Genomic DNA, 42,409 nt, shown 5'->3' with positions numbered 1-42,409 from the left:
GAAATGATGCGGCAACGCCCGTATGCTTTATGTCTGTTATTTTACCACTGTATTTTCATATTTTTCGGCAATAACTGGTTAACCGATCACGAATGCATACGATTATTATCTAAATGGACTAGTAACATGAGCTTATATATTTTTTCCACTAAATAACTGCGTTATTTTTTCATTATTAATCTTACACTATCCACTTGACTCCCCCGCCTCTCCTAATCAACACTATCCACTTTCCCCACTTTGAGATCGTTTTCACCCACCCCCACTTCAAACCCGCCCCACACGTTCCCCTCTGTGCCCCTTAAAACTGTCCCCTCGACTGTTTTCCCCCTGAACTGCCACTGCACCGCACGTTGCCCCATCACGTATGCCCTTATACGGCAAATGGCCATATTTAGGTGATAAAACTGTGCTCCAATAGCTGTTTTACCCGACGATCACGCTGCAACTGCACTTACCCTGCCGGGTCACGCCATACTGTGCCCACGCCAGCAACGCCATCTAAAAGAACTTGACCCACCGCCCACACGTTCGCCCACACGCCGCAAAAAAAAGTTCCCTAGACCGTTTATACCTGAATCTTACTTCAGGCCAACAGCAGGGAACGTGTGCCCTCACGTGGCAAATGGTGATATTTATGCAATAACCAACAAAGATTCCAACTGCAATTTTAGGGAGTTACGTGGTTACTGTGGTTATTTTGTTCTTACGCGGCAACCACTGCCCTGACGTGTCCCATCACGCCCGGCCACGACATACGCTGGCGATCGTATAGCCGTAATAATCGACGCAATCCTGCGTTATAACGGGGTGGAGTACGATAAACGTGTCCCAACGCATAGGGGGACTATTGGGCTTGCTGTTCAACATTTCAAAAACTGGCTATAATTCTACTCGGGAAGATCTGTTTTCAGGTAGAGCAACTGACTTGTAATCAGTAGGTTGCGGGTTCGAGTCCCATCGTCGGCTCCATGATGATAACGTAGGTCTGCAGTGATGCAGGCCTTTTTTTGTTGCGTAAAAGCGGTGTTTAACTGTGACCAACCAACCTGTGTTCCCGCCGGTCGCTGAATTCAGCATCGGCAAAAGCACACTGCAACACCTTTTCCGTCAATTCATAATCAGCATCCTCTTATTGTTGAACGATAACATTCATGCTCACCGGCTCCCATTCTCCCGTCATGCTAATGTCTCCAGCAATGCGCGCACATCCTGATAATCCACCTGCCGCAGCATGATGGCCTCCAGTTCCTTTTTGGCCTTCTTCTTTTCCCCCACCTGGATTAACGTTTTCGCCAGCTCATACCAGATCTCCGTTAGCACCTCTTCATCGCGCTCCTTCTTCCGCCGAAGCGCCATCCTGAACACTTCGATCGCTGGACCCAGATGCCCCAGTTCCCGGAACGCGATGCCCTGGTACAGTAGCGCTACCGTTCCCGCATTGTCATTATTCTCAATCCGCTGCAGTTCCTTGATGCATTTTTCATACTCTTTGCCTTGAAAATAAAGTTCCCCCAAGGAAAGTCGCACGACCCGTTCACTGTGAAATGCCGATTTTTCCAGCAGATCAATCGCTGCTTCCGGTTGCCCATGTTCCTGATACACTTCCGCCGCCAAGAGTTCCAGTCCCAGTCGGTCATTCATAATTCGCACTTTAATCTTTTCCGTGATCGCCAGTTCCGTACCCAGGATGACGTTATACTTGCTGAAACACTTCCCGTATTCTGCCCAGTGGTGCAACGCCATTTTGATCGCCCGTAGTTGCACTCCTTCATACCCGACTCGTCCCGTGACATGCCCAGCAGTTATGGCGGGAATTGCGATGGTCATGACGTAATTTTTACTCCATCAAATAAAGAACCCGTATTAAATGCTCTTTTATGACCCCGGATATTTCTTATCACATCATCCGGTTTTCCACGCAATACAGCGAAATTTTCGCCATCCACATTGACATATTCACTCGGAGATAAGCCCCAACTTAATCCTATTTCCTGACCTTTCTTAGTTACAGCTATTAATCCTATTTCTTTAATATTAGCTCCTAGGCCTTGATATAATTCCAGAAGACAAGGCACTTTGGAAATGAGGCATTTTGAATATAATTTACGAAGTGGATCATTTGTATCTACCAATATGCTTATCGCATAAAGATAAATATCACCATAAAAAGGCAAAACATGATCCACGATTAAATCCTCATCTATTTCCTGTCTTAATACTTTATCGTAAATTTCTTTAGGCAGCGGGATAAATCCTATATAGCCCTTGACAACTCCATCGTTTTTTACAATAATATGCGTTTTATCGTTAATAGAAAATAATCTGTCAACAAATTTCGGGTCAACTTGCCACGTACTTGAATAAACCTTTGAATCCAATTCAAGCAGAACTTCTCCCTCTTCCTTTGAAGGGTGTTTGAAAGTTAGCACTTTTATCTCCCTTACGTTAAGAAATTTTGTAGAAACAATAACCCACTTCGCCATTATTAACGTCGTTTTTTATGTATATCAAAAAATCAAAAAAAAAGCAGCCCGCCTTTATCTTACACTGATAAAACGGGCTGCTGCTTTTTATATTCATCACTCTTACCGACTACATACGATTGATGCATCCGAATATTCTTGTCCCCGTCGGACTTTCTTGTCAATCCCTAAAACAACCGCCGTACGATCGTCACTTGTCCCTGCGTTTCATCCCAGATCACTTCGCGCCCTAACGCTTCCACAACCCAGCGAATCGGCAAACAAGTGCGCATCTCTTTGCTCAGTTCCGGCGCTGCATCCATCACAACCAGCGACGTTGCCGTTTTGCCGTCCGCCTGACGCTTGATCACTTCCATCTCCCGACTGCCCAAGACCAGTCGCAGCGTCACATCCCCTTGCCGCAAGGTGATCGACTGATCGCGCGGCTCCCAGCGCACATCCTGCGCCGCCACACCGCACAGTTCCGCCACTGCCCGCAGCGGCAGATAAGCCCGGCCATCTTTAATATACGGTGCCGTTTCCACCGTCAACTTTTGCCCGCGAACCGTATACGTGTTATCACCCATCCGGAACTGGGCTACCTTTTCCCGGTCCGGTGCCACCGGCAACGTCAGTTGGTTCGCTGTGACACGGCTCGTGCCGCCAACTTGCATCGTCACATGGGTTGCACCTTCCAGGAACTGCGCACTGCGTACCCGCAGATTAGCAATATAAAAATCAGTCGCTCGTCCCGATACTTGCCGCACGGGCACACGCAGCGTTCCCGTACCGTCGCCCTCCAATGCACCCAGTTCCAGATTGCCTTCCGTACGCTCCAGCCGAGCTGCACGGGCATCCCAAGTATAACCTGCCGGCAATTGCAGGGTAATGCTGTCACTACCGGTGCGAATTTGACCTGCTTTCAACTCCCGGAAGCGTAGTGTCACCGGCTCATTCACGCCCGACCACGTTGCGGCCACCGCATAATCAGCCAGCACACCGCTCGTCAGCGTTGACTCACCGGGTTGGAAAATCGAGCTCGGTGCCGATTCGATCATCAACCGTACATCCCGTACGCCGCCTTCCGCTTGCACATCGATCAGATCGAGAACAATCCGCCCCTCACCGCTGCCGCCGCTGCCGGTAACGGTCAGTGAAAAAGTTCGGTTACCACCGGCCATATCGCCGCTAGCGGCTACAAACATATTCGTCGATCCGCCGACCGTTGCAGGGATTTGGTAGGCAATGCGCCGCGCCGACACATCGGCATTCAGCCGCAGATGCAGTTGATCCGTCTCACCGAGAGCCAGCGCATTGGCCGGAACCTCTACAATAACGCGACGGTCAAAAAGCTCGTTCGCCCCAACCGGTGCTGCACTGACCACTTGATAGGTCGCCGCCTGACCGACTTCCGGCATCGCCACTACCGTCACCAGCGCCAGCAGCGCCGCGCTCACAACACCATGCCAGTATCGCTTCATGATCACTCTACCTCGCTTCACGTACCCCATCCGATCAAGGGGCGACAATCGTTGCCGTTACCCTTGGCTGGACTTCATTGCGCCGTTCTTCGGCCAGTTCCTGCGCTTTGACGACCAACTGTTCGGCCTGTTGTAACTTTTGTGCTGCCTCACGCAGTAGATCGGCCATCGCCCAATCCTGCCGCCCCTCTTGTAGGTAAACGGCCACATCGTCCGTATCATGATACAAACGATGACAACGGCCACGCAGTTGCTTCAATACCAGTTGTAATTCCGTGAAGAACGTTTCCGGTGTACACATCGTCGTTCCTCCTGTTCTCTTTTTTACCGGCCCGGAACCTTTACACCGCGACCGAAAAGCTTTTGCGATCAACCTATCAAAAAATAAACTCCCTTGCCGCGATCAGCAGCGCTACCGGTCTGCCTCGCCCCTTAACAAATGCGCGGCAGTGATTCGCCCATCAACCGGTTCAAGATCCGGTGCCCGCCTAAGGGCGTCTTGAGATAGACCTGTCCGCTGCCACCGCTAACGTGGCCGATACAAGCCGCCTCCCGACCCAGCGGGTGCGCCTGCAACGCAGCCAGCGCCGCATCCCGCGCTTCCGGCGCGACGATCACCAGCACCTTGCCTTCATTAGCCAGGTACAGCGGATCTAAGCCCAATATGGCCGCCCCGTCAGCAACAGCATCGCGCACCGGCAATGCTTGCTCATCAATGACGATATCTTTCGCTGTCACTTCGGCGATTTCCTTCAACGTCGTCGCTACACCACCACGGGTCGGATCACGCATCCATTTAACCTGACCGAGGCAGTTCTCCTGAAGCGCTGCGATCAGCGATGACAACGGCGCACAGTCACTTTGCACCGGCGTATCAAAAGCGATCCCCGCTCGCTGCGCCATGATCGTCAGCCCGTGATCGCCCAGCGTACCGCTGATCAGGACAGCGTCCCCTTCCCCGATCCGCGAACCGTCCAGCGAAGCCCCTTCGCCGTCCAGATCAGGAAGCACCACCCCGATGCCGGCCGTGTTGATATACAAACCGTCACCGCGTCCGCGCTCAACGACCTTCGTATCACCGGCCACAATGGCTACACCAGCATCCCGAGCCGTCTCCGCCATGGAAGCGACGACGCGCTCCAAGTCAACCAACAGCAGTCCTTCTTCCAAGATAAAACCGGCCGTCAAATACATCGGCTTGGCCCCGCTGACAGCCAGATCATTGACCGTTCCGGCCACAGCCAGCGTGCCGATATCACCGCCTGGGAAAAAAAGCGGCTGCACCACAAAGGAATCCGTCGTAACCGCCAAGCGCCCTGCCGGCGGCGGCAACAAAGCCGCGTCCGTCAGCGCTTGTAAAGCGGGAAAGTTAAAATAGCGTAAAAACAGTTCCTGTACCAATTGGTGCGTCAACTGTCCGCCATCGCCATGGGCCAGGAGCACTTGTTCCTGCTTCATCTCTCGGTACCCCTCCTTTGACTACCGGCTTCAACACCTTGGCCACCTACGTAGCCATCACTTCGCCACAGCAAACCGCGCATAAGCCGCGCAGGTCCCTTCTTGCGACACCATACAAGGCCCTACCGGCGTCGCCGGACTGCATCCTTGGCCAAAAAGCCTGCAATCCAAGGGCGTACAAACACCGCGCAGCACATCGCCGCAGCGGCAACCGGCGATTGGCTTCGGTGGCTCCAAATCGCGCCAGCAATCGGCAAACTGTACCACTGCATCCCATTGGCGATAGCGCTCGGCCAGCGCCAGGCCGCTTCCCGGCAACAGCCCCAGCCCGCGCCAGTGCGCATCAACAGGAACAAAGCTTTCCGCCAGCGCCTGCTGCGCCGCCCCATTGCCACGCTCACGGACCACCCGCTCATAGGCATTCAAAATCTGCGGCTCTTCATCCCAATGTAGCGCCATCAAGCCCAGCGCCGCCAGCAATTCCACCGGTTCAAACCCAGCCACCACACCAGGCAATTGATGTTCCTCCGCCACAAAATCCCAGGCTTGCCGGCCCACAATCAAGCTGACATGGCCCGGCAAGATCACACCGTCGATCCCGATTTCCCGATCACCCAGGACCGCCCGCAATCCCGGCGGCGTCATCTTATGCAAGGAGTAGACAAAAAAATTCTCAACGCCTTGCCGCGCCGCTGCCTGTACCGTCACCGCCGTCGCCGGTGCCGTCGTTTCAAAGCCGGCCGCCAAAAAAACCACTTGCCGCTCTCGGTGAGCGATGGCCAGTTGCAGCGCGTCCAAGGGCGACGCTACCACCTGCACATCGGCCCCTTGCGCCCGCGCTTCCTGCAAACTGCCTCGACTGCCCGGCACGCGCAAAAGATCGCCAAAGGTGGCTACTGTCACGCCCGGCACCGATGCCAGGGCGATGGCCCGATCAAGGTCGCGCGCATCAGTCACACAAACGGGGCAACCGGGTCCGCTCTTCAGTTCCACCTCCGGCAAGAGCAGCGAGCGAATGCCCGTCCGCGCCAGCGCCACCGTATGAGTTCCGCAAAACTCCATCAGTACGATGGGACGACCGCGCCGCGCCGCCAAAGTATGCCAGCGCGCTTGGATCTCGGCCAGCATTTGCCGTCCTCGCACCGGGTCCCGTAAGGGCTTGATTATTTCGTCGAGCAAAGCAGTTCCTCCCATGTGGCCAAGCTGATTTTGGCCGCTTCCTCATCGATGATTTCCACGGCAAAACCGGCATGGACAATTACATAATCACCGACTTTCGCTTCCGGAACCAAGGTCAGCCCAACGGAACGGCGGTTGCCGAAAGATTCCACTTCCGCCAGCCAGCCTCCCTCTTCAATGCGCACAATCTGCGCCGGTGCAGCTAAACACACACGCTATCCCCCCCCCCATTGCCTATCCTTTTCACGCTCTCTGATGCAGCTAACCACCTCTACCAGCCCGCTACCGCTTCCCTACCGGCTCTGCCGATGTTCTGCCGGCTCCCTGCCGCTGCCAAAGAGCAACGACCGCTTGCCCCAGCGCCAAGCCGCCGTCATTGGCCGGCAAAAGCCGAGGTAACAGCACCTGCCAGCCCTGCGCCAAAAGCTGCCGGCGCACCATCACCGTCAAATAAGGATTTTGCCAGACGCCGCCACTTAACACGGCAGTCTGAATCCCCGCCGCCCGTCCGGCCTGCATCACCTGCGTAACGACCATATGGGCGATTGTATTATGAAAACGCTGCGCCATTACCTCTGGCACTTCGCCTCGGTCCCGCTCCTGAAGCATGGCTGACCACAATGGCGCCACTTGCCACTGTCGCTGGGCAAAAGCGACCGGATAAGTGCCCATCGCCGCTGCCCTTGCCCAATCATGACCCTCCAGGCCACCGTTCAACCCCAGCCGCATCGCTACACTTTCGCCCAACTCGACGGCCGCTTGCCCGTCATAGGTATTTTCCAAACAAAGCCCCAGCAGGGCCGCCACAGCGTCAAACAACCGACCGGCACTCGATACAAGCGGTGCATTGAGCCCGGCTTGGATCATCGCTTGCGCTCCCGCCAGGTGCCGCGCAAACTGCGGAAAAAGTTCTTTTGCCACAGCCCAGCCTTGCTCACCCAGCGCCGCACCCAAATGCGCCGCCAGCACCAGCCAGGGCCGCCCTACCGCACTGTCACCACCCGGCAGCGGCACCGGTTCCAGCCAGGCCAATCGCTCAAAACCGCGTACACTGCCGCGCAGCAGTTCAAAGCCCCGGATCACCCCGTCTTCACCGTAGCCGGTGCCGTCAAGAATCGCCCCGATCACTTCACCGGTATAGCCATGCTCAGCCAATACCGCCGCCAAATGGGCATGATGATGCTGCACTTCCACCACGGGCAAATGCAAATCACGCCCTAGCGCCGATACCTGATAGCCGGGATGGCGATCGACAGCCACCGTCACCGGCGTCAGCGCCAGCAATTCCTGCAGCCGCTGATAGGTCGACAAAAAATGTGCCCGGCCCTCCCGCGTCTCGACCGTACCGATATGGGGACTGAGCACCGCTTCCCCACGCCCCAGCAAGGCAAAAGTGTTTTTCCACTCACCACCGACGGCGATGATGGCCGGTTCCTTGACCGCATCCACACCGGGCGGCACCGGCACCGGAATCGCCGCCGGCACATAACCGCGCGCCCGCCGGTAAAAAGTCAACTGCCCGTCGATAACCCGCACCACCGAATCATCAATCGGGTTAACGATCGCCCGGTTATGCTGCAAAAAAAGATCGGCAATATCACCCAGTTCGGCCAGCGCCGCTTCATTGCCGTAACAAAGCGGCAGTCCGGCCCGGTTGCCCGACGTCATTACCAGCAGATCCAGATCAGGAGCCTGCTCCGCTGCTGTTGCAAATAGCACTTCATGGAGCGGCGAATAAGGCAGCATCACGCCCAGCGTCTTTGTCCCCGGCGCCAAGTTCGCCGGTAGATTCGCATCCGGAAGGCGCTCCAAGATCACGATCGGTGCCACCGGACTCAGTAAAAGCACTTCTTCGGCCACACTGAGCTTGCAAACTTTACGTACCGCTTCCAGATCGCGGGCCATCACCGCCAGAGCCTTGGCCGGTCGGTGCTTACGCTGCCGCAAACGGGCAATCGCTTCGCTGCTTCGCCCATCGCAGGCCAGGTGAAACCCACCGACGCCCTTGATCGCCGCAATCGCCCCGGCTTGTAAGCGCCTGATTAACAACGGTGCCCAGCTTTCGCTCCTGGCGCTGTCCTGTTGAGCATCGCCGGCCATAACCGGGGCATCGATTAAGGCGGGGCCGTTCGAGACGTCACCGCCGGCAGGGGCGTCATCGCCCATGGATATGCAATCATCGCTGGTCAGGGCGTCACTTTGCAGCAATGTACCGTCACCGCCCAGCAGCATACCGTCCGCACCGGTCAACCAGACCTGCGGACCACAAACCGGACAAGCCAACGGCTGCGCGTGAAACCGTCGATCACCGGGATCATCGTACTCCCGGCGGCAATCCGGACAAAGTGCAAAGGAACGCATCGACGTAAAAGGACGATCATAAGGCACCCGTTCCACAATCGAGTAGCGCGGCCCGCAATTGGTACAGTTCGTCAAAGGGTAGCGATAACGACGCGCCTCCGGATCGTTCATCTCCTGGCGGCAAGCCGGGCACATGGCCATATCGGGCGGAATCGACGCAGCCACATCAGCACTGGGCTTGCTGGTACGAATCTGAAAAGAGCTCCACCCCTGCAAAGGTACATGCTCCGCTTGTACTTCGCTGATCCGGCTTAAAGCCGGCGCTTCATCGACAAGGAGCCGCAAAAAAGCCTCAACCGCCGCCACGTCACCTTCCACGACAGCTTCCACGCCGCGGGCCGTATTGGCTACCCAACCGCCGAGCCGGAGTTCTGCTGCCAACCGATAGACAAAGGGTCGAAAACCAACACCTTGCACAACACCTTTGACCATGACCCGCCGCGCTGTTTTCATAGCGCCCTGCGTCCCCTTTTTGCCTGCACTTGCGCCATCAACCAAGCAACCCAGGCTTCCATCCCTTCACCCGTACGGGCCGAAAGATCGAAACGGCACAATCCCGGGTGCACCTGCGCCAGATCCGCCGCCAACTCGTCCAAGCTAAAATCGGTAAAGGGCAGCAAATCAATCTTATTGAGCACCAGCGCCGTCGCTTCCCGAAACATCAGCGGATATTTGACGACCTTATCCACACCTTCCGTCGTCGACAGGACCACCACCGACGCATCGGCACCCAAGTCAAATTCCGCCGGACAAACCAGATTGCCTACATTCTCGATGATCAACAGATCCAACGTATCCAGATCAAAAGCCGGCAAGACGCCTTGAATCATCGCTCCGTCCAGATGGCACGCCCCATGGGTATTGATCTGCACAGCCCGTACCCCTTGCCGCGCGATCCGATCAGCATCGCGTGTGGTCGCAATATCCCCTTCAATGACCGCCACCTGCAATTGATCGCGCAGGGCAGCCAGTGTTTTTTCCAACAATGTTGTCTTGCCGGCGCCCGGCGAACTCATCAAGTTCAGCAGAAACACACCTTTTTCATCCATCAAACGGCGGATTTCTGCCGCCACCTTTTGATTAGAACCTAACAAATGCTGACCCAGTTGGATTTGCACCGGATTCCCCCCTGTTCAACCGTTGCCATCGGCCGTCTCAAAATAATCAATCCGCAGTTCCCGCCCCTGCACAATCGTCACGGCACCGCTGCCGCAACGAGGGCAAAGAAAAATCCACTCCCCCGCAGCGACGGGAAACCGCTCCTGACAGTCGCGGCAGCTTCCCTCTGTCGGCACTTCTTCAATTTCTAATTCGGCCGCCGGTGCATAAGGCGGAGCCGATCGGCAGACTTCAAAAGCAAAGCGCAGCGCATCGGGCATGGCGTGCGTCAGCGCGCCGACAACCAACTTGACTTTCGTCACCGGCCCCACTTGACGCTGCGCACATTCCCGGCGCAGCACCTCTGTCAGACTTTCCATCAATGCCATTTCATGCATGGTCGATCCCTTTGCGCCGAGGCGGTACCCCCCAGGCTTGCAGTTGCTCAATGACGGCCGTCACCAAACGGGGCATTGTTGCTTCCACCGTACCCGTTAAGGACGTTCCCCACTCCAAGCTCGACGGCTCAATCCCGACCATCACCATCGCCTCCGGCAGCGTGCCGCGCAAACGGGCCAACCCTAAGACTTCCTGAAAGCCCATCTGATGCTGTGACATCTTGACGCCCAAGTACGCCGGAATCGCTTCCCCCTCCAGCCGCACCAGCGTGCCCGGCTCCCGTCCCGAGGCAATCGCATCAATGCACAGCAGCCGCTCGGCTTCTTCCACATGCTCCAGAAGCAAAAGTCCTAAGGTGCCGCCATCGATCACCTCAACCGTATCATCAAAATCATAGTCCTGCCAGAGCCTTTGCACAGCATGAACACCGATGCCTTCATCGGAAAACAATAAATTTCCCAGTCCCAAAACGATCGTTTTTTTCATACCCCATTCCCTTCCTACACATACATACCCATCGATACCCCGGAAAAAAGACAGCGGAGCGGCCAGGCAATTACCCGAACCGTCCGCCGCTACTTCTTTGTCCATACTCACCACTGCTACCTGCACCGGTCACCATACTAGTGCCCGCACCGGTCAGTTTCAACCTTTTTTGTCCTGCGCTTCATATTTATAGCCACTGACGATCGAAGACATCGTCCCGTCGCGCACAAAAAGCTCATGGCGAAGGCTCATATACAGATGGATCACCACGAACACCATGAACACCCAGGCCCCCAGCCGGTGCCACATGTGCACATAGAAAGAAGCACCCATGACCTGGATCACCCAGCCAAAAAGATGGCCCGTCATTCCGTCCGGATGTAGTTCACTGTACATGGCAAAGCCCGAAAAAGCCATAAATCCCGATCCCAAGATCACCACGAAAAAATAAGCCAGGTTCGCCAGCGGATTATGCCCCAAATAATGAGGCTCCTGTTTTTTTAAGAACAGGTAGTGCAGCAAGGTATCACGAAAGTCGAGCCAGTACTGCTTCTGCCAAGGCCAGCGGTGCGATCGGGCATACTGATTGCCGGCATAGGCCCAGTAAACCCGATAAATAAAATTGGCCACAAACAGATAGCCCACCAGCATGTGAACTGTGAAAAACTTGCCCATGATAAACGCGGTCGTTGCATCCATGGTGATCACCGACAGGCGTAGTTCGGGCCTGCCGATGTAAATACCGGTCACAAACAAGATCATCACAAACAGCGCATTGAGCCAGTGATACATGCGAACGGGAAACTGCCAGACGTAGACCCGTTTAAACAACTTCATGGCTATTCCTCCTTATCCGAGGACTTTCACCGACGTGATCTCGCGATTCTCACTGTCCGTCAAATGGGCAGCACAAGCCAAGCAAGGGTCAAAAGAATGAATCGTTCGCAACAGTTCCAACGGCTCTTCCGGCTTGGCCAGCGGCGTGCCGATCAGCGACGCTTCATAGGCGCCATGTTGTTGTTTATGATCTTTTGGCGAAGCATTCCAGGTGCTGGGCACCACACACTGATAATTGAAAATGCGGCCGTTTTTGATCTGTACCCAATGCCCCAGGGCACCGCGCGGCGCTTCCGTGAGACCGACACCCTTGGCTTCGGCCGGCCAGGTCTTGGGTTCCCATTTGTCTTGATTAAAGGTGGACTGATCACCGCTTTTGACGTTCGCCACCAGTTCATTGAAGAACTGCCGCAACCACACGGCCGCCAAGCGCGACTCAATGCCGCGGGCTGCCGTCCGGCCCAGCGTTGAGAACAGTGCCTCCGGTCCTACGGCCAGATGCGCCAGCACCTTGTCTACTTCCTCTTTGATCAGGTCGTGCGTCGGTGCATTTTTCTTGGCATAACCGACGAGCATCCGCGCCAGCGGGCCCACTTCCATCGGTTTTTCTTTCCAACGAGGCGATTTCAGCCAAGAGTACTTGCCTTCAAAGTTGCCCGTTGGGTCCAGCGTATCATAGGGCGGTTTCGGGCCGGTATACTTGATCGCCGTTTCCCCGTCCCAGGGATGGAGACCGTTTTTGCTGTTTTCATACCAACTGTGATCGGTAAATTCAGCAATCTGCGCCGGATCGCGCGGGTCCACATCGTAGACTTCATTGAGATTGCGATCGAGGATAACCCCTTGCGGGAAAAGAAAACTGGCAGAATCACGAATATGAGTTGTCGGCAAATCGCCATAACACATGTAGTTGCCTAAGCCCCCACCATAAGCGGCTGTATCTTTGTAAAAGGAAGCGATGGCCAGGAGATCGGGAATGTAGACTTGATTAACAAATTCAGTAGCTTCATCGATCAAGCGCGACACCATATTCAAGCGCTCAATGTTGATGGCATTGTCGCCGTTGATATCGATGGAGCAAGCCATCCCGCCGACCACGTAGTTCGGGTGCGGGTTTTTTCCGCCAAAAATCGTATGGATTTTGACGACATTTTTCTGCCAATCGAGGGCCTCCAGGTAATGGGCCACCGCCATCAAGTTGGCTTCGGCCGGCAGCTTGTACGCCGGGTGACCCCAGTAAGCATTGGCAAAGATGCCGAGTTGTCCGCCGTCGACAAAGGCTTTGAGCTTGTTTTGCACATCCCGGAAGTACCCGGCCGTCGACTTGGGCCACTTGGAGATGCTTTGCGCCAGCGCAGCCGTCGCTACCGGATCGGCCTTCAGCGCATTGGGAATATCGACCCAGTCGGCCGCATGCAGATGATAAAAATGCACCACATGGTCATGGATATAAATCACGCAGTGCATGATGTTACGAATCAGTTCGGCATTACGAGGAATGCGAATATCCAGGGCGTCCTCCACCGCGCGCAGCGACGTCAAGGCATGCACCGTGGTACAAACACCGCAAATCCGTTGAATCAATGCCCAGGCATCACGGGGATCGCGCTCGCGCAGGATCAATTCCAATCCGCGTATCATCGTACCGGCGCTGGCCGCATCGATGATTTTGCCGTCCTCCACTTTTGCCTCTATGCGCAAATGACCTTCGATCCGCGTGATCGGGTCAACGACGATCCGTTCGGCCATGGAATCCTCCTCCATACTATATCTAGTTCCAACACAATGGGTCTGTAGATTTATTTACTGGAGCGGCAAGTTCATTTATCGTTAGGCTCCGATGATTCTCCGACTTTTTTGGTAACTGCTGATATTGTGGCATGAGCTGCTGCACCGGCAACGGCGGCGCCTACGGCCATGACCCCGATCGTATCGACGTTCATGCCGATTTGCATGCCCGGTACGCCCGATAAATGGGTATACATGGATTGACCGCCGTTGTTATCCCAAAATCCTTTTTCCGAACAACCAATGCAGGGATGACCGGAGCGAATCGGATAGGAAACGCCGCCGTTCCATTGCAGATTGGAGCACGCATTATATGTATTTGGTCCTTTACAGCCCATTTTATAGAGGCACCAGCCTTGCCGGGCACCTTCATCGTCAAAATTCTGTACAAACATCCCGGCATCAAAATACGCACGGCGGTTGCACTTGTCATGGATGCGGTGGCCGTAAAAGGCTTTGGGCCGGCCTTCGTTATCAACATCAGGCAAACGATCAAAGGTCAAGATGTGGGTGATCACCCCGGCCATGACTTCCGCAATCGGCGGGCAACCAGGCACATTGATGATCGGTTTATCTTTGATGATGGCTTGCACCGGTACGGACCCTGTCGGGTTCGGTTTGGCGGCTTGGACACAACCGTTCACTGCACAAGAACCCCAGGCAATGATCGCCTTGGCACCTTTCGCTTCTTCTTGGAGCATCTCCAGCGCTGAACGTCCGCCAATGCAACAATAGATACCGTCATCGCCGGTGGGAATTGCGCCTTCTACCGCCAAAATGTAATTCCCCCGGTTTTCTTCCATGCTCTGTTTGGCCGCCGCTTCAGCGTGATGGCCCGCTGCAGCCATCAAGGTCTCATCATAATCCAACGAAATCATGTTCAACACAATATCGCCGGCAATGGGATGGGCCGTACGGATGAACGATTCGGTACAACAGGTGCATTCCTGAAAATGCCGCCAGATCACCGGCAATCGCCGTTTGGTTTCTAAGGCTTCTGCAATCGTTGCTGCGGAACTGCTGCTCAACCCCAGCGATGCGGCCATGACGGTGCAGAACTTGAGAAAGTCCCGCCGGCTTACGCCGCGCCGTTCGAGTACACCATAAAAGGTTTCTTCCCGTGCCACTTCGATTCCCCCTTTTTTCCTTGCCGCTTGGCCTGCTTCTCTGCTTGGTTGCTTCATGCTGCGTAGATAAAGAAGCTGCTTGTACGAGACTGGCCAATGAGCCAAAGAACCTGCGCTATATCGAACTCTACTTGCAGAAAATCGACTTTCTACTCATTTTACCTCCGGGGAATCGCGATGGCAACCACTATGATCTTATTATTACATCGGTTTTCCTCAGCCCCAATCTTTCCCTAGCCAATTAGCCCAACTGTTCCAACCAATCGTCCCAGTGTTCCAAATCCATGCCGATATATCGCTCCCCGAGGGTCTCCTGCGTTTCCCGATCATCCATTAAGCCCAACCCGCCAAAACCAATATGGATGTTCATGGCAGCCAAATCAACGGACCTACTCAGTTCTTCGGCTACTTGCGGCACTGTGGGTGCCAGCGCCCGTTCACCCACACAAACGCCGACAATACGGGGCTGCAGTTCCTGCATCGCCCGTGCCAGTTCCTGCACCGGCAGATTGTTACCCAGGTAAATCGTCCGAAAACCGCGCCGCCGCAAATAGATCGACAAAATCAACAAGCACAATTCATGCTGATCGCCCGGTAAACTGGCCACCAAGGCCAAGGGCCGGTGTTGATTCGTCGGCAGTGCACCCAGCATGGCCGCCAAGCGTGTCCGGAAAAAGTTTGCTGCAAAATGAGCATGGGCTAAGGTCATCGTTGCTTCATCAATTTGCTGCTGTACCTGCGCCATGACCGGAACGATCAGCTCCATCGCCACCCGTTCCACACTGAAAAAACTGAGCGCCTCTTCAATCACCGCGCCGGCGCCTTTTTCATCGTACGCCATAATGGCGCTTTGCATCCGCCCTTGCAGATTACTCATCGTACTCATACCCATGTCCAGAAGCGCTCGCTGCGGCGGTAACACTTCTTGTTGAAGCATTTTCACCGCTTGACTGATCGTCACACCATTTTTCACTTGTTGCGCCAGCCATTGGATCGTCTGTACATCATCTTGGGAGTACACCCGGTATCCCGCCCGGTTCCGTGCCGGTTGAATCACCTGGTAGCGATGCTCCCACACACGCAGTGTACCTGCGGCCACACCGGTCATTTTTTCAACGGCTTTGATATTATAGACGCCTTGATTTTCTGTGCTCATCGTATGTTGACCCTTTCTTCCTCAATCATCCGGCAATCTTCATTATGTCCCTGAACAAGCTTTCACAATCACTGAACAGGGTAAATCTGGTCGTGTTGGTGCAACCTTCGTATTTGCAATAGTTTTCACTTAATATATAATAGGAACAGTGAGATTGGCTTCTTTGCAGAGGAGGTGAACGAGATTTTTGAGGAAGCACAAAAAATAAGTTCCGTCTTTGCCGATAAAACTCGTTTCTTGATTTATCAATTTATTCTCACTCAAAGCGAAGTCACCTATACCGTCAAGACGATCGCTCAGAAATTCCACATTCATCCCAATGTGGCTCGTCTTCATCTCTCGAAGCTGGAAGAGATTGGCCTACTTCGTTCGGATTGGGATCATCAAACGTCACCGGGACGGCCGGGGCGGGTGTATAGTCTTCGTCAAGAAGCGCTTACGCTCAGCTTTCCGCCACGCATGTACCCGTTGCTCAGCGAATTGCTCTTAGAGACACTGCAGCAACTCGGTCCCAATGAACAAGCGGTGCTTTTGCGGATCGGTTTTCTTCACGGCCAACGTCTCGCTCAATCGGCACGCATGACCGTTCCGGCGTTGCCGGCTACACCGTGGGAACTGCCGATCACCGCCTTAGGCTCCTTGCTGACGATCGACGGGATTCCACCGAACCTGATCACGTCGCAAGACAGCAGCGCCACGTTACGCTTGCGCAACTGTCCTTTTCATGAGATGCTTGAACGCTTCGGTGTATCGCTCTGCGCGTTACATCATGCGATTTTAAGCGGCCTCATCACTACGTTGTGGCCTCATATTGAACTGACGTTGGTTCACTGTCTGCCTGACGGTGCCAGTGAATGTACCTTGCGGTTGCAATTGCTCAATACTGATGCGGCATCATAACCGTATGGGAGCACAAGGTTGCCCTTGAATGTACTCATTGTATCCATAGAAAAAGCCGATCCCTTAGGGGACCGGCTTTTCTATAGGTACTGAGGCTCGTTCATGGATACCCGGGTATCATGGTTACCTGGGCAAAAGGGTTTACATACCGGTGACGGCAATTAGTTTCTTGACCGAATCGACCGATTTGGCCAGCAACGCTTTTTCGTCTTGGCTCAACTCGATTTCATAGATTTTTTCCACACCGTTGGCGCCAAGCATGACCGGCACACTGGTGTACAGGCCTTCATAGCCATACTCACCGTTTAAGTACGCCGCAACCGGCAACACTCGTTTTTGGTCTTTCAGGATCGCTTCAACCATTTGCACGACCGAAGCGGCCGGTGCATAGTAGGCCGAACCGGTTTTCAGGTAGCCGACGATTTCCGCACCGCCGTTACGGGCACGGTCGACGAGCGCTTGAATGCGATCTTCCGGCAGCAGTTGACGGATGGGAATCCCGCCGACATAGGTGTAGCTCGGCAGGGGAACCATGTCATCGCCATGGCCACCGAGAACAAAGGAAGTGATGTCTTTAACAGAGCAGCCCAGTTCCATGGAGATAAAGGTTTTGAAGCGCGCGGTGTCAAGAATACCGGACATACCGAAGACACGGTTCGTCGGGAAACCTGATGCTTTTTGCGCCACATAGCACATGGCGTCCAAGGGGTTGGCCACGATCACCATGATACAGTTCGGCGAAGCAGCGGCCGCTTTTTCGGCGCACTCTTTCATGATTTTCGTGTTAATGGCCACCAGATCATCGCGGCTCATGCCAGGTTTGCGGGCAATCCCTGCGGTGATGACAACTACGTCAGAGTTGGCCGTGTCAGCATAGTCGTTCGTGCCGATGATATTGCAGTCAAAGCCGTAGACCGGGGAAGCTTCCCGCAAGTCGAGGCCTTTGCCCTGCGGTACACCTTCGACAACGTCAAGCAGGACGATGTCAGCCAATTCGGAAGCGGCTGCCCAGTGCGCGCACGTCGCCCCTACGTTTCCTGAACCAATGATCGTGATTTTTTTGCGTGCCATGTTGGATGGTTCCCCTTTCGCTTCTTAGATGCTCAAACTGGCAGCGTGCTTGTCCACACGCTGCCAGTGTTATTATACACCGAAGATGACTTTTTCACTACCCTATCGCAGGGTATGATGACCGCCCTTGGCGTATCACCTACATGCGAGCAATGATGGCCGCCGCGAATTCCGACGTTTTGACTTCTTGGGCGCCCTCAATTTGCCGCGCCAGGTCATAGGTAACCACCTTATCTTGGATGGCTTTTTCCAGGCCTTTGATGATCAACTGGGCCGCTTCTTTCCAGCCGAGATGCTCCAGCATCATCACACCGGAGAGGATGACCGAGCCGGGGTTGATCTTATCGAGGTTGGTGTATTTGGGCGCGGTGCCGTGAGTCGCTTCGAACACGGCATATTCATCGGAGACGTTGCCGCCCGGTGCGATGCCGAGGCCGCCCACTTGGGCTGCCAGTGCATCGGAGAGGTAATCGCCGTTGAGATTGGTCGTCGCCAGAACCTCATACTCGTCGGGACGCAGCAGCGCTTGTTGGAACATGCTGTCAGCGATGCGATCTTTGATGACGATTTTGCCTTCGGGCACTTTGCCGTTGTATTCGGACCAGAGCTCATCTTCCGTAACGATTTGATCGCGGAATTCGTCTTTGGCCAATTGATAACCCCAATCGCGGAAAGCGCCTTCGGTGAACTTCATGATGTTGCCTTTGTGCACCAAGGTGACACTCTTGCGGTTGTTGTCGATGGCGTATTGGATGGCTTTGCGCACCAGGCGTTTGCAGCCCGATTCGGTCATCGGCTTTAAGCCGATGGCGGTGCCGTCTTTGAGGATTTTGACCCCAAGTTCGTTACGGAAAAATTCCACCGCTTTGGTGGCCGCTTCGCTGCCTGCTTGCCACTCCAAGCCGGCATAAACGTCTTCGGTGTTTTCCCGAAAGATGACCATATCGACTTTTTGCGGCTCTTTGACCGGGCTAGGCACGCCGTCATAATAGCGCACGGGACGAACGCAAGCATAGAGGTCCATGACTTGACGGAGGGTCACGTTAAGCGAGCGGAAGCCGCCGCCGACGGGCGTCGTCAAGGGGCCTTTGATCCCCACACGAAACTCTTTAAATGCTTCCACCGTTTCATCAGGCAGCCATGTATCATAAAGGTTTTTGGATTTCTCACCGGCATATACTTCCATCCAGGCAATGCTACGTTTGCCTTGATAGGCTTTTTCCACAGCGGCGTCAAATACACGAACCGATGCACGCCAAATATCGGGACCGGTGCCGTCACCTTCGATGAAAGGGATGATCGGACAGTCGGGAACTTGCATGCGTCCCTCTGAAAAGGTAATCTTTTCTCCTTGTTCAGGAACTTGTGCATAACGGTACTGAGCCATGGGTATTTCGTCCTCCTCTGTGTTGGTTGGATCGCCCTCTGCGATCCCTTCCTCGCCAATGTTACGGGAGTTGGTGTTTGTTCATCGATTGCGTAGTCACTTTGCAATGCAATCTCTGCCATTTAGCCCGCTCGTCCATAATAGTAGCCCGATTTATCAGAAAAGTCAAAGATCTCTTTCATAATATACTGTGTACTTTTTCGCACATTTACTCATGTCGCCAAAAAAAAAAGGGAACCACCACTGTGGCTCCCTCCCACCGCCCAAGGCGGCATCGATCATACTAACTGTGCCCTAGCGTTCGCAAGCAAAACCGGCGGCGAAGGCTTTGCGGTTGACTTCCAAGAAACGCACCGGCACGTTGGCTTCCAGCGCTTCTTGCCAGGATTCCGCCGGTACATCGGGCATGACCGAGGCCAGCACACCCATCAAGACCACATTGGTGGCTTTGCTGTTGCCGGCTTCCGTCGCCAAGGACAAGGCCGGTACAACAATCGCCGTAGCGACCTTGGCGCGGATATCGTCGAGGATCGTCTCGGGGTAGGTCGCCGCGCCGGCGACGACGGGCAGCGGGGCGATCTTCTGATCGTTGATGATCACCGTGCCATCAGGCCGCAAGGTGTGAATCCAGCGATAGGCTTCCAACTGTTCAAAAGCGACGAGCACATCGGCTTCCCCCGGTTCAATAATCGGCGAATAGACTTTGGTGCCGATGCGCACTTGGGTCACGACGGAACCGCCCCGTTGGGCCATGCCGTGGATCTCGGACATCTTAACATCCCAGCCCTGGCCTAAGGCCACGTGGGCCAGGATCTTGGACGCGAGGATCGTTCCCTGCCCGCCAACGCCGACAAGGAGAATGTTTTTCGTTTCGCTCATGATTATTCCCCTCCCGGACGGAAACAGTCAAACATACAAACACGGGCACAAACACCGCAGCCGGTGCACAGGGTGGCATCCACAACGGCTTTACGGGTTGCCGGGTCCATCGACAGCGCCGGACAACCGACGCCGATACAAGCGCGGCAGCCTTTGCAGTTTTCTACGATTAAGGGCCGATCGTTTTTGACGCGCAAGGCGCAGGGACGACGAGCGATGATCACTGACGGTTCCCGTACGGCCATTTCTTCTTTGAGCACGGCTTTGACTTGCTTGATATCCAAAGGATCGACTTCGACGACCCGCTTGACGCCCAGGGCTCGGACAAGCGCTTCGTAGTCGACCATCGGCGCCGGATCACCCATCAAGGTCTGACCAGTACCGGGATGATGCTGGTGGCCGGTCATGGCGGTGATCGAGTTATCTAAGATCATCACGGTGGAAGTACCGCCGTTGTAGACGATATCCATCAAGCCGGTGACGCCGGAATGAAGGAACGTCGAATCGCCGATGACGGCGACAATGCGGTTGGCCATCTCGGGATGGGCTTTTTCCATGCCTAAGGCGCCGGAGATCGACGCGCCCATGCAGATGCAGGTATCGATGCCGTCAAGGGGGGCCATGGTGCCCAAGGTGTAACAGCCGATATCGCCGGAGACAACGGCTTTCAACTGTTTGAGCACATAAAATACGCCGCGGTGCGGGCAGCCGGGGCAGAGAACGGGCGGACGCATGGGCGCGGTAAAAGGCGCCGGTACGTTCGTTTCCGGTATGGCGATGGCCACGCCACGGCTGGCTAAGGCCGCTTGCACACCGGCTTGGACGCTCTGCACGGAAAGTTCGCCAAAGGGCGGGAAAAAGGGTTTGCCCAGCACGGGCAGGCCCATAGCGCGCAGTTGATTTTCCAGATAGGGCTCCAACTCTTCCACGACGATGACGTGGTTAAAGCCTTGGGCCCAATCGGTGATCAGCTGCTTAGGGATGGGATGGGTTAAGCCGACGCGCAACACAGGTGCTTGCGGAAAGGCTTCTTTCACATAGCTGTAGGCAATGCCGGACGTAAGGATACCGACGCCGTTTGGTTCGCTGCCGGCTTCGATGCGGTTGACCGGGCAGGTCTCCGAAAAGGCGCCCAGCTTTTGATCACGCTCTTCAATGAACAAACGGCGGGCACGACCGTAAGCAGGGATCATGACATATTTTTTGGCGTCTTTGCTGTAGGGCTTGGCGGTACGCTCGACTGGCTCGTTCAGTGTAACCAGGCTGCGGGAATGAGCGATCCGTGTGGTGATACGCAGGATCACCGGCGTATCGAAGGTTTCTGACATCTCCAGTGCCAGGCCAACCATTTCTTTGGCTTCCTGCGAGTCCGAAGGCTCCAGCACGGGGATTTTGGCAAAGGGACCATAGAAACGGTTGTCTTGCTCATTTTGCGAGGAGTGCATGCCGGGATCATCAGCCGAAACCAGCACCAAACCGCCGCGCACACCGGTATAGGCTACCGTGAGCAGCGGGTCGGCCGCTACGTTAACACCGACGTGTTTCATCGTGACGATCGTCCGTGCGCCGGCGATGGCCGCACCGATGCCCACTTCCAAAGCGACCTTTTCATTAGGCGACCACTGGCAGGGAATCTCTTTGTAGGTGGCGATATTTTCGAGGATCTCCGTGCTGGGCGTTCCGGGATAGGCTGCGGCCACGCCAACGCCGTATTCATAGGCACCGCGGGCAATCGCTTCGTTCCCTGTCATTAATACTTTCACGTTGTTCTTTCCCACCTTTGTTCTGCTTACAGTTGCGGACGTCGATCAAGAACACGCTTGGATTTACCGGCAGTGCGCTCTAACGAACGCGGTTCCACCAGGCGTACTTTGGCACTGACCGAAAGTACGCTCTTTAAGCGGTTCTGGATGGCATTTTGCAGTTGCTCTAACTCCGCATATTTATCATGAAAACGTTCTTCTGTCAGTTCGACCTGAACTTCCAGCGTATCCAGATGGCCTTTACGGTCCACGACAAGCAGGTAATGGGGCGCTACGCCGGCCGTTTCCATCAAGACCGATTCGATTTGTGATGGGAAGACGTTGACGCCGCGGATGATCAGCATATCATCGGTGCGTCCGGTGACTTTACGCATCCGGGCCGTCGTACGTCCGCAAGCGCAGGGACGGAAATCAAGCTGGCTGATATCTTTGGTGCGGTAGCGCAGGATCGGCATGGCTTCACGGTTGATGCTGGTAATGACCAGTTCGCCTTCTTGATCGTCCGGAAGGGGCTCCCCCGTTTCCGGATCGATCACTTCCACCAGGTAGTGATCTTCCTGGATATGCTGACCGCAGGTAAAGGTACATTCGCCGGCCACACCAGGGCCGCCTAGTTCGGTCAATCCGTAGTTATCGTAGGCGCGAATACCCCAGTCGGCTTCGATCTGGCGGCGCATGCCTTCGGACCAGGGTTCGGAGCCAAATAAACCGATGCGCAGCGGCAAAGTCGCCGGGTCGATGCCCATGGCTTTGGCTTCTTCGGCCAGATGCAAGGCATAACTGGGGGTGCAGATCAACACCGTCGTGCCAAAGTCCTGCATCAGCATGATCTGGCGCTGCGTGTTGCCGCCGGAAGCCGGTACGATGGCGCAGCCGAGTTTCTCTAACCCTTGATGCAAACCAAAACCACCGGTAAATAAGCCATAGTTAAAGGCGATCTGTGCCGTATCGCCAGGCTCCACACCGGCCAGTGCCACTACACGGGCGACCAAATTCGACCAGGTGTTCAGATCATTGCGTGTATATCCCCCGACAACCGGTTTGCCCGTTGTCCCGGAGGAGCAATGAAAGCGCACAATCTCCTTGCGATCGACGGCCATCAGTCCAAAGGGATAATTGTCCCGGAGGTCATTCTTGGTGGTCATCGGAAACTTGCGAATATCAGCTAACGTTTGTAAGTCTTCCGGTTTGACGCCAAGCTCGTCCATCCGGCGTCGATAGTACGGAACATGCTCATATACGCGTTGCAGCGTCTTGCGCAGCCGCTCGTACTGCAACGCCCGCAATGCGCCCCGTTCCATACATTCTGCTTCTGGTTGCCAAATCACAGGTGCAACCCCTTTCCTACCTCTCTGCATATAAAAAAAAACAACCGAGAACAACACCGGACTCCGGTTGTCGCTGGCGGTGCCGGCTGTTTCGCTGTATCGTCATTCTACATGGTCGTGTGGGCGGCTTCCTGTTGCCGGTTACTTTGGCATGGTTGGCTCACCGTACTACCATTCTTCTACGGCCCCACATAGCAAAAGCGCACCCAGCCTTCGCTGGGTGCGCCCAGGCCATATCCGAGATTAGCCTGCAATGATTGCATTGTTCGGGCAAACGTCTTGGCAAACGCCGCAGTCAACACAGTCATCAGAGATCGAGAAGATCGGGTTGCCTTCGGAGATCGCGCTGACGCAGCAATGCTCGACGCAAGCGCCGCAAGCAGTGCAGTCATTCGTGATTTTGTAGGTCATTCTTTGGTTCACCCCCTTTTATCAATAAGGGCTATGCCCTCAAGATTGCATCGTTGCCGCACGTGTCAACCTATTCGCCGACAATCGCTCCGGCTGGGCAGCTATCTACACAGGTACCGCAGTCGATGCAAGCATCGTTGATCGAGTACGGATTGCCTTTGACGATGGCATCGACGGGACATGCATCTTTGCAAGCGCCGCAGGATACGCAAGCGTCTGTAACTTTGTGTGCCATGTTTCGTTCTTCCTTTCCTTACTTGATGAGGACAAACTCAACATGTTTAAAATATCATGTAAAGGCGCCGGCATCAATAAGAAATTTTCACTATTTTTTTAGCTTTTACGATCTAGCAAAGACGAGCCCGTGCTGCTTCGATGGCTCGGCGCACCGCTTGGGGTGCCGGGCCGCCCGGTACGTGGCGATCGGCAACACATTTCTCAATCTTGATCGCCTCATAGATGTCCGGTTCAAACGCCGGTGAGCAAGCCTGGTATTCTTCCCAGGTTAACTCGTCCAGCGAAACACCTTTTTGCACACACATGAGCACCATTTTGCCGACAACTTCATGGGCTTCCCGGAAGGAAACACCTTTTTTGGCCAGGTAATCGGCTACGTCCGTGGCGTTGGTGAAGCCGCCGCTGGCACCGGCGCGCATCTTGTCTTTGCGTACGCCCATGGTGCGAATCATCGGTGTAAAGACGGTCAGGCAGCCTTTGACGGTGTCCACCGCGTCAAACAGCGTTTCCTTGTCCTCTTGCATATCTTTGTTGTATGCCAAGGGCAGCGCTTTCATGACAGTGAGCAGGGCCATCAGATCGCCATAGACACGGCCCGTTTTGCCGCGGATTAACTCGGCCAGGTCCGGATTTTTCTTTTGGGGCATCATGGAACTGCCGGTGGCGTAGGCGTCATCGAGATCGATAAACGCAAATTCCTGGCTGCTCCACAAGATGATTTCTTCGCAAAAGCGCGATAAGTGCATCATCGTCAGCGAAGCGGCCGCTGTATATTCGATGGCAAAGTCGCGATCGGCCACGGCATCGAGGCTGTTTTCGGTAATGCTGTCAAAGTTCAATTCGTCGGCAACGGCTTGGCGATCGAGATGGAACGTTGTTCCGGCCAGGGCACCGGAGCCGAGGGGGCAACGGTTGAGGCGACGGGCCACATCGGCAAAGCGGTCCCGATCGCGTTCAAACATCTGCACATAGGCCAGGAGATGATGGGCCAAGGTGATCGGTTGGGCTTTTTGCAGGTGCGTGTACCCCGGCATGATCGTTTCCAGGTTTTCTTCAGCCACGTCGAGGAGCGTCTTGATCAATTCGGCCAGCAGTTGCCGAGTTTCGGTGCACTCATCGCGCAGGTAGAGGCGAATGTCGAGGGCTACCTGGTCATTACGGCTACGGGCCGTGTGCAGCTTTTTCCCGGTTTCCCCGATACGTTCCGTCAGCAGTTTTTCAATGTTCATGTGGATATCTTCGGCGGATACATCAAACTCCACCTTGCCCGCTTCGATGTCGGCTAAGATGTCCTGCAGACCTGCAATGATCATCTGGGCATCGGCAGCGGGGATAATCTCTTGATTGCCGAGCATGCGGGCATGGGCGATAGACCCCCGGATGTCTTGGCGGTAGAGGCGTTGATCAAAGTGAATGGACGAATGAAAATCTTCCACCACTTTGTCCATGCCTTTTTGAAAACGTCCGCCCCATAATTTTTTTGTCAATGTATTCGACCCTTCCTCTGTAAAATAAATTAATGATTATTCTAATAACAATTGTGTTACTTCGGGAACTTTTGCGCTGGCTTCGTTGTCTAAGAAATATCCGGTGAGATGGCGCCGCCAAGGTCTCATCGAGAAATCAGTGAAACGTGGGGTGAAGACCGATGAAATCGCTCTGTCATCGCTGGGGAATGTCTTTGCAAGAGTGGGATCTCCTGACCTTACTGATCGGCGTATCGATTGCAGCAGGTTTAGCGGCTCTGACCCATGGATAAACGCTGAATCTCGTTGCTGCTCCAACAGGCCTCTCTCCATGGCCCACCTTTTTTCGCCTGGCCCACTCCTGCCCTTGATTTTTTTAGCCAGTTCGCTACAATCAAGTAGGAGGTGGGCGTTTTGTTTGCTGTTACAGAAAAAGCCCGTGAAGCGCTGGTCAAGTTACTGGCGGCAACGGAAGAACGTTATGTGCGCATCTTGTCGACGGGGCGGCGTCCGGAAGCCATCTATGATCTGACGCTGGAGAAAGAACCTCGTAAAGGCGACATTGCCTTTGAATCGAGCGGGATCAACTTTGTCGCCGATGATCTGACAAAAGATCTGGTTGATGGCTTACTCATCGATTTTGAAGATGACGGGCTCGAATCGGGTATTGTGGTACGCGATATTCCGGCGATGCTGGCCAGTGGCGGCTGTGGCTGCGGCGATTAGTCGGTGACGCCTGATCCCCTGGTATGATCGTTGTTGTTATCCAAAGAAGGTGATTCCTGAACGAGGGATCACCTTCTTTTATTATGCATAGTTTTCGGCTCTTTTTGTTACACTAAGGGTGAACCCGATGCCGAAGTAAAAAAAGGAGGTCCTACGATGCCTGACGTCAATTGTACCGTCAACAACTGTCATTATTGGGATTCCGGCAACCTTTGCACGGCCAAGCAAATTGTTGTTCAAAACGATCAAAACGGTGGTTTCTCGCCGAATGCCCAGTTGTCACAGTTAACCGCCACCCCCGCTCAGAAGAACGACGAAACTTGCTGTCAAACGTTTAAGAACAAATCCTTTCAATAGCGCAACCGCAGGAAGGCTCGCTGGATCAACCAGCGAGCTTATTCATTTATATCCTTGTTTTCCCGGTTATAGTTGATAATAAACCAGTTGATCGCATCGACAAACTGTTTTGCCGCTTCCGGATCTTTTTGTACCATGTTATGAAAGCGCTTGGACTTGGCCGAACCCACTTCATCTAAGATGGCTTCGCCTTTGGCGGTGAGCGAAATGACCCACTCCCGCTGATCAACGGGACTTTGGGTTCGGGAGATCAAATCCTGCGCCTCCAGATCTTTTAAGGCGGTCGACAGCGCTCCCTGCGTCAGATGGAACTGTTTGCGCATGTCTTTTTGCAACGCAAGGCCACAATAGGAAATGTAGTGGATAATCGCAAACTGGGTATAGGTCAGATCGGTCCGTTGGCTCATCTCGGCCATAATACGCATCCCAATGGAAAAAAAACCTTGTGCTGCTCGCGTTAATTCTCGTTCATTTACTTCAAAAGAACCCATGGCACTCCCTCTTTCTGTTTATCTGTAGAGGCTTTTGTGCTCACCTGTGTTTATTTATCGATTGTACCACATAAATAATTAATAGAACAATCAGCATTTCCCATTGTTTCGGAATCAATCGGCGATCAAGCGTTGGAATGCCGGGGTGCCTTGGACGTGGGCAAAATCTTCTTGTGCTTTTTCCCGAGCCGTCACTTTGCAATAGGGCAAAATCTCAATCGCTTTGCCCAAGTAGCGCAATGCCTCGGCTTCTTTTCCCCAACTGTCATAGATCGAAGCGAGCCCGAAATAGGTCCAGGGATGGTGCGGATCGTGCCGCAACGCTTCTTGGAAGCTCGCTTCCGCTGCAGGATATTGGCGATGGAGCTTCAAGGCCAAGCCTTTGTTATAGTGGCCAAAGGCATCGTCCGGTGCCAGGCTGATCGCCTTATCTAATAGTTGCACGCCCGTAGATAGATCGCCGCGAAAAGCCAGGGCGATGCCTTTGCCGGCGTAGGCCTTGGCACAGGCCGGATCAAGCGCGATGGCCTGATCATAGCGCTCGATGGCTCGGGCAAGGTGATTGGTCCCGCCTTCCACATCAAAGATATGATAGCCTTCTTCAAATCGTTTCTGCGCTTGCGCGCGCTTTGCTTCGTCGGCGACAGGCGTGTCGGTTGTCGTAGCGGCCGTGGTGGCTACCGCAGTGGCAGGTGCTGTGGTGACTGTTGGGGTGGTTACCACCGCGGTGCCGGCTGTGGCGGTGGTCGCAGTAGCGATTCCCGTTGTCGGCTCCGGGGAAGGTGCTGTTGTTGTCGCGGAAGCGCAGGCGCTTAGGGTCCATGCAAGCAACATCAACGCGGTGCTTGCCCCCCAAAAACGCACAAACCCATTGAAATTAACCATGAACCCACCTCCCCCTTCCTGCTTATCCCGTTGTTATTACCGCAATTCCGGCGGTAAGTTCGCTAATACGGCCGATACCGTTGCGGTTTGCCCTTTTCGGAAAAGGGTCACGCTCACCGGATCACCCACTTGCCGCTTGGCCAACTCCTCGGTCAGTGTTGCTATCGACGTGATGGTCTTTTCATTGATGCCGGTGATGATATCACCACGGCGCACGCCGGCTTGGGCCGCCGGGCTGTCTGGTGTCACGCGGCGCACCAGTACGCCTTGCGGTAAGCCATAATATTCGGAAACCAGCGCGCTGACGGTGAAGCCTTCAATGCCGAGCCAGGGGCGCTGTACGCTTCCTTGTTCGATGAGCTGCTGGATGATCGGCCGGGCCGTATCGATGGGAATGGCAAAGCCCATGCCTTCCACACCGGGCAGGGAAACTTTGGCGCTGTTGATGCCGATCAGTTCCCCCCGTACATTGAACAAACCGCCGCCGGAGTTGCCGGGGTTAATCGGCGCATCGATCTGGATCACTTTCAGTCGAACCTCATCGATCTCGAGCAAGCGATCGACGGCACTGACGATGCCATGGGTTACCGTCCGCGCAAATTCGTCACCCAGGGGGTTGCCGATGGCCACGACCAACTCGCCCACTTCCATCGTGCCCGAATTGCCCAGCGTCGCTGCGGTCAAGCCGCTAGCCGGAATCTGAACAACAGCCAGGTCCGATCGTGCGTCACTTCCCAGCAAACGGCCGGCTACGGTCCGTCCGTCAGACAAGCTCACTTGCAACGTTTTGGCACCCTCTACGACGTGGTAATTGGTAACCACATAACCTTGGGCCGCATCAATGATCACGCCGGAGCCGGTCCCTTGTTCCTCATCCTGATCATAAAGGCCGGCACTCATGTTGGAAATCCCGACAATGGCCGGTCCGTTTTTACGGGCAATCGCCGGTACCGGCCAGAAGAAGTTCGGCGATGATTCGGCAAAAGCATGTGAAATTGCGACCCCTTGCGCCGTAAGCCAAGGCGGTGTAAAGCAACCCAGTAAAAGAACCGTCACCAAAGAACAGGCCGTGGTACAGAGTGATCGGGAAATACTCATGGTTGTTCCTCCTCGTTTCATGGCAGGTGATCTCTATTCTTTTTTCAAAAAGCGTATATGTAACGCCGTTGCTGACATGCTAAAAGCGAGGTGATCCTTATGGAAAAAAACGTTCATACCATGCCGGTGCTTCCGTCATCATCGGGTATGGGCAAAGCCCGCCCCCTGCAAGAAGTCGGCGTTAATCACACCGACGATCATCATGCCGGTGATTTACGTGAAGCGATCAGCGTCAACATGCGTCAGACCATGGCTAACGTAGCCGACGATCAAGATGACGACGCACTGGCCGGTCACCACCGGGATGATCGCACCTATTGAAGGGACGATCGTACAAAAGAGGCCAACCGTTAGGCGCATGTTGCGTCGATGGTTGGCCTCTTTTGCCTTATCCCATCTGACGAACTAGCGCAGGCCGGACTTTTCTTCCATCAAGGCGCGCACTTTTAAGGGTAAGCCAAAAAGGTTGATAAAGCCTTCGGCATCTTTTTGGTTATATACTTCGTCGCGTCCAAAGGTCGAGAAGGCTTCGTTATAGAGGGAGTAGGGCGATTGGGCGCCGGCCGGGGTGCAACTGCCTTTAAAGAGCTTCATGCGCACCTTGCCGGTGACAGTTTTCTGGGTAACATCGACAAAAGCGTCCAAGGCTTCCCGCAGCGGATGATACCAAACACCGTCATAGACAAGTTCGGCATAACGCAGCGCGATCTGCTCTTTGTAGTGCATCGTCGCCCGGTCCAGGCAGAGATATTCCAGTTCACGGTGCGCCGCATAGAGGACGGTGCCGCCCGGCGTTTCATAGACACCGCGCGATTTCATGCCCACCAGCCGGTTTTCACAGATATCGGTGATGCCGACACCATGAGCAGCGGCCAGTTGATTGAGCGTTTCCATCAACGCAACGGGGCCAAGCTGTTGGCCGTTGACGGCGACGGGAATCCCCTGGACAAAGTCGATTTCCACATAGGCCGGTGTGTCTGGGGCTTTTTCCGGCGGTGTGCAGATCATGTACAGATCGTTTTTCGGTTCGTTCCAGGGATCTTCCAGATCGACGCCTTCATGGCTGAGATGCCAGAGGTTGCGGTCCATCGAGTAGGCGCGATCTTTTTTAACGGGAATGGGGATATTGCGGGCATTGGCGTAGTCGATGGCATCTTCGCGGGAACGAATGTCCCACTCGCGCCAGGGCGCGATGATCTTCATTTCCGGGGCCAGTGCTTTCACGGTCAGCTCAAAGCGCACTTGGTCGTTGCCTTTGCCGGTCGCACCATGAGCGATGGCTTCAGCGCCTTCGGCGCGGGCGATCTCGACCAGCCGTTTGGCGATCAACGGGCGGGCAAAGGAAGTGCCCAGCAGGTATTTGCCTTCGTACACCGCACCGGCTTTGAGCGTGGGCCAGATAAATTCGGTGACGAATTCTTCTTGTACATTTTCAATATAGATCTTGCTGGCACCGGTTTTGATCGCTTTTTCATTGAGGGGGGCCAGTTCTTCCCCTTGACCGAGGTCAGCGGCCATGGCAATGACTTCATAGCCATAGTTTTCTTTCAGCCAGGGGATGATGATCGACGTGTCCAGACCGCCCGAATAGGCCAGTACGACTTTTTTGCTCATGATTGTTCTCCTCTCTTCTATCAGGGAAACCCTACATCATCAGGGCCATAATCGCTTTTTGGGCATGCAACCGGTTTTCGGCTTCGTCAAAGACAACCGATTGGGGACTTTCCAGCACTTCGTCGGTGATTTCTTCGCCGCGATGGGCCGGCAGGCAGTGTAAGACGATCGCCTGGGGATCGGCCACGTCCATAATCTGGCGATTAATCTGAAAGCCTTGAAAGGCTTGGGCCCGCGCTTCTGCTTCCCCTTCTTGGCCCATTGACGCCCAGACATCGGTGTACAGGACGTGAGCACCGCGCGCAGCTTCTAAGGGATCGCTGCACAAGGTGATCGAACCGCCCTCGGCCAAGGCATCGGCTGTGGCCAAGCGCACGATTTCCGGATCAGGGCGATAGTTTTCCGGTGTACAGATGACCACATGCATACCGGCTTTGGCACCACCAAACATCAACTCATGGGCCATGTTGTTGCCATCGCCGATGTACGTCAGCTTACGGCCGTCCGTACGGCCCTGATGCTCGATGATCGTCAGGAGGTCCGCCAGGACTTGGCAGGGATGGAGCAAGTCCGTCAGCCCGTTGATCACGGGTACATCGGCATACTTAGCCAGTTCCACCACATCTTGATGATCGAAAGTGCGGATCATAATACCGTCGACAAAACGCGAAAGTACACGGGCCGTGTCGCGAATCGGTTCACCTCGGCCGATCTGGATATCATTCGAACTGAGAAAAAGCGCTTGACCGCCTAACTGGTACATACCTACTTCAAAGGAAACACGGGTACGGGTCGATGATTTGGTGAAGATCATCGCCAAGGTTTTTCCTTCGAGGACGTGATGGGAGCGACCGGCTTTCTGCATCGCTTTGAGGTTTTGCGCTACTTCCAGCATGTAAAAAATTTCGGCGCGGCTAAAGTCATGGAGCGATAAAAAATCGCGTCCCCGTAGGCGCTCATCGAGATGTACTGCGTTGATTGCTGTCATCCATGATCCCCCCCTTTTTTATGATCTATAGAACCTGGGATTAGGGTTGACTGGTTGCCGCTGCCACATGCAGGTGCCAGTCATCGGCGTTGCTCTCCTGGAACGTGCCGATGGACTGGTACTGCGGTGTGCGCCCTTCATTGCGCATGCGGATCGCTTCCACCAGCGCCCAAGCCGTATCGAGCGACGTCAAACAAGGCACGCGATACTCCGAAGCGGCACGGCGGATACGGAAACCGGGGCGCCCGGCAATTTTACCACGTGTTGGTGTATTGATCACCAGTTGGATGGCGCCGTCTTTGATCTGATCAAGCACAGTTTGCACGGAATAGGACGCCACATCGACGGCCGTAACGGCTACCCCTTCGGCCTGCAACGCTTTGGCCGTGCCGGTGGTGGCCAAGATACGAAAACCCAGATCGGCATATTCACGGACCAGCGCTACCACTTCATCTTTATCGCGCTCCGCGACAGTGATGAACAGTGTGCCGCCGGTGGGAATTTTCATCCCGGCAGCGACCATCGTTTTGTATAACGCCGACGACAGGTTATAGTCAATGCCCATCACTTCGCCGGTCGACTTCATCTCCGGCCCCAGTGAGATGTCCACATCGGTCAGTTTCTCAAAGGAGAAGACCGGTGCTTTGACGATGGTATAGGCCGGTGTGGGCCAAAGGCCGCCGGCATAACCTTGCGCTGCCAAACTGCGGCCCAGCATGGCTTGTACGGCCACGTTGACCATCGGTACGCCCGTCACTTTGGAAAGGATCGGCACCGTGCGGGAGGCCCGCGGGTTCACTTCAATCACATAAACGTTGCCTTTTTCTACAACGTACTGAATGTTGAGTAAGCCCACCACGCCGAGCGCCTTGGCGATGCGCAGCGTATAGTCGATGATCTTGTCTTGCTCATCGGCCGTCAAGGTACGGGGCGGGTAGACGGCCATGGAGTCGCCCGAGTGAACCCCGGCGCGCTCAATGTGCTCCATGATCCCCGGGATCAACGTGTCCTGACCGTCGCAGATGGCGTCGACTTCCACTTCTTTGCCGCGGATGTACTTATCAACGAGAATCGGATGCTTGGGGCTGATCCGCACAGCTGTGCGCATATAGCTTTCCAAATCGGCCAGGTTTTCTACCACTTCCATGGCTCGTCCACCGATGACATAGCTGGGACGAACCAGCACGGGAAAGCCCAGCTCCACAGCAATCTGCTTGGCTTCGTCGACCGTCGTGGCTGTGCGGCCTTCCGATTGGGGAATTCCCAGCTTGGCCAGCAGCGCTTCAAAACGCTTGCGGTCTTCCGCCTGATCGATGCCGTCGACAGAGGTGCCCAAGATCGGCACACCGTGCTCATGGAGCCCAGCGGCTAAGTTAATGGCTGTCTGACCGCCAAACTGCACGACCACACCTTCGGGCTTTTCCTTGTCGATAATATTCAATACATCTTCCAGTGCCAGCGGTTCAAAAAACAGCTTGTCAGCCGTATCAAAATCGGTCGATACCGTCTCGGGGTTGTTATTGATGATGATCGATTCGATCCCGGCCGCTTGCAATGCCCAAGCGGCATGGACGGAACAGTAGTCAAATTCAATGCCCTGACCGATACGAATCGGCCCGGAGCCAAGGACGATGACTTTGCGGCCGTTGGTCTCACGCACTTCATCTTCTGCTTCATAGGTGGAGTAGTAGTACGGCGTCAGCGCTTCAAACTCGGCGGCGCAGGTATCGACCATCTTATAGACCGGCAAGATTCCCGCCGCTTTGCGGGCATCGCGGATCACTTGCGTCTGCACACAAGCAATCTTGGCGATCTGATAATCGGAAAAGCCAAACACTTTCGCTTCCCTGAGCGTTTCGGGCGAAGCGGGCCAGTTGGCCAGGCGCGCTTCCATATCAACGATGGCTTTGACTTTGACCAAGAACCAAGGATCGATCTTGGAGTCCTGATGAATTTCCCGAACGGTCCAGTCCCGGCGAAAGGCTTCGGCAATGGCAAACAAACGCTCGTCATCGGCGCCGGTGATCTTGTCTTCCAGTTCCATTTCCGTCCAGGTTGCCGCCCCGGGATAGCGGAGGCCAAAAACGCCGATTTCCAGTGAACGGACGGCTTTTTGCAGTGCACCCTCAAAGCAACGGTCGATGGCCATGACTTCGCCGGTCGCTTTCATTTGCGTCGTCAACCGGCGGTCTGCCGTGACAAACTTGTCAAAGGGCCAGCGGGGAATCTTGACTACGCAATAGTCAAGGGTTGGCTCAAAGCAGGCCGTGGTTTTACCGGTGACGGGGTTTTTGATTTCATCGAGCGTCAGGCCAATGGCAATCTTGGCGGCCATCTTGGCGATGGGATAGCCCGTCGCTTTCGATGCCAGCGCGGACGAGCGGCTGACTCGCGGGTTCACTTCGATGACGATGTACTCGTTCGATGTGGGGTGCAGCGCGTACTGTACATTGCAACCGCCTTCCACTTTTAAGGCGCGGATGATCTTAAGCGATGCGCTGCGCAGCATTTGGTATTCTTTATCGGTCAAAGTCTGCGAGGGGGCCACAACGATGGAATCACCGGTATGTACACCGACGGGGTCGAAGTTTTCCATGTTACAGATGGTGATGCAGTTGTCGGCGGCATCACGCATCACTTCGTATTCGATCTCTTTCCAGCCGGCGACGCTTTGCTCCAGCAGAACCTGACCGATCATCGATTTTTTGAGGCCCATGTCGCAAATCGTACGCAGTTCCGTTTCGTTGTGGGCGATGCCGCCGCCGGTGCCGCCCAGTGTATAGGCGGGACGGACGATCAAGGGATAGCCGGTTTGCTGGGCGAAAGACAGTGCCTGATCGAGCGTGGACACGATCTCCGACAGGGGGATCGGCTCACCGATGTCCACCATAGTCTTTTTGAACAGTTCTCGGTCTTCAGCGCGCTTGATCGTATCCAAGGAGGTGCCGAGCAAGCGCACATGGTATTTTTCCAGCACGCCGGCCTGCGCCAGAGCGACGGCCAGATTGAGGCCCGTTTGACCGCCCAGCGTGGGCAAGATCCCATCGGGACGCTCTTGATCAATGATGCGTGTCAATGTCGGCACATCGAGCGGTTCGATATACACATGATCGGCAATGTTGGCATCGGTCATGATCGTCGCCGGGTTGGAGTTGACCAGAACCACTTCCAGGCCTTCTTCTTTTAAGGCCTTACAAGCTTGGGTGCCAGCATAGTCAAATTCCGCAGCCTGACCGATGATGATCGGCCCGGAACCGATGACCAGGACTTTTTGCAAGTACGATGCTTTTGGCACAACAGTACCCCCTTTGGCAGTTTCATCGACAGCCGTCATGGCGCGGCCGATGGTCGGTTCTTCAATGGGTTTAAGACGCTTAGGCCTTGGCCCGGGCGCCCATGTGCGCCATAAACGTATCGAAGAGGTACGTCGAGTCCTCGGGACCCGGCGCAGCTTCCGGGTGATATTGCACCGAATAAACCGGTAGTGACACATGCCGTAAGCCTTCCACCGTATCATCGTTAGCGTTGCGGTGGCTGACGATGACCGTCGGCGGCAAGGTGGCTTCACGGATGGCATAGCCGTGGTTTTGCGACGTGATCATGACCCGTCCCGTCGCCAGATCGCGCACGGGATGGTTGGCCCCGCGATGGCCGAATTTCAGTTTGTACGTATCGCCGCCCAAGGCCAGTGACAGCAGTTGGTGACCCAGGCAAATGCCGAACATCGGTAAGAAATCGGCTCGTGGCGCCAAAAGCGCCTGCACGGTGCCCACGGCGGACTTGACATCTTTGGGATCGCCCGGTCCGTTGCTTAAAAAGATGCCTTCCGGCTGGGCGCTGTAGATATCTTCCGGCGATGCGTCGGCCGGCAAGACGATCAAGTGGCAATCCAAGGCTTTGAGCATGCGTAAGATGTTTTCTTTGATGCCGAAATCAAGGACAACAACGCGGCGACCGTCGCCGGGAATCACATAAGCTTGCGGCGTTGTCACTTGTTGGACCAAGTGCGGTCCGGCTACCACTTGCTGGCGCACAGCATTTAAGTACCCTTGCCAGATGGCCTGAGTATTGCTGGTCAACTGTGGCATCAATTCCGCCAGGGTCACGCAAGCACCGACGCGCAAGCTATCCAGGCCGGCATCAGCACCGGCTTCGCCACTGATGATGGCGCCGCGCATCGTGCCATAGTTGCGAATGCGCCGCGTCACGGAACGCGTATCGATCCCGGCCAAACCGGGAATGCCGTGCTGGGCCAAGTAGTGTTCAACTGTTTTTTCCGAGCGATAGTGGGACGGCCGGGCACAAGCTTCCCGCACCAGAAAACCGCGCACTTGCGGTTTCGTCGACTCGGCATCGCCCGTGTTGATCCCATAGTTGCCGATCAAGGGGTAGGTCATCGTCACGATCTGCCCGCAATAGGAAGGATCGGTAAGCACTTCTTGATACCCGGTCATGCCGGTGTTAAAAACAACTTCGCCAAAACAATCGCCCCGGTAACCAAAAGAAGCACCCTTATACAGTGTTCCATCTTCTAAGAGCAAGTAGGCAACTGCAGTTTTCCCGTTGGTCATGGTACGCTCCTTCCTGGCCCTTTTCAGGCACCGGCCTCCGTCAGCACCTGTTCAAGGATGGCCACCGCTTGATCCACATCGGCTTCACTGATGATCAAGGGCGGAACAAAGCGCAGTACCGAACCGGCGGTGCAGTTGATGATCAAGCCTTTTTCCAGGCAGGCCGCTACGATCGGCGCGCCGTCGCGGTCCAGTTCGCAAGCCAGCATCAGTCCCAGCCCGCGCACTTCGCGGATCAGGGAGAAACGTGCAGCCAGGTCTTCCAGCTTGCTGCGGAAGTAGGCACCGATTTTCTCGGTATGGGCAAGCAGTCCTTCGTTAACGAGCACATTCATCACGGCCAGGCCGGCGGCAGTAACCAGCGGGTTGCCGCCGAAGGTGGTGGCATGATCGCCCGGTTGGAACGCATTGGCCACTTCATCGGTCGCCAGCAAGGCACCGATCGGTGCGCCGCCGCCTAAGGCTTTGGCCAGCGTCATGATCTGGGGCTGTACGCCAAAGTTTTCATAGGCAAAGAGTTTGCCTGTACGGCCAAAGCCGGTTTGCACTTCATCAAAAATCAAGAGCACTTGCTTCTCGGCGGCCAGCTTTTGCACGCCTTGCCAGTACGCTTGGTCAGCGATGTTGACGCCGCCTTCACCTTGAACAGGCTCGACCAAAATCGCGCAGGTTTGCGGGCCGATAGCACTTTCCAGGGCCGCCAGATCGCCAAAAGGCACATAGCGAAAACCGGCCGGTAGGGGATCAAAGTCTTTTTGGTATTTCGGCTGCGCTGTCGCCGTGATTGTCGCCAAGGTACGGCCGTGGAAGGATTTTTCCATCGTGATAATTTCATATTTATTGGGGCCCCAGGTTTTCTTGGCATACTTGCGGGCCAGTTTGATGGCACCTTCGTTGGCTTCGGCACCGGAATTGCAGAAAAATACTTTATCGGCAAAGGAATGATCCACAAGCAGCTGGGCCAGCTTCACTTGTGGCTCAATCCAGTAGAGATTGGACACATGAATCAGTTCTGCCGCTTGCGCTTGCAGTGCCGCGACCACTTGGGGATGACAGTGTCCCAAGGCGTTGACGGCGATACCGGCCAGAAAATCCAGGTACGAGCGGCCGTCGGCATCCCATACGGTAGCGCCCTGACCGCGCACCAAGGCGATCGGCAAGCGTCCATAGGTGTTCATGACCACTTGTTTGCCCTGTTCCACCAGCGCTTGGTTGCTCCGGATTTGGTCTTTCTCCACGTTCTTTCCCATCCTTTATTGCATCGTACCGTCCGGTTACTTAACCACCATCGTACCGATGCCTTTTTCCGTAAACACTTCCAGAAGCAACGAATGCTGAATGCGCCCGTCAATGATGTGGGTAGAGCCGACGCCGCCTTCGATGGCCTGCACACAGCAGTGTACTTTGGGAATCATGCCGCCGCTGATTACGCCTTGTTCAACTAGATCTTCCACATCGCCGATGCGCAGCGAAGAGATCAAACTGCCCAGGTCATGGCGATCGCGCAGGATCCCTTCCACATCGGTCAGCAATATCAGCTTGTCCGCTTCCAGAGCCTGCGCCAATTCACCGGCCACCACGTCAGCATTGATGTTGTAGGCTTCGCCGTGATCGCCGGCGCCGATCGGCGCGATGACCGGGATGTAGCCCTGCTCCGTGAGGCCCCGCACCAGATCGGGTTGAATCCGCACCACATCGCCCACAAAGCCGATATCGGTCGGTACGCGATCACCGGCTTCGTTTTTAACCAGTTCAAAGCGTTTTTTGGCTTTAATCAAACCGCCGTCGCGCCCGGAAAGGCCCACGGCTTGCCCGCCAAAACGCTGGATCATGGCGACGATTTCTTTATTCAGTTTGCCGGCCAGCACCATCTCGACGATCTCCATCGTCGCTTGATCGGTGACGCGCATTCCTTGTACAAAGGTGGACTGCAAGCCCACCCGCTGCAGCATGCCGTTGATCTCCGGGCCGCCGCCGTGGACGAGGACCGGTTTGATCCCGACATATTTCATCAAGATCACATCGGTCATCACGGCTTCTTTGAGCTCATCGTTGAGCATGGCATTGCCACCGTATTTGATCACGACGGTCTTACCGGACAACTTTTTGATGTACGGCAAGGCCTCAACTAAAATCCCTGCTTTTTCTAACGCTGTCAGCACCGGTTCTCCTCCTCTTCTGCTACCCCATTAAATCGGCTGATCCTGCGGATCAAGTCCGGTAATCGGCGTTAATATGCACGTAGTCCACGGTCAAGTCACAACCCCAAGCAGTCGCCGTGGCGTCGCCATCATGAAGATCAACGGTCACGCGCACTTCCCGCTTTTGTAACACCGTTAAGGCTTCGGCTTCCGAAAAATCCAACGCTTGCCCTTGCGCCGCTGTTTGGACATGCCCTAAATACACATCAACTTTCGCCGGATCGAAATCAGCACCGGAGTAGCCGACAGCGCAAAGGATCCGCCCCCAGTTGGCATCGTTACCGAATACAGCCGCCTTAAATAAGGTCGACGCAGCCACTGCACGGGCGGCTTGGGCGGCGCTGGCTTCGGTTTTGGCGCCGCGAACGCAGACTTCGATCAACTTGGTGGCACCTTCGCCGTCACGGGCAATGGCTTTGGCCAGATGAATCGCCAGCGCCGTCAGCGCCTGCACAAACTGATCATAAAGGGGACCTTCTGTCTCGATGGCTGGTGCGCCGGCTGCGCCGTTGGCGAGAATCAGCGCCATATCGTTCGTCGATGTGTCACCGTCGACAGAAACCATGTTGAAAGACACCTGGGCCGCCCGCTGGAGCGCCTTTTGCAGCAGCGCCGGGGCGATCTGCACGTCCGTCGTGAAAAAGCCCAGCATGGTGGCCATGTTCGGGTGAATCATCCCGGAACCTTTGGCCATCCCGCCGATGGTCACTTGCTGATCGCCGATCCGCCATTCCACTTTGCCGGTTTTCGGCTCCGTGTCGGTCGTCATGATCGCTTCTGCAGCAACCGTGCCACCGTCTACGGCAAGGGCACCGGCCAGGCGGGCGATTCCCGCTTCGATGACGCCCATAGGCATGGGCTTGCCAATGACGCCGGTCGACGCCACAGCCACTTCCTGCGGTTGCAGCCCCAATGCGCCGGCCGTCGCTTCCGCCATGCGCCGCGCATCGCGTTCGCCTTGCTCACCGGTACAGGCGTTGGCATTGCCGGCATTGATCACCACCGCCCGTAAAGGACCGGCCGCGATATGCTCCCGCGTTACTTTCAGCGGCGCTGCCTGCACTTTATTGGTGGTGTATACGCCGGCCGCCGTTGCCGGGCGATCGCTTTGAATCATGGCCATATCCAACACGCCAGGTTTTTTCACACCGGCATCGACACCGGCTGCGGTAAAACCGCAAGGAGATGTTACATTCCCATCCTGAACGGTGACGGTTGTTGCTCCCGATACTTCATGGCTGTTTGCCATTGTCCTTCCTCCTTGCTGATTGCCGCCGGCTAGGCTACCGGCCGATTTTGCTTATCCTGAAAAACCCCCGCATATGGGGGCCTCTCCCCGATCATCTTCCCGGATCAAGGATAAATTCCCGACATAGTCAGTCCTATCGTTTCCGGCAAGTCAAAGAGCAAATTCATATTCTGAATCGCTTGTCCGGAAGCACCTTTGATCAGATTATCGATGGCCGAAGCGACGATGACCCGCCGGGTCCGCCGATCCACCGTCACACCGATGAAGGCGTGGTTAGAGCCGTAACTCCACTTGGTCTGCGGCCAAACGCCCTCATCCATCACATGCACAAAGGTTTCGCCGGCGTAAAAGGCTTGATAGCGCTCGCGCACTTGGGCCGCCGTCACGTCCGCCTCCGGTCGCAGGTCCATATAAACCGTCGCCAAGATGCCTCGCGTCATCGGCATCAAGTGCGGTGTAAAGGAAAGCTTGATCGCCTGATCGGAACCAGCCAAACGTGACGCTTCTTGCTCAATCTCCGGCGTATGGCGGTGCGTCGCTACGCCGTAGGGTTTGACATTTTCATTGACTTCGGCATAGAGGGAACCCAGCACAGCTTTACGTCCCGCCCCGGAAACACCGGATTTGGCATCAATGATGATCCGCCCTTCGTCGATCAGCCCTTGACCCAGAAGCGGCGCCATCGCTAGCATCGATGCCGTCGGGTAGCAACCGGGATTGCCGATGATCGAAGCCTGGCGAATCGACGCGCGGTGTAATTCTGGCAAGCCATAGACCGCTTCGGAGAGCAATTCCGGCGCTTCATGGGTCACATGATACCACTGCTCATAGGTTTGCACCTGGCGAAAGCGAAAATCAGCGCCCAGATCGATGACTTTTTTCCCCAATCGCCGTGCTTCCACGACCCAGGGAACGGAAAGCCCGTGGGGCAACGCCAAAAACAACACATCGGCCTCGCCGGCAATAGCCGACAAGTCCTGGGCACAGCAAACCTGCGTCACTTGATCTTGAAAATGGGGATAAACGTCCGCAAAAGATTGTCCTACATAGCTTTGTGTGGTCAGATCGGTCAAGGTGACCTCGGGGTGACAGCGCAACAAACGAACCAATTCTGCGCCTGTATATCCCGTCGCTCCAATAATCGCTGCTTTAATCATCATCGTTCCCCTTTTTTGCCAGATTGTTCGCCTGCGTGAAACATTAGGAATGATTATACATAGTTGCGTATAATTATTCAATGCTTTTTTCTTAACCTTGCTCCAAAGCAAAAAAGGCTGTAAATACCGGCTTCGTCGCCACGCTCAAGGCTTACGCATCGACGTAAAGCGTTGGTAGCGCGTTGGTGCGACCAAGGTCCCTCCATCGCAGTTGCTGCGACCGCAGGAAGTACCCGCCATGGTTTTACATCCTTCATTCATTGTACGGTCCCTTCTTAAGCGCAAATACCCAAACGATAAAATTCGACGCTCTACTCTATTGTACGTCGGTTTGGGGATGTCGACAAGACTGTACCTTAGGCTCTTTTCGTCACGCTTGCGGTTCACCGGCCACAGGCTCTTTTTCTTGATCCGTTGCCGGTTGATCGGTTTTTTCCTTGGAACCCGCTTTTGACGTCGGCGCCGGTTCACCGGAAAGATGATGAACGATCCCGGCAAAAATTCCTTTCGCGATAGTTTCTTGGTGGCTGTCGCTTTTGAGCATCGTTTCTTCCGTCGGGTTCGAAAGGAAGCCTACTTCCACCATCACCGCCGGGCAATGGCTGGTGCGCAGAACAAAGTAATCTTCATCGGTCGCTACGCGCTTGTCTTTGTTGCCGATGCGTTCCACCAACTGGTGCTGGATATGCAGGGCTAAACGTTTTCCTTCCTCCGAGCCGGGTTGATAAAACACTTGCGCTCCCGATGATTTGGCCGAAAAACTGTTGGCATGAATCGCCACATAGATATCCGCTTTGTTCTCACGGGCCACTTCCACCCGCTTCGTCAATTCATCGCGCTGCGTCCAGGGACCGGTAAACAAGTTGGCATCGGTTTCGCGGGTCATGACAACCCGGATGTTCGATTGGCGCAGATGCTCGGCAACTTTCTTGGCAATGGCCAAGTTGATATCCTTCTCCAGCGTGCCTTGCTTTCCTTTGGTGCCGCCGTCGCCGCCGCCATGACCGGCATCGATCAGTACCGTTTTATCTTGAAGTGAGCCCGCCAAGGAAGCCACTTCTCGATCGTCTAAGTAGGCCGGCAGCAGATAATAACCTACCCCCCCAAGGAGAAAAAGTCCCAAGACGGCCATGATCCATCGCATCTTACCTATAATAATGGTGACGGAACGCATAGCAAGCCCCCCTTCCTGCCTAATGCTTATGCAGGAACGGGAAGGAAAAAAACTTGCTACATGCAAAAAGGCGCCACTCCTTTTCCAGAGTGGCGCCTTCCTTTTTTATTGGAATGAATAGGTCCCGGTGCGGGATGATTACATCATGCCGCCCATGTAATTTTACGCTGTACCACTTATTATAATAGGAAACAAATGCGCGGAAACCAACCGATTTTAAGCTCTTATCCTGTAACATGATAGCTGAAAAAGTTTAATTTTTACTTGCTTGCGTGGTCAAAAAGTGGTCAAACGTGGTCACTAGAAAAGGCCTCACTCCGAGGCCTTCTCTTGCTTTTCGTACACCAGTAGATCCCCTACCGTGCAATCCAAGATGCTACAAAGCTGGTCAAGAACAGCGATATCTACTCTTGCGTTAAGACCGGAGCGAAACCCCTTCAGAGTATTTCGATTCACTCCCGCGGCAACAAGGTCTCGTTCGGTGACATTGCGCTCGGTCATGACCTGGTCGAGGTTGTACTTAATCGAGTCTGTCTAAAAACCCCCGCATCCCAAGGGTCGATTCATAAAACTCAGTATTCAATGGTATTTTGTGCCATTTAAAGGTATTTTGGCTTCGCT

The 42,409-nt window shown here is 54.9% G+C and carries 40 protein-coding genes; 4 read left to right on the top strand and 36 right to left on the bottom strand.

Annotation, left to right across the window (positions count from 1 at the left end):
• Nucleotides 1-1,179: 1,179 nt before the first annotated feature.
• From EDD73_RS11925 to EDD73_RS11855, 15 genes are all read right to left on the bottom strand, one after another.
• Nucleotides 1,180-1,830 (bottom strand): tetratricopeptide repeat protein, encoded by a 651-nt coding sequence (locus EDD73_RS11925; protein ID WP_131920233.1) that lies wholly within the window; start codon nt 1,828-1,830, stop codon nt 1,180-1,182.
• Nucleotides 1,827-2,486 carry a hypothetical protein gene (locus tag EDD73_RS11920; RefSeq protein WP_131920231.1) on the bottom strand — a complete coding sequence of 220 codons (660 nt, stop codon included), beginning with the start codon at nt 2,484-2,486 and terminating at the stop codon, nt 1,827-1,829. Before EDD73_RS11920 ends, EDD73_RS11925 begins: the two co-directional genes overlap by 4 nt.
• Nucleotides 2,487-2,653: 167 nt before the next feature.
• Nucleotides 2,654-3,946 carry a copper amine oxidase N-terminal domain-containing protein gene (locus EDD73_RS11915; RefSeq protein WP_165876490.1) on the bottom strand — a complete coding sequence of 431 codons (1,293 nt, stop codon included), beginning with the start codon at nt 3,944-3,946 and terminating at the stop codon, nt 2,654-2,656.
• Between the two features lie 34 nt (nt 3,947-3,980).
• Nucleotides 3,981-4,247, bottom strand: a complete 267-nt coding sequence (locus EDD73_RS11910) for a hypothetical protein (protein WP_131920227.1) — start codon at nt 4,245-4,247, stop codon at nt 3,981-3,983.
• Nucleotides 4,248-4,378: 131 nt separating this feature from the next.
• Nucleotides 4,379-5,404 (bottom strand): hydrogenase expression/formation protein HypE, encoded by a 1,026-nt coding sequence (gene hypE, locus EDD73_RS11905; RefSeq protein WP_131920225.1) that lies wholly within the window; start codon nt 5,402-5,404, stop codon nt 4,379-4,381.
• Nucleotides 5,405-5,461: 57 nt separating this feature from the next.
• A complete protein-coding gene (gene hypD / locus EDD73_RS11900; RefSeq protein ID WP_243116904.1) occupies nt 5,462-6,583 on the bottom strand; it encodes a hydrogenase formation protein HypD in 1,122 nt (373 codons plus the stop codon).
• The gene (locus EDD73_RS11895) at nt 6,568-6,795 is read right to left on the bottom strand and encodes a HypC/HybG/HupF family hydrogenase formation chaperone (protein ID WP_131920221.1); all 228 of its coding nucleotides are present in this window, start codon (nt 6,793-6,795) and stop codon (nt 6,568-6,570) included. The genes hypD and EDD73_RS11895 overlap by 16 nt, the downstream gene beginning before the upstream one ends.
• A gap of 70 nt (nt 6,796-6,865) precedes the next feature.
• On the bottom strand, nt 6,866-9,397 hold the full coding sequence (gene hypF / locus EDD73_RS11890; RefSeq protein WP_131920219.1) for a carbamoyltransferase HypF: 2,532 nt from the start codon (nt 9,395-9,397) through the stop codon (nt 6,866-6,868).
• Nucleotides 9,394-10,062 carry a hydrogenase nickel incorporation protein HypB gene (hypB, locus tag EDD73_RS11885; RefSeq protein ID WP_131920217.1) on the bottom strand — a complete coding sequence of 223 codons (669 nt, stop codon included), beginning with the start codon at nt 10,060-10,062 and terminating at the stop codon, nt 9,394-9,396. Before hypB ends, hypF begins: the two co-directional genes overlap by 4 nt.
• 15 nt (nt 10,063-10,077) lie before the next feature.
• Nucleotides 10,078-10,440 (bottom strand): hydrogenase maturation nickel metallochaperone HypA/HybF, encoded by a 363-nt coding sequence (locus tag EDD73_RS11880; protein ID WP_131920215.1) that lies wholly within the window; start codon nt 10,438-10,440, stop codon nt 10,078-10,080.
• The gene (locus EDD73_RS11875; protein WP_207668879.1) at nt 10,433-11,032 is read right to left on the bottom strand and encodes a HyaD/HybD family hydrogenase maturation endopeptidase; all 600 of its coding nucleotides are present in this window, start codon (nt 11,030-11,032) and stop codon (nt 10,433-10,435) included. Before EDD73_RS11875 ends, EDD73_RS11880 begins: the two co-directional genes overlap by 8 nt.
• Before the next feature lie 54 nt (nt 11,033-11,086).
• Entirely contained in the window at nt 11,087-11,764 is a 678-nt protein-coding gene (gene cybH / locus EDD73_RS11870) for a Ni/Fe-hydrogenase, b-type cytochrome subunit (protein WP_131920213.1), read from the bottom strand.
• Between the two features lie 12 nt (nt 11,765-11,776).
• Nucleotides 11,777-13,513: a nickel-dependent hydrogenase large subunit gene (locus EDD73_RS11865; RefSeq protein WP_131920211.1), complete on the bottom strand. Its 1,737-nt coding sequence runs from the start codon at nt 13,511-13,513 to the stop codon at nt 11,777-11,779.
• A 71-nt stretch (nt 13,514-13,584) separates the two neighbouring features.
• The gene (locus EDD73_RS11860; RefSeq protein ID WP_131920209.1) at nt 13,585-14,679 is read right to left on the bottom strand and encodes a hydrogenase small subunit; all 1,095 of its coding nucleotides are present in this window, start codon (nt 14,677-14,679) and stop codon (nt 13,585-13,587) included.
• Nucleotides 14,680-14,920: 241 nt separating this feature from the next.
• The gene (locus EDD73_RS11855; protein ID WP_131920207.1) at nt 14,921-15,835 is read right to left on the bottom strand and encodes a MerR family transcriptional regulator; all 915 of its coding nucleotides are present in this window, start codon (nt 15,833-15,835) and stop codon (nt 14,921-14,923) included.
• A gap of 174 nt (nt 15,836-16,009) precedes the next feature.
• Between EDD73_RS11855 and EDD73_RS11850 the strand changes: the two genes are divergently transcribed.
• On the top strand, nt 16,010-16,735 hold the full coding sequence (locus EDD73_RS11850; protein ID WP_131920205.1) for a helix-turn-helix transcriptional regulator: 726 nt from the start codon (nt 16,010-16,012) through the stop codon (nt 16,733-16,735).
• Nucleotides 16,736-16,876: 141 nt separating this feature from the next.
• On the opposite strand, the gene mdh is transcribed toward EDD73_RS11850, so the two are convergent.
• The 8 genes from mdh to argH form a co-directional block, all read right to left on the bottom strand.
• Nucleotides 16,877-17,806, bottom strand: coding sequence for a malate dehydrogenase (mdh, locus tag EDD73_RS11845; RefSeq protein ID WP_131920203.1), 930 nt, complete (start codon nt 17,804-17,806; stop codon nt 16,877-16,879).
• A 139-nt stretch (nt 17,807-17,945) separates the two neighbouring features.
• Nucleotides 17,946-19,193 carry an isocitrate dehydrogenase (NADP(+)) gene (gene icd / locus EDD73_RS11840; RefSeq protein ID WP_131920201.1) on the bottom strand — a complete coding sequence of 416 codons (1,248 nt, stop codon included), beginning with the start codon at nt 19,191-19,193 and terminating at the stop codon, nt 17,946-17,948.
• Between the two features lie 294 nt (nt 19,194-19,487).
• The gene (locus EDD73_RS11835; protein ID WP_131920199.1) at nt 19,488-20,072 is read right to left on the bottom strand and encodes an indolepyruvate oxidoreductase subunit beta; all 585 of its coding nucleotides are present in this window, start codon (nt 20,070-20,072) and stop codon (nt 19,488-19,490) included.
• A gap of 2 nt (nt 20,073-20,074) precedes the next feature.
• Nucleotides 20,075-21,835 carry an indolepyruvate ferredoxin oxidoreductase subunit alpha gene (gene iorA, locus EDD73_RS11830; RefSeq protein ID WP_131920197.1) on the bottom strand — a complete coding sequence of 587 codons (1,761 nt, stop codon included), beginning with the start codon at nt 21,833-21,835 and terminating at the stop codon, nt 20,075-20,077.
• A 26-nt stretch (nt 21,836-21,861) separates the two neighbouring features.
• On the bottom strand, nt 21,862-23,163 hold the full coding sequence (locus tag EDD73_RS11825; RefSeq protein WP_131920195.1) for a phenylacetate--CoA ligase family protein: 1,302 nt from the start codon (nt 23,161-23,163) through the stop codon (nt 21,862-21,864).
• 243 nt (nt 23,164-23,406) lie between these two features.
• Nucleotides 23,407-23,574, bottom strand: a complete 168-nt coding sequence (locus EDD73_RS11820; protein WP_131920193.1) for a DUF362 domain-containing protein — start codon at nt 23,572-23,574, stop codon at nt 23,407-23,409.
• 70 nt (nt 23,575-23,644) lie between these two features.
• Entirely contained in the window at nt 23,645-23,809 is a 165-nt protein-coding gene (locus EDD73_RS11815; RefSeq protein ID WP_131920190.1) for a DUF362 domain-containing protein, read from the bottom strand.
• A 112-nt stretch (nt 23,810-23,921) separates the two neighbouring features.
• Nucleotides 23,922-25,298, bottom strand: coding sequence for an argininosuccinate lyase (argH, locus tag EDD73_RS11810; protein ID WP_131920188.1), 1,377 nt, complete (start codon nt 25,296-25,298; stop codon nt 23,922-23,924).
• A 393-nt stretch (nt 25,299-25,691) separates the two neighbouring features.
• On the opposite strand from argH, the gene EDD73_RS11805 reads away from it, so the two are divergent.
• Together EDD73_RS11805 and EDD73_RS11800 are read left to right on the top strand one after the other, a co-directional pair.
• Nucleotides 25,692-26,003: a HesB/IscA family protein gene (locus EDD73_RS11805; RefSeq protein ID WP_131920186.1), complete on the top strand. Its 312-nt coding sequence runs from the start codon at nt 25,692-25,694 to the stop codon at nt 26,001-26,003.
• Between the two features lie 156 nt (nt 26,004-26,159).
• On the top strand, nt 26,160-26,360 hold the full coding sequence (locus EDD73_RS11800; RefSeq protein WP_131920184.1) for a DUF1540 domain-containing protein: 201 nt from the start codon (nt 26,160-26,162) through the stop codon (nt 26,358-26,360).
• 38 nt (nt 26,361-26,398) lie between these two features.
• Here EDD73_RS11800 and EDD73_RS11795 read toward each other — a convergent pair whose 3' ends face one another.
• From EDD73_RS11795 to EDD73_RS11785, 3 genes are all read right to left on the bottom strand, one after another.
• The gene (locus EDD73_RS11795; RefSeq protein ID WP_131920182.1) at nt 26,399-26,851 is read right to left on the bottom strand and encodes a MarR family winged helix-turn-helix transcriptional regulator; all 453 of its coding nucleotides are present in this window, start codon (nt 26,849-26,851) and stop codon (nt 26,399-26,401) included.
• Nucleotides 26,852-26,965: 114 nt separating this feature from the next.
• Nucleotides 26,966-27,736: a tetratricopeptide repeat protein gene (locus tag EDD73_RS11790; protein ID WP_131920180.1), complete on the bottom strand. Its 771-nt coding sequence runs from the start codon at nt 27,734-27,736 to the stop codon at nt 26,966-26,968.
• A 36-nt stretch (nt 27,737-27,772) separates the two neighbouring features.
• Nucleotides 27,773-28,834, bottom strand: coding sequence for a S1C family serine protease (locus tag EDD73_RS11785; protein ID WP_131920178.1), 1,062 nt, complete (start codon nt 28,832-28,834; stop codon nt 27,773-27,775).
• A gap of 99 nt (nt 28,835-28,933) precedes the next feature.
• On the opposite strand from EDD73_RS11785, the gene EDD73_RS11780 reads away from it, so the two are divergent.
• A complete protein-coding gene (locus EDD73_RS11780; RefSeq protein ID WP_131920176.1) occupies nt 28,934-29,155 on the top strand; it encodes a hypothetical protein in 222 nt (73 codons plus the stop codon).
• A gap of 84 nt (nt 29,156-29,239) precedes the next feature.
• Here EDD73_RS11780 and EDD73_RS11775 read toward each other — a convergent pair whose 3' ends face one another.
• The 10 genes from EDD73_RS11775 to EDD73_RS15630 all read right to left on the bottom strand — a co-directional run bounded on the left by EDD73_RS11775 (nt 29,240) and on the right by EDD73_RS15630 (nt 42,313).
• The gene (locus EDD73_RS11775) at nt 29,240-30,448 is read right to left on the bottom strand and encodes an argininosuccinate synthase (RefSeq protein WP_131920175.1); all 1,209 of its coding nucleotides are present in this window, start codon (nt 30,446-30,448) and stop codon (nt 29,240-29,242) included.
• 31 nt (nt 30,449-30,479) lie between these two features.
• Nucleotides 30,480-31,436 (bottom strand): ornithine carbamoyltransferase, encoded by a 957-nt coding sequence (gene argF / locus EDD73_RS11770; protein WP_131920173.1) that lies wholly within the window; start codon nt 31,434-31,436, stop codon nt 30,480-30,482.
• A gap of 40 nt (nt 31,437-31,476) precedes the next feature.
• Complete coding sequence (carB, locus tag EDD73_RS11765) at nt 31,477-34,731, bottom strand: carbamoyl-phosphate synthase large subunit (RefSeq protein ID WP_131920171.1); 3,255 nt, start codon at nt 34,729-34,731, stop codon at nt 31,477-31,479.
• 79 nt (nt 34,732-34,810) lie between these two features.
• On the bottom strand, nt 34,811-36,007 hold the full coding sequence (gene carA, locus EDD73_RS11760; RefSeq protein WP_131920168.1) for a glutamine-hydrolyzing carbamoyl-phosphate synthase small subunit: 1,197 nt from the start codon (nt 36,005-36,007) through the stop codon (nt 34,811-34,813).
• A gap of 23 nt (nt 36,008-36,030) precedes the next feature.
• The gene (locus EDD73_RS11755) at nt 36,031-37,185 is read right to left on the bottom strand and encodes an acetylornithine transaminase (RefSeq protein WP_243116905.1); all 1,155 of its coding nucleotides are present in this window, start codon (nt 37,183-37,185) and stop codon (nt 36,031-36,033) included.
• Nucleotides 37,186-37,281: 96 nt separating this feature from the next.
• Nucleotides 37,282-38,169: an acetylglutamate kinase gene (gene argB, locus EDD73_RS11750; protein WP_131920164.1), complete on the bottom strand. Its 888-nt coding sequence runs from the start codon at nt 38,167-38,169 to the stop codon at nt 37,282-37,284.
• Nucleotides 38,170-38,218: 49 nt separating this feature from the next.
• Entirely contained in the window at nt 38,219-39,457 is a 1,239-nt protein-coding gene (gene argJ / locus EDD73_RS11745; protein WP_131920162.1) for a bifunctional glutamate N-acetyltransferase/amino-acid acetyltransferase ArgJ, read from the bottom strand.
• A gap of 104 nt (nt 39,458-39,561) precedes the next feature.
• Entirely contained in the window at nt 39,562-40,614 is a 1,053-nt protein-coding gene (gene argC / locus EDD73_RS11740) for an N-acetyl-gamma-glutamyl-phosphate reductase (RefSeq protein WP_131920159.1), read from the bottom strand.
• A 370-nt stretch (nt 40,615-40,984) separates the two neighbouring features.
• Nucleotides 40,985-41,788, bottom strand: a complete 804-nt coding sequence (locus EDD73_RS11735; protein WP_131920157.1) for an N-acetylmuramoyl-L-alanine amidase family protein — start codon at nt 41,786-41,788, stop codon at nt 40,985-40,987.
• Nucleotides 41,789-42,100: 312 nt separating this feature from the next.
• Nucleotides 42,101-42,313, bottom strand: coding sequence for a helix-turn-helix domain-containing protein (locus tag EDD73_RS15630; protein WP_131920236.1), 213 nt, complete (start codon nt 42,311-42,313; stop codon nt 42,101-42,103).
• Nucleotides 42,314-42,409 lie beyond the last annotated feature (96 nt).

The sequence above is a fragment of the Heliophilum fasciatum genome, assembly GCF_004341395.1.
Lineage (GTDB): Bacteria > Bacillota > Desulfitobacteriia > Heliobacteriales > Heliobacteriaceae > Heliophilum > Heliophilum fasciatum.
This window is presented reverse-complemented; position numbering and strand designations above follow the sequence as displayed.

What these genes read in the sequence shown, in the direction of transcription:
- EDD73_RS11735 (WP_131920157.1), bottom strand. Translation starts at nt 41,788, where the DNA reads ATGCGTTCCGTCACCATTATTATAGGTAAGATGCGATGGATCATGGCC.
- EDD73_RS11880 (WP_131920215.1), bottom strand. Translation starts at nt 10,440, where the DNA reads ATGCATGAAATGGCATTGATGGAAAGTCTGACAGAGGTGCTGCGCCGG.
- EDD73_RS11915 (WP_165876490.1), bottom strand. Translation starts at nt 3,946, where the DNA reads ATGAAGCGATACTGGCATGGTGTTGTGAGCGCGGCGCTGCTGGCGCTG.
- EDD73_RS11800 (WP_131920184.1), top strand. Translation starts at nt 26,160, where the DNA reads ATGCCTGACGTCAATTGTACCGTCAACAACTGTCATTATTGGGATTCC.
- hypE (WP_131920225.1), bottom strand. Translation starts at nt 5,404, where the DNA reads ATGAAGCAGGAACAAGTGCTCCTGGCCCATGGCGATGGCGGACAGTTG.
- carA (WP_131920168.1), bottom strand. Translation starts at nt 36,007, where the DNA reads ATGACCAACGGGAAAACTGCAGTTGCCTACTTGCTCTTAGAAGATGGA.
- mdh (WP_131920203.1), bottom strand. Translation starts at nt 17,806, where the DNA reads ATGGCACGCAAAAAAATCACGATCATTGGTTCAGGAAACGTAGGGGCG.
- hypF (WP_131920219.1), bottom strand. Translation starts at nt 9,397, where the DNA reads ATGAAAACAGCGCGGCGGGTCATGGTCAAAGGTGTTGTGCAAGGTGTT.
- EDD73_RS11785 (WP_131920178.1), bottom strand. Translation starts at nt 28,834, where the DNA reads ATGAGTATTTCCCGATCACTCTGTACCACGGCCTGTTCTTTGGTGACG.
- argC (WP_131920159.1), bottom strand. Translation starts at nt 40,614, where the DNA reads ATGATTAAAGCAGCGATTATTGGAGCGACGGGATATACAGGCGCAGAA.
- EDD73_RS11875 (WP_207668879.1), bottom strand. Translation starts at nt 11,032, where the DNA reads ATGGACAAAGAAGTAGCGGCGGACGGTTCGGGTAATTGCCTGGCCGCT.
- EDD73_RS11755 (WP_243116905.1), bottom strand. Translation starts at nt 37,185, where the DNA reads ATGAACACCTATGGACGCTTGCCGATCGCCTTGGTGCGCGGTCAGGGC.
- argF (WP_131920173.1), bottom strand. Translation starts at nt 31,436, where the DNA reads ATGACAGCAATCAACGCAGTACATCTCGATGAGCGCCTACGGGGACGC.
- EDD73_RS11790 (WP_131920180.1), bottom strand. Translation starts at nt 27,736, where the DNA reads ATGGTTAATTTCAATGGGTTTGTGCGTTTTTGGGGGGCAAGCACCGCG.
- EDD73_RS11820 (WP_131920193.1), bottom strand. Translation starts at nt 23,574, where the DNA reads ATGACCTACAAAATCACGAATGACTGCACTGCTTGCGGCGCTTGCGTC.
- EDD73_RS11835 (WP_131920199.1), bottom strand. Translation starts at nt 20,072, where the DNA reads ATGAGCGAAACGAAAAACATTCTCCTTGTCGGCGTTGGCGGGCAGGGA.
- EDD73_RS11925 (WP_131920233.1), bottom strand. Translation starts at nt 1,830, where the DNA reads ATGACCATCGCAATTCCCGCCATAACTGCTGGGCATGTCACGGGACGA.
- EDD73_RS11795 (WP_131920182.1), bottom strand. Translation starts at nt 26,851, where the DNA reads ATGGGTTCTTTTGAAGTAAATGAACGAGAATTAACGCGAGCAGCACAA.
- EDD73_RS11865 (WP_131920211.1), bottom strand. Translation starts at nt 13,513, where the DNA reads ATGGCCGAACGGATCGTCGTTGACCCGATCACGCGGATCGAAGGTCAT.
- EDD73_RS11855 (WP_131920207.1), bottom strand. Translation starts at nt 15,835, where the DNA reads ATGAGCACAGAAAATCAAGGCGTCTATAATATCAAAGCCGTTGAAAAA.
- argJ (WP_131920162.1), bottom strand. Translation starts at nt 39,457, where the DNA reads ATGGCAAACAGCCATGAAGTATCGGGAGCAACAACCGTCACCGTTCAG.
- EDD73_RS11920 (WP_131920231.1), bottom strand. Translation starts at nt 2,486, where the DNA reads ATGGCGAAGTGGGTTATTGTTTCTACAAAATTTCTTAACGTAAGGGAG.
- EDD73_RS11815 (WP_131920190.1), bottom strand. Translation starts at nt 23,809, where the DNA reads ATGGCACACAAAGTTACAGACGCTTGCGTATCCTGCGGCGCTTGCAAA.
- EDD73_RS11780 (WP_131920176.1), top strand. Translation starts at nt 28,934, where the DNA reads ATGGAAAAAAACGTTCATACCATGCCGGTGCTTCCGTCATCATCGGGT.
- EDD73_RS11910 (WP_131920227.1), bottom strand. Translation starts at nt 4,247, where the DNA reads ATGTGTACACCGGAAACGTTCTTCACGGAATTACAACTGGTATTGAAG.
- icd (WP_131920201.1), bottom strand. Translation starts at nt 19,193, where the DNA reads ATGGCTCAGTACCGTTATGCACAAGTTCCTGAACAAGGAGAAAAGATT.
- cybH (WP_131920213.1), bottom strand. Translation starts at nt 11,764, where the DNA reads ATGAAGTTGTTTAAACGGGTCTACGTCTGGCAGTTTCCCGTTCGCATG.
- EDD73_RS11775 (WP_131920175.1), bottom strand. Translation starts at nt 30,448, where the DNA reads ATGAGCAAAAAAGTCGTACTGGCCTATTCGGGCGGTCTGGACACGTCG.